Below are 56,364 nucleotides of genomic sequence, written 5' to 3' on the forward strand. Positions count from 1 at the left end.
CTTCTCCGCCATCGCGCTCGCCGCCACCGTCATCTTCTGGCTATGACCAATGAGTCCTGACCCTAAGGCGCTATGCATTTCTCAATGAAGTCGGCGAGCAAATTGCCGTAGGCAACGGGGACTTAGTAGATAATCCTTACTTGATGGCATTCTACTTCTTCATGAACCAATTCCATTTCGGTCGTCATGAACCCTCAGTCGCTAGGGTAATCGACCCCAACGTAAGGGTTGATTTTGTATTTGATGACAGGGGTGAGAAGCGAAAAATCCTTGAAGCGTGGGATCGATACATAGCTCCCCATCGTGACAGGTTTGGAGCATTCCCAAGCTTCCAAAACGACATGGAGTTTTTGCCATTACAGGCGGCCGACCTCATCGCGTGGTGGGTGGGCAAATGGGCAGCAATGGGGTGCTTTAGGCGCGGCGGCCCTTCGCCCCCTGGCTTTCCTTGGTCGCAAAAAGTCGAGGTCCCCCATGTTGTCAATAAAGTCAGCGAGCTTTCCATAGCCCACTACTTGAAAAGCTATATTGAGTTGAACCGATGTGGCCCGGTGAGGCTTTTTGACAGAAAGAAAAACAAAGTTGTTCTCTTAGGGGCTCTTGCGACTGGATGATTTTACCAAGCCATCCAACGCCTTATCTGCCTCGGTGGGGCTTAGTTCGCCAGCGTCGATTAGCTTTTGGGCTTCGCGCCTGAACCGCTCACTCTGCTCCGCTTGCGTTTCGGTTTTTGATTTTTTCGGCATCAGGCCCTCGCACTAGCCGTTTGATAGGTGAGGCGCTTACCGATGATACCGGAAAGAAGCGCGTCGGCGCGATCAGCGTCGTTGCAGCCATGGGCAACGCGATTGTTATACCGGAACTCGAATTCGGCCAGATAACGGTGCAAGTGCTGCTCGCCACAGAACTGATAGACACCCTTCATGCCGCGCTTGAAGATGCTGAAATAGCCCTCCACGGTGTTGCTGTGGATGCTGCGATCCTCAAGGTTCACATATTCGCCCTTGCCGTGGCTGGTGGTGCCGTGACCGGCGAAGAATTTTCCGGCGTCCCGATAACCGCTGTGTTCGTCGGTCATCACGCGAGCTTCGCGGGCGACGTTGTCCAGAACGATCGGCATCAGGGTCTCAGCCTTCACGTTCTCAATAACCATGGTGCGGGCCTTGCCGCTGTCACGGTCTACCAGTGCCAGCACCTTCATCTTGTGATGGAAGGCACGGCGCTTCTCAACGCCTTTGAGCTGGCCAATGAAGGTCTCGTCCACTTCAACAACGCCGCCGCTGCCGCCGAACATGCTGGTGTCGTCCGAACGCATCGCCTCGCGAATGCGGTGCGACATAAACCAAGCGGTCTTGAGGGTGACGCCAAGGGTGCGATGAAGCTGGTTGCTCGAAATGCCCTTCTTGCTGCCGGCGATCAGGTACATCGCCTGAAGCCAGATATGCATTGCGACCTTGCTATCCTCGAAGATGGTGCCGATCTTCACGGTGAAGGGTTTGCGGCACTGGTAGCACTTGTATGCGCCAACGCGGGTGCTCTTGCCCTGCATTTTGCTGATGCGCTCGACGCCGCCACAGTGCGGGCAGACAGCGCCTTCCGGCCAGATGCGCGCCTCGACGTAGGCATAAGCGGCTTCTTCGCTGTGGAAGTGCGGAGCAGAAAGGGCGCTAGTCATGCATTCTGACTACGCCTTCTCGTTGGGTGCGTCAAGTATAATAACGCCAACTTTTTATGGGTTCACGGCCTAGTTGAAGGGATCCACCTATATGTTGGCTTCGAAAAACCGAGTGCTGCTCTTCCTCGGTCTCACATGTCTGACGACCGCGCCCTTCTGGGTCCTGCGCTGCACGAACGGTTCATGGAAGGCGAACGCGTCGTGTTCAGCGAGGAAACGGGGGCCGAGCAGTATCTAAAGCTGGTCGCAACTGGGCATCTGGATGACAGTTTGCTGGAAGCGTTGGAGGACTATATCAAGCGCCAGCGCAGGCGCCTTGGCATCCATAGCTGACAAATGAAAGCCCGGCCTAACCCGCCGGGCTTTCATTTGTCAGCTATGGCCTTGGCAATGATGGTAAGGGCCTCTTCGACCGCCATAACCTTGTCGGCGATCTGCTTGAGCGCCCACGCTTGCTCTATTTCCGCCCAGGCCACAGCCATCGAGGCGGAAATTTCCTCGTCCTGTGCGGCTTCGAGCGTGATACTTTGAACTTGGCCGCTCTGATTGAAAACGAATTTGGCCAAGACTGCCTCCACGGTTTGCTGGCAAACGCGTGAAGCAGGCCCTACGCCCTGTCAAGTTGGGTCACACAGGTATACAGGTCCCCCAATAATCCCCATCGGCCCGGTGGAGGGACGGAGGTTCACGGCGTTCCGCGAGGATGCGGGTGAAGCCGGCGGGCTTCCTTCGCTTGGGCACCGATCGGCTCTTGACAGCGCAGATCGACTAATTGATGGACGTTATGTCCGGCAAATTTGCCAGCCAGAGTCGGTGCTACGCAAGCCGGCCATCGCGCAGGAGAGAGGCATGAGATTCACCACTGTCGATTTGACTCCCAGGATCGGCACCGAAGTAAAGGCCGATCTTGCGGCTTTGCTCGATGGTTCGATAGCCCAAGAGCTGCGGGCCGTGCTCGAACAGCGCGGCGTCCTGCTGTTCAGGGGGGTCGACATGACCGACGAACAGCAACTCCAGTTCGCCAGGACACTGGGCAAGCCGCGCAACGAGCACGGCACCGACATCACCAAGGTCTCCTCGGACAAGACCAAGAGCCCAATCTTCGCCGAATATACGGAAGGCACCTACTTCTTCCATTTCGACGACACTTACATGGAATATCCGGCGCTCGCCTCGGTGCTGCGCTGCCGCGCGGTGGCGCCCGAGGGCGGCCAAACCGAATTCGCCAATACTTATGCGATCTACGATGACTTCTCGCCCGAGGAACAGGCCTGGCTCGACACGCTGGAAGCCGAGCACTCGCAGGAGTGCATCCAGCGCAAGGCCTTTCCCAACCCCACCGAATGGCAGCTGAGCCTGTGGGGTGAAGGCAAGATTCCGCCGACGATCCACCCGCTCGTCTGGCTTCACCGCACGGGCCGCAAGTCATTGCTGCTGGGCGAGACGATGAAGCGTATCGTCGGCCTGCCCGAGGACGAGAGCATCGCGCTGGTCAGGCGGCTGATGGCGCTCTCCGACCAGCGCAAATACATCTACCGGCACGAATGGCAGGTCGGCGACATTCTGATCTGGGACAATACCGGCACCGTCCACCGCGTGGTGCCATTCGACCTCGACTGCGGGCGCGAGCTCCAGCGCGTGAAGCTTGCAGGCGAAGAGCCTGTCAGGGCGGTCTCGCCGGTGCCCGCCTGAGCGGAGTGCCATTCAGCGACGCGGTTGCGTAACGATCACGTTCCTGCGAAGGGTTATCGCGCATTTTCAGCGCCGGAACCCCGCATGAGCTCGACCTCGGCTACGATGACCCGTTACAACACGCCGCTCCGGCAGGCTCAGCGCGATCTTACGCGTAGCCGGATCAAGAACGCCGCGCGCGACCTGTTTTACGACAAGCACTATGATACCACGACGATGGAGGAGATCGCCGAGGCCGCCGGCCTGCGCCGGTCGACCCTGTATCTCCACTACAAGGACAAGGCCGAGATCCTTGTCGATATCATCGTCGAATACACCCCCAAGGCAAAGGAGGTCCTGGCCACGCTCCCCGGCCCGCGGCCATCGCTGGACACAGTCCACGCCTGGGTGAAGCGCGTGGCGAAATTCGTCGCCAAGGAGCGCGCGCCACTGTCGATCATCCGCGAAGCGGAAGCTCGCAGCCGCGACGCCGCGGAATTCGATGCGGTCATCCAGGAACTGCTGCGCGCGATGGGCACCAGCAACCCGCGGTTCGCGGAGGCGGCCGAGCCAGGCGCCGATCCGATGCTGGGCGCGCGCGCGCTGATGCTGCTCGAAGAGCTGACTTATGCCTGCGGCGTGTTCATCCAGGAGCCCCGCAACGACCGTGCAAAGGCGCTACTCGCCGTGACGGCCGAGGATTTCCACACCTTCCTCGGCCAGTGATCCGTCCCGCCGCGGCGCGCGGCAAGTGCTGGGATTGAAGCGATAGACCCGCTTGAAGCGCCGGCTGAAATGCGCCGCGCTCTTGAAGCCCAGGGCATGGGCCACCTCGCTGACGGGAACTTCGCTCGCGGCCGAAGATGCCAGCCATTCCCTGGCCTTGGCCATGCGCTGCCCCCAGACCAGAGTTCTGAACGAGGTGCCATGCATCTGCAGCAGGCTGCTGAGATAGCGTGGCGATATCCCACAACCCCGGCATACCATCGCGGTGTTGAGATCGGGGTTGCACAAGTGGATCTCGATGAAACGCAGAACGCCCTGGATGCGACGCTGCGCGATCGTAAGCTTCTCCGCCACGGACTCGGACGGTTCGGTGACTATCTCGCCAACGAGCGACAGGGCCGCTTCGAGCAGGCGATGGCCGCTGTCGGGTGAGATCGGCTCCTCGGCGCCATGGATCTCCTCAAGGATGCGGCGGACCACGGCGACCCGCCCCGCCGCCGCCTTGGCAATGAAGCCGCAGGGAACGCTGTCGGGAATGAAGGCGCGGGCGATATGCGTCGGCACGGTCAGGTGAATGACCTCGTGCCGCTGGTCGCCGTCCGCCAGGCACTCCATGAAGAACGGCCGGGCCGAGCGCGTGAGCAGGAAGTCCCCCGCGCCCGCGATGCGATGTTCACCGCCTGCGGCCGAAATGCGGATGGCGCCGCGCCTGACGAACCACAGGACGGCCAGATCAATGCCGTCCTCGCGGATGTGGCGCGGCGTCCGCCGGAACGTCAGGCGCGATCTCGATCGCAGGCGGATGATCGAACTCGCGCCGATCGGCGCCTTGTCGGCAATCACCTCGATCGCCTCGGCGGCGTCTATCGCGTATTCGCCTTCGTAGTATTCATCCCGGTCCTGGCCGCGAAAGTGGCGCTGGCAATCGGCGAAGTTGCGCCGGTCGAACTGGAAGATGATCTCGGTCATGGCAGGAATCCCTCTTGGCGTCAGCCGATCGCCCGGCCGCCGTCGAGCACCAGTTCGCCGCCGGTCATGTAACTGCTCGCGTCGCTAGCCAGCCACAGGATGCCGGCGGCGATCTCCTCCGCCCGGCCCAGGCGGCCCAGCGGAACGTCGCGCGCGGCGAGGGCCTCAAGCGTGGTCTTGCGGCCCGGTGCCGGCGGGATCAGGTCATCCCAGATCGGCGTTTCGACCAGCCCGGGATGAACCGAGTTGACCCGCACCCCGTCGCCGGCGGCGGCGCATTCGAGCGCCACGGCCTTGGTGAACAACCGCACCGCGCCCTTGCTCGCCGCATAGGCGGCGGCATTGGCGGAAGGACGGATCCCGGCAATCGAAGAGACGTTTATCAGGCTACCGCCGCCGCTCTCACGCAGCAACGGCAGCATATGCTTGGTGCCAAGGAATACGCCATCGACGTTGACCCTCATCAACCGCTGCCAATCGTCCAGGCCCACGGCCGTGACCGGCTGGGGCGCCAGGACGATTCCCGCGTTGTTGACGAGCACGTCGAGCCCGCCAAACCGATCGCGAAGCTGAGCGGCGGCGGCGATCCAGTGAGCCTCGTTCGAGACGTCAAGCGTCAAGCGGTGCAACTCAGGATGCCTGTCGAGGCCCGCCGGATCGATATCGGCCGCAACCACTGTCGCGCCCTCGCGCGCGAGGCGCAACGCCGTCGCCAGACCGATGCCACTGGCCGCGCCGGTGACGAGCGCCACCCTGCCTTCGAGCGTCCCGGTCATGCCGTCACCCGGGCTTCGTTCGCATCGCGCCGGGCGCGCCGCTCGATCCCACTGCAACCTGCGCGTCCACGCCATCCTCCACCAAAGCCGGGCATCGCCCGTGTCGTTATTTGCCTCGGCTCGACGAAACAAGGAGACTTTTTGTATTTCATTACGACGACGTGTCCATATAATTCGTGGCAACACGCACAAAGCTGGATGAGGATCCGAATGCTGAAATCTTTCGACGGGGGCCTACGCCCCGTGCCCCACCCGATCGACGACCCCGAACGCATTCCCGTCCGGCGCTACCACGACCCGGCCTTCTACCAGGCCGAGCTTGATCACTTATGGCCCCAAGTCTGGCAGATGGCCTGCAGGCTCGAGCAGATTCCCGAGATCGGCGACTGGATCGAATATGAGAACCTCGGGAAATCGGTGCTGGTCGTTCGTACCCACGAAGGCGTGAAAGCGTTCCACAACGCCTGCCGCCATCGCGGCGTGCCGATCGCGGGCGGTTCGGGCGAGGCGCATGGCAATTGCGCCAGAGCCGGCTTCGTCTGCCCGTTCCACGGCTGGCGCTGGAACATGGATGGCAAGAACACCTTCGTCTATGGGCGCCACCTGTTCGCCGAACGGCAGCTTGGCGCCGCCGATCTCGATCTCGTGCCCTGCCGCAGCGAGGTGTGGGGCGGACTCGTCTGGATCAACCATGACGATGCTGCCGCCTCGGTCCGGGAATCGCTGGGGCCGCTGGCCGATCGCCTCGATGCGCATCACATGGACAAGCTGCGCGCCGAATGGTGCTATGGCACCGTTCTGCCGGCGAACTGGAAGCTCGCCATGGAAGCCTTCATGGAAGGCTACCACGTCGCCACGACTCACCCGCAGCTCCATCACACGCTCGAAGGGCTCTATCACGACATGTACGCTCCCGGCCTTGCCGAGAGCGGCGCCACGGCCGAAAATCGGCAGAAAGGCGCGCTGCCGGGCACGACCACGCGCCAGGCGATCGACGCCCAGTTCGCCCACCTCGAGGTCTTGAGCGAGGGCATGGCGGGGATGGTCCACGCCAAGGAAGTCGAGATCGCCCGCGAACTGCTCGACATCGACCTGCCCGACACGCCGAACGAGGCGGTGCCGATCTGGTTCGGCATGGTGATGAAGGCGATCAGCCAGCAGTTGGCTGCGAAGGGCGAGCCAGTGCCCGATCTGCTCGAAGTCGCGCGTTCCGCGCCGATCCGCGCGGTGGAATTCATGTTCCCGCACTATTTCGTGCTGCCGCTGTTCACCAGCATGGCCGCCTATCGCATCCGTCCGCTGGGCCCCGAAAGCTGCTTCTTCGAACTCTGGTCGCTGACCTTCTTTCCCGAAGGGGAGGAACCCGATCCCGTCATGGCGCCGACCATCCTGCCTTATGACAGCACCGAATTCCCGACGATCCCGCGGCAGGACTATTCGAACATCCCGATCCAGCAGCGCGGAATCCACGCCAAAGGCTTCGAGTTCATGCGCCTGTCACGCGAAGTCGAAGGAATGATCAGCAACTACCAGCGGCTGATCGACGGCTATCTCGCCGGCCTGCCGCAAGAACGGCTGGCCACGGCGCAGCACTTTCTTTGCGGCAACTTCGACAGCCGGATCGAGGACATCTGGGCCTGAAAGCCTGTTTGGAAATGCGCCATTCGGCGCATGGCCGCACCAGCCCGCTCCCCCACCCGGCCACCCAACAGCGGTATTCCATGGGTGGCCGGGTGGGGGACCGGGCTGGTACGGTCTTGGAATGCGATCTTCCGCGCATTTCCAAACAGGCTCTGAGCGTTCAGTAGGAGCGCGGCATACCGAGATCGTGCTGCGCGACGAAGTTGAGCACCATTTCCTCGGAGATCGGCGCGATGCGGAACAGGCGCGCGTCGCGCCACAGCCGTTCGGCATGGTATTCCTTGGAATAGCCCATGCCGCCCATCGTCTGGATCGCGCGGTCGGTGGCTTGGCCCGCGGCATGGCCAGCAAGCCACTTGCCCATGTTCGCCTCGCTGCCATAGGGCTGGCCCGCATCATGCAGCGCGGCCGCCTTGTAATTCATCAGCCGCGCGCATTCGGCCTGGATATGCGATTCCGCCAGTGGGAACTGGATCGCCTGATAACCGCCGATCGGCTGGCCGCCGAAGACCTTGCGCTCCTTGGCATAGTCGATCGCCAGCCTGGCGGCGAGTTCGGCCGTGCCGACGAGGCCGGCGGTGGTGACGATCCGTTCGGTGTTGAGCACGTCGAGCAGCTGGCGAAAGCCGCCGTGCAGCGTACCGACCAGTTCGTGCGGATCGACACGGACATTGTCGAAATAGATGAAGCTCGATGGCAGCGTGCGCGTGCCCAGCTTGTCGATTGCCTGATGGGTCAGCCCTTCGCGCTCGCGGTCGATGACGAAAAGGCTGAGGCCGTCGGTCTTGCCGCGCGATTGCGCCAGCGTCTTGGTGCGCGCGATCACCAGCAGCTTGTGCGCCTGGGGCACGGCGGTGATCCACACCTTTTGCCCCGAAAGCCGCCAGCCGTCGCCATCTTCGGCGGCGAAAGTCTGTATCTCCAGCGTATTGCTGCCCGCGTTGGGCTCGGTCAGGCCCATGGCGAACATCAGCTCGCCCCCGACGAGCTTGGGCAGCATCTCGGCCTTCTGCTCCTCGTTGGCCAGCCGCGCCAGGGTGACGCCGCCGAAGATCGGATTGAGCATGAACATCTGGCTCAGCGTCACCCCGCCGCCGCCGGCACAGAGGTTTTCGACGCAGATCGCCAGCTCCAGCATCCCCAGGCCCGAGCCGCCGTACTGCTGGGGGACGGCCACGCCGCACAGCCCCGCATCGCAGATCGCCTGCCATATCTCGGACGGGAATGCCTTGTCGGCGTCAAGCGCGCGCCAGTAATCGAGCCCGAACTTCTCGCCGATGCGCCGCGCCGTCTCGGCGAGCATCCGCTGCTCGTCGGTGAGTGCGAAATCCATGGTCAGCTTTCCTTTCGGGGCCGGCGCAGCAGCGTGGCCGAAGTTTCGAGTTGCCTGCACACCGCCTGAAGGAAACGGGCCGCCAGCGCGCCGTCGATCACCCGGTGATCGCAGGAGAGCGCAAGATGGAGAACCTGCCGCAGCACCGGCCGCCCCTCCGCGTCGGCACGGAAAGTCGGCTGGGCGGCCCCGACGCCCAGGATGCTCGACTGGCCAGGATTGATGATCGGCACCAGCCCGGTCGCCCCGAACATGCCGACGTTGGAAACGCTAATCGCGCCGCCTTCAAGGTCTTGCGGCGCCAGCCGTCCGGCACGCGCGCGCGCGATGACTGCCTCGGCCGCGGCGGCGACCTCGTCCAGCGTCGCATCCCCCAGATCGCGCACCACGGGCGCCACCAGCCCCTTTGGACCTTCGACCGCCATGCCGACGTCGATCGTCGCCAGTTCGCGCAGGCGCTCGTCCGCCCAGACGCGGTTCATCGACGGGTATCCCCGCAGCGTGCGCGCCAGGGCGGCGGCGACGAAACTGTTGACCGTCAGCCTGACCCGGCCCTGCTCGCCGTTGAGCTGCTCGCGCAAGGCCAGCAGGTCGGTGATATCGGCATCGGCAAAGACATAGAAATGCGGGATGTCGCGCTTCGCTTCGGCCAGTCTGCGCGCGGCAACGCGCTGGTAGGGACCAAGCTCGTGGACCGTGTCGTGTACAGGCGACGGTGCCACGGGCGGCGACGGTGCCACGGGCGGCGACGGTGCAGCCGGCAGCGAGGGCGCGGCCGGCGCACCCGATCCGCCCCTGGCTGCCACGTCCTCCGCCATGATCCGCCCCCGTGGTCCGCTCCCGGCAACGGTGGCAAGGTCCAGTCCGGCCCTGGCGGCCATGCGCCGGGCCAGGGGCGTGGCGACGATCCGGGCCGGAATCGGGAGGGCCACGGGCGTCGCCTCGGCCGCGGCTTCCGCTGGCTTGCCGTCCGTCCGCAGGGACAGGACCACGGCGCCGACCGGCAGCACATCGCCTTCGGCGGCATGCAGCCGGGCGACGATGCCGTTCACTGGCGCCTCGATCTCGTTCGAGATCTTGTCGGTCTCGACCACGAAGATGACATCACCCGACGACACGGCATCACCAGGCGCGACTTTCCATTCCGCGAGCACCCCCTCGGTCATCGTCAGGCCCAGCTTGGGCATCACCACGGATTGGAGCGCGGCCACTCAGCGCCCCTCGAATTCCGCGGGCCGCTTCTCGAGAAAAGCCTTGCAACCTTCGTGCGCGTCCCGGCTGTCGAGCACGAGCCCGATCATCGCCTGTTCGTGGCGCAGCGCGGCCGACGGCGGCATCTCGGCACCATCGCGCAACGCGCGCTTGAGCAGGCGCAGCGTCATGGCCGACTTGGCGGCAAGCTTCGCCCCCATCGCCAGCGCGGCGTCCACCACCTCGCCATCCTCGACCACCGCGTTGACCAGACCGATCCGGTGGGCTTCCTCGGCGCTGATCCGCTCGCCCAGGAACATCAGCTCGCGCGCCTTGCACGGGCTGACCTGGCGCAGCAGCCGCTGCGAGCCGCCCGCGCCGGGAAACAGCCCCAGCGTGATCTCGGGCAGGCCGAGCATGGCCGAGCGCGCGACCACGCGCAGATCGGTGCAGAGCAGCAGCTCGGTCCCGCCGCCAAGCGCCCAACCGTTGACCGCGGCCACGGTCGGCTTGTCGAGCGCTTCGATCAGGGAAAACACCGCATGGATGCGCTCGCCGAATTCGAGATAGTGGGCAAGGCCCTGCCGGCTTTCGAGGTCGGCGATGTCGCCGCCCGCGACGAAGGCCTTGCCGGCCCCCGTGAAGACGATGGCCTTCACCGCCGGATCGGCAGCGGCGCGCTTCACCGCGGCTTCGAGCGCGTCGAGCGTCGGCAGGTCGAGCGCGTTGAGCGTCTTGGGCCGATTGATCGTCAACAGGGCCACGCCGTCCCCGACTTCATGGAGCACGGCCGCATCGGATGAAATTTCGGACATCTCTCAAGCCTCTTGTGAAAACTCGCGGCCCATGGCCTTGCGGATCGCGGCGACCACTTGCGCGGCCGATGGCTGGTATGCCGCCTCCAGCCCCTTGGCGAAGGGCACCGGCATGAAGGGCGCGCCGACCCGGACAATCGGCCCGTCAAGCTCGTCGAACCCGACATCGGCCATGCGCGCGGCGATTTCCGCGCCCACGCCAAAGGCCTCAACCGCCTCGTGCACGATCACCAGGCGATGGGTTCTGGCAAGCGATGCGAGCACGGTCGCTTCGTCCCAGGGCTGGATCGTGCGCAAGTCGATCACTTCGACCGACGTGCCTTCGGCCGCGAGCCCATCGGCAGCCGCGAGCGCGAGATGGACCGCGGCGCCATAGCAGACGACAGTGGCATCGCGCCCGTCGCGCAGCACCGCCGCCTGTCCCAGCGGCAGCACGGCAAGATCGTCCGGCGCATCCCACTTGCGCGCATAGAGCCCCTTGTGCTCGACGAAGACGACCGGATCGGGATCGGCGATGGCGCCGCGCAGCAGGCCATAGGCGCTCGCCGCATCGGACGGGCAGACGACCTTGAGGCCCGGAACATGCGCGAACCAGGCCTCAAGGCATTGCGAATGCTGCGGCCCGGCGCTGAGACCGCCGCCGTGCGGCGTGCGCAGGACGATCGGCAGCGAGCACTGCCCCCCGAACATGAAACGCGCCTTGGCCGCCTGATTGACCATGGCATCCATCGTCAACGTCGCGAAGTCCATGAACATGATCTCGAACACGGGCTTGAGCCCGCCCATCGCCGCGCCGACCGCGGCACCGGCGATCGTCGCTTCCGAAATGGGCGTATCGATGACCCGCCCGGCCCCGAACCTGTCGAGGAGGCCTCGGGTGACGCCGAAGGAGCCGCCGGCCCCGGCAATGTCCTCGCCCATGACGATAACGTCGCCATCTTCGGCCATGGCGTCGGCCAGGGCGCGGTTCAGCGCGGCACCGTAGCGCAGGTCGGCCATCAGCACGCTTCTCCAAGGACAAGGGGCGTATAGACATCGGCGCGGGCCGCCGCGAAGCTGGCCGGGCCGCTGGCGCGGGCCTTGGTCACGGCCGCGTCGATGCGCGCGCGAACTTCGTCGGCGATGGCGGCAAGCTCGCTTTCGGCGATCCCCTGGGCCCGCAACCGCGCCTCGGCGATCGCGATCGGATCGCGCGCGTCACCCTCGTCGGCCGTGCGATACTTCTGGGCATCGCCTTCGAAATGGCCGCGCACGCGGGTGGTGCGGCATTCGAGGAGGACCGGCCCGGTTCCGCCACGCACCAGCGCCACCGCCTTTTCCGCCGCTTCGGCGACGGCTACCACGTCGTTGCCGTCCACGCCGACGCAAGGCACGCCGTAGGCGGCACTCCACGCTTCGAGGTCGAAGGCGATCTGGCGGGCGGAAGGCGAGAACTCGCTCCAGCCATTGGCCTCGCAGACGAACAGGACCGGCAGCTTCCACAGCGCGGCCATGTTGAAGCTTTCGTGCAGCACACCTTCGGCCAGCGCGCCGTCGCCGAAGAACGAGACCGCGATGTGCCCGGTCCCGCGGTTGCGGTGGGCGAGCGCCGAGCCAAGCGCGATCGGCACGCCGGCACCGACGATCCCGTTCGCACCGAGCATTCCGACGCGCATGTCGGCCACATGCATCGACCCTCCCCGGCCGCCGCACACCCCATCGGCGCGCGCGAGAAGTTCGGCGAAGAAGCCGTCAAGCGGGATACCCTTGGCCAGGGCATGGCCATGGCCGCGATGCGTGGAGGCGATCGTGTCCTGCGTCCCGAGCACGCTCATCACCCCGACCGACACGGCTTCCTGCCCGATGCCGAGATGGATGAAGCCGGGCACCTCGCCATCGGCGAAAAGCTGGCCGAGCCGCTCCTCGCATTGCCGGATCAGCTGTAGCGCTTCGTAGAAGGGCAGCAGGCCGCCGTGGTTGGATGTCGGCTTCTGGGCTTTCGCCACGATTCTCTCCCGGATTGCAAGACAGCGTGTATTATAATATGAATTATGAGTCACTAGTCATAATTTGGGTGAGCGATGTCCAACCTCTCGCGCTTCGTTCGCCGTCATGCGCTGGCCGCGCCTGAGCGGCGCGCGCTTTCCTATGACGGCGGCGATATCGCCTACGGCACGCTGTGGAGCCGGCTGACGCGCGTTTCCGGCCTGCTCGACGCGCAGGGCATCGCGCCGGGCGACCGCGTGGCGCTGTTGATGAAGAACAGCGCCGCCTTCCTCGAAATCGCGCTCGCCGTAAGCCATGTCGGCGCCGTGCTGGTGCCGATCAACTTCCGCCTCTCGCCCGCCGAGGTCGATTTCATCCTTGCGGACAGCGGCGCCAGGTTGCTGTTTTGCGACGAGGAATTCGCGACCTGGGAGCCGGCCGTCCCTCTCGCTATCCGTGTGCCCGCCGAGGCTCGGACAGACGCCTCGCGACTGCCCGGAGGCGCACCGCGCGAGGCCATGACGCCGCGCGGTTATGACGACCTGTTCCGCATCATGTACACCTCGGGCACCACCGCCCACCCCAAGGGCGTGCTCCACACCTATCGCAACCTGCACGCCAAGACCGCCGACCATATCGTCGAGCTGGGCCTCTCGCGCGAAACGCGCTTGCTGGTGGCGGGGCCGCTCTATCATGTCGGCGCTTTCGACCTGCCGGGGATCGCCGTGCTGGGGACCGGCGGCACGCTTTGCATCCAGCGCGATTTCGATGCCGGCGCGGCGCTGGACCTGATCGAGCGGGAGCGGCTGGGCGGCGCCTGGCTTGCTCCGGTAATGGGCGCGGAACTCCTTGCCGAACAGGCCGCCCACCCCCGCGACACGTCCAGCATCGCCTGGGTGATCGGCGGCGGCGAGCGTACGCCGGAGCGCCGCATCCGCGAATTCGCCAGCGCATTCCCTCGCGGCCGCTACATCGACGCCTATGGCCTGACCGAGACGTGCGGCGGCGATACGATGATGGAAGCGGGCCGGGAGATCGACAAGATCGGCTCGGTCGGTCGCGCGCTCAGCCAGGTGGACATCGAAATCCGCGACGACGATGGAAACGCCCTGCCCTCTGGCGAAGAGGGCGAAGTGTGCATCCGCGGGGAAAAGGTGACGCGAGGCTACTGGAACGCGCCGGGAAAGAACGCAGCCAGCTTCTTCGGCACCTGGCTGCGCACCGGCGACGTCGGCTATCTCGACGCCGACGGGTTTCTTTTCCTGACCGACCGCAAGAAGGACCTGATCATCTCGGGCGGCGAGAACATCGCCTCGTCCGAGGTCGAGCGCGCGATCCAGGAGCATGACGCCGTACTCGACGCGGCGGTAGTCGGCATGGCCAACGAACGGTGGGGCGAACGCCCCGTGGCCTTCGTCGTCATCAGGGCCGGTGCCGAAACGCCCGGCGAGGACGAATTGCGCCAGCATTGCCGTGACAGGCTGGCGGGTTTCAAGGTACCCGACCGGGTGATCTTCACCGACGCGCTGCCACGCAGCGCGTCGGGCAAGGTGCTCAAGCGCGAGTTGCGCGAAGAACTGACGGCCGGAAACCGATGGGGACCGGAAACTGATGGGGAATAGACACTGAACGCCCTGCCCCCCGCGCGGAAGATGACGCGCGCCGAACGCAACGAGGACGTGAAGCGGCGGCTGTTCGACGCAGCGCGGCATATCGTCGGCGAACTGGGCTATGCCGAAGCCTCGGTGGCGCGGATCACCGAAATGGCCGGCGTGGCGCAGGGCACGTTCTATAACCACTATGCCAGTCGCCAGGCGCTGCTTGACACCCTGCTGCCGACCATCGGCCGGGAGATGGCGCATTTCATCCAGGAGCGGACCGAGACGATACGACCGGAAGCCGAACGCGAAACGGCCCGTTTCCACGCCTTCTTCGATTATCTGGCCCAGAATGCGGGATTCCTGCGCATCCTCAACGAGGCGGAGTTCGCCGCGCCCCAGGCTTACCGCCGGCACATGGAGAACATGGCCACCCCGTTCCAGCGCATCCTGGGCCGCGCCCGCGATCGCGGCGAAGTGCGGGACTATGCCGACCCCGAGCTGGAAGTGATCGTGCACATCCTGATGGGTGCGCGCAGCTACCTCAGCCAGCATTACGGTCCCGGTCCGGTCGACGAGCGCGTGTTCAGCGCTTACGCCCGCTTGCTGCGCGGTGGCCTGTTCGCACCTTGACCAGCCGGGTCAACCGGCCGGGCGCGAAACAGGCGCATCAGCTGCCGGACGACGGGATCGGTCATGTCCGCGCGGCGATGAAACGGCCGATGCGGTCGATGGTTCGCCCCGCCGCGCCCGGCAGGAAGGCGTCGAGCGTGAGGAAGCCGTGGATCATGCCCGGGACGCGCTCCACCTCGACGTCGACGCCGCTGCCACGCAAACGCTCGGCATAGGCCTCGCCTTGCTCGGTCAGGATGTCGTGCTCCGCGGTGACGACAAGGGTAGGCGGCAGGCCAGCCAGGTCCGCGGCGCGGATCGGCGCGAAATCGGGATGCTCGCGCGCGGCCGCATCAGGCAGGTACATATCGATGAACCACGCGACGTCCTCTGCCGCCATGAACGGCGGATCGAACCGCCGCAGCGATTCTGCCTCGGGCGTGTCGGTGCAGGGATAGGTCAGGATGTTTCCGGCGATGCGCGCCGTGCCGGCCGCGTGCAGCCTGCGGGTGACGACCGTGGCGAGATTGCCGCCGGCACTGTCGCCACCCAGCCAGAGCGGCACCGCGTCGCCCACCAGATCGCCCAGCCGCGCCGCGATCCACAGCACCGCTGCCTCGACATCCTCGACCGCGACCGGAAACGTGTGCCCGGGCGCCAGCCGGTACTCGATCGAAGCCACGGCACAGCCGGTTTTGGCTGCCAGCAGCCGCGAGAAATTGTCGAGTTCCTCTATGGAGCCAAGCGCGAAGCCCCCGCCGTGGGCCCAGGCGATCAGCGCCGCCGGCCGCACGACCGGACGATAGAGCCGCACCGCGATTTCGCCACCAGCCACGGGCACGCCATGATCCTCGACGCGGTCCATCGCCGGCTCGCGCGTGGGCGCGCAGGCCGCCTGCATTCCCGCGCGGGTCTGCTCGATCGGGAAGGCCGAGAGCGGGGCCGCTGAAAAGGCCTGGGCGACCGCCGCCGCCACCGGATCGAGTGGTCCTTCGGGGCGATATTCCCTGACTTTGGAACCCATGCGCCTTGCTCCCTTCCCTGTGGCGGATCGACGTCCACTTCCGTCAGCCCGGCTTAAACATAAAAGACACAATGTCCATATTTTGGTGGACTGCGCACAAATTTTATCTAGTGTGCCGCCCAACAGAGCTACCGAAACGTGGCCGGCGCGCCGGCGCGCAGTTCAAAGGATGCAGGATGATCTCAAACGCCACCGATGTCCCCAAGGCGTCGGAAATCGACATCCCCGCGCTGCGGGAAAAGTACCGGCGCGAACGTGACAAGCGCCTGCGGGCCGAGGGCCAGAACCAGTATGTCCGCGTCGATACCCATATCGCCGGCTTCTATGACGAGGATCCGCACACCCCCGTCGGGCCGCGCGCGCCGGTCGACGCCGACATCGAGGTCGCGGTGCTGGGCGCCGGCTGGTCGGGCACGCTGGCCGCCTATCACCTGCGCAAGGCCGGCATCGACGACTTCCGCATATTCGAAGCCGCCGGCGGCTTCGGCGGCTGCTGGTACTGGAACCGCTATCCCGGGGTCCAGTGCGATAACGAAGCCTATTGCTACGTCTCGCTGCTGGAGGAGACCGGCTACGTCCCTTCCAAACGCTTCGTCGACGGCTGGGAAATCCGCGAGCATTTCGAGCGCATCGCCGACAGGTTCCGGCTCAATGAGGACGCGCTGTTCCACACGCGGATCGAATCGCTGAAATGGGATGACCAGATCAGCCGCTGGCGCATCGCCACCAACCGTGGCGACGACATCCGCGCCCGGTTCGTGATCATGGGCGCCGGGCCGACCAATACGCCCAAGCTGCCCGGCGTCTCCGGCATCGGCGATTTCAGGGGCCACATCTTCCACACCTCGCGCTGGGATTATGACTACACCGGGGGCAGCCAGAAGAACCCGGTGCTCGACAAGCTGAAGGACAAGCGCGTCGCCATCGTCGGCACCGGGGCCAGTTCGGTCCAGGCGGTGCCGTTCCTCTGCCGCTACGCGAAGCAGCTCTACGTGATCCAGCGCACCCCTTCGAGCGTCGACGTGCGCGATAACCAGCCGACCGATCCCGATTGGGAGAAGTCGCTCCAGCCGGGCTGGCAGGCGCGCCGCCGCGACAACTACCAGCGCTTCACCCACGCCGGCTTCCGGGAAGGCGAGGAAGACCTCGTCGGCGATATCTGGACCGAGATCAACCGCAACATCTCGGCCGAGATGGAACAGGAGGAACAGGGCTGGCGGCAGCTTTCGATCGACGAATTCCTCGAACGCCGCGAGATCATGGACTACCAGGTGATGGAACGCCTGCGCCGCCGTGTCGATGCGATCGTCGAGGACAAGGAGACGGCAGAGGCGCTCAAGCCCTATTATCGCATCATCTGCAAGCGGCCCACCTCGAACGACGAGTACTACCAGGCGTTCAACCGCCCCAACGTGAAGCTGATCGACGTTTCGGACACCCGCGGGCTCGAAGCGCTCACCGAGAACGGCTTCATGCACCGCGGCACCGAATACGAGGTCGACTGCGTCATCTTCGCCAGCGGCTACGAAGTGACCAGCGAGCTGAGACGGCGCTGGGGCATCGCCGCGATCGAAGGGCGGGATGGACGATCGCTCTACGATCACTGGGCCGACGGCTACCGCACGCTGCACGGCGCGATGGCGCACGGCTTCCCCAACCTGTTCGTCATGGGTCTGCTCCAGGGCGGGCTCAACGTCTCGCTGCCAGCGGTCTTCGAGCAGCAAGGCGAGCACATGGCCTGGCTGATCCGCGAGACGCAGGCGCGTGGCGCCGTCGCGATCGAGCCGAGCGCGCAGGCCGAAGCCGACTGGATCCGCGACGTGAAAGCCTCGAACATCGACATGGGCCCGATCGTGCGCGAATGCACGCCGGGCTACTATAACAACGAGGGCGAGGAGAAGGTGCGCTGGTTCCTGGGCGATTCGTGGGGACCGGGCTGGCAGGCCTGGCTCGACCTGCTCGAAGACTGGAAGGCGCAGGGTATGCCCGGCATGACGCTGCGCGTCGGTCAGGAAGCCTGAAAGCGCCGGGAGAGGACCGATGGTAACGATCATGTGGCTGCTGCGGCGCAAGCCCGGCATCAGCTTCGAGCAGTTCCGCGAACATTACGAGACCAGCCACGCCGTGCTCGGCGCGAAGTACCTCGGCCACCTCCTGACGGGCTATCGTCGCAACTACGTGCTTCCCGCCGAAACCGTGGCGGCCGGCAATCCGGCGATGAGCGCCGTGCTGGCGGCGAAGGGTTGGGACTACGATTGCATCGCCGAATGGGACCTGCGCGACGAGGCCGCCTTCGCGCAAGTCATAGCGACGCTGTCGGACCCTGCCATCGGCAAGATGTTCCATGACGACGAGGAGCACTTCCTCGATCGTTCGTCGGTGCGGCTGGTGCGGTATGAAAGGCACGAGACCGACACGTCGCGATGCGTGCCGCCGGATGTCCCGATCAACTCCGGCAGCAGCCTGTGGGACAACTGAGGGCGATCTGGGGAGAGAAAGCCACCATGCCAGACAATCCGAACCTTGCCGTGCTCGAACGCTTCACCGGCGCGGTGATGGCCGGCGATGGCGAGACGGTCAAAGCGCTCTGCGCACCGGGCTTCGCCCTGCACGAAGGCTCCGGGCTGTCCTTCGCCGGCACCTATGGCGGCGGCGAGGGCTTCATGGCGTTCTTCGCGATCTTCGTCGACGCGCTCGCGATCGAGCGGCTGGAAACGGTTCGCATCTACCAGACCGACGATCCCGACTTCATCGTCGCCGAGATGGAACTGCGCGCGACGGTGCGCGAGACCGGCAAGCCCTTCGAAAGCTCACTGCTCGAGCGCTGGCGGTTCCAGGACGGCAAGGTGGCCGAGATCAAACCGCACTACTTCAACGCGATGTGACGCAATCACAACAATTCCGGGAGACTGAACGCATGAGCACCACCGCCGTCGAACTCACCGCCTATTGGGCCAAGGGGCCCGTCGCTCTCATCATCGGCTGCGGCGGCATGGGCACGTCGATCGCTCGCACGCTCGGCCGGCGGCATCCGCTTCTGATGGTCGACATCGACCAGAAGCGGCTCGATGCGACAGTGGACGGCCTGCTGCTCGACGGCTTCGCCGCCAGGGGGCATCTGTGCGACATCACCGATCCGGCGCAGATCGAAACGCTCGGCCAGGTGCTGGCGCAAGGTCCAGGCGTGCGCGCCCTCGCCCACGTCGCCGCCGTCGGCAAGTCGATCGGCGACTGGCGCAAGATGATGGACATCGACCTGTTCGGTGCGGTTCGCGTGGCGCAAGCCGCCGGGCCCAGCCTGGTGCGCGGCGGCGCGGCGCTGTTCATCTCGTCCCTGGCGAGCTACCTGCCGCCGCTGGACAGCAAGCTCGACGCGCTGCTCGACGATCCGCTGGCGCCCGGCTTCTGCGACGCGCTCGAAACCTATCACGGGCGCGAGCCCGATTTCGACTGGACCTACAACTATGCCAAGCTCGGCGTGAACCGGCTGGCCGAGCGGCTGGCGCGCGACTGGCGCGGGCGCGAGGCACGGGCCCTGTCGCTCTCGCCGGGCATGATCGACAGCCCGATGGCCCGCGCCGAAGGTGATACCCTGCCCAGCCATGACGGCAGCGAGGCGCGCGTTACCCGCGCCGACAAGGCGAAGGAAATCCCGCTCGAACGCGAAGGCTCGCTCCTTGAAATCACCAACGTGGTCGATTTCCTGCTTTCGGACGCGGCCAGCTTCGTGAACGGCATCGACATTCCCGTCGACGGAGGCCACCGCGCGGTCTGGCACAAGGCGGGCATTGTCGCGCGATGACGCGGAAAGCCGCCGCCGCCAGGCCATTCGTCGCCGCTGGCCAGTGCGATCCGGCCGCTCCGATGCGCGCATGTCGTAACCCCGCACTCACTGCCCGGCTGATCGCCGGCTGATATTCGGAAACAGGAGAAACAGACCGTGACGCTCCATATCCGCCCTCTCGACGACAAGCTCGATTTCGGCGTGCGCATTTCCGGCCTCACGCGCGAGATGACCGGGGACGAAGCCATCCGCACGCAGATCAATGCCGCTTTCGAACAAGCGGGCATGATCGTGTTCGAGAACGTCGAGCCCAGCAACGCCATGCAACTGGCGCTCAGCAACGTCTTCGGCCCGCTCAAGGAGCACCCCGTCAAGTCGATCGCGCGCGTCGATGCCGAAGGGATGCCCGGCGTGATCGAGCTGCGCAGCAGCCCCGACAGCGGCGGTATCGTGGAAGTGAACGGCAAGCAGGTGTCGCATTGGCTGCCCTGGCACTTCGACCATTGCTACAACGACGAACTGAACCGCGCCGGCATCCTGCGCGCGGCCAAGATCACGCCGGCAGGCGGCCTCACCGGCTTCCTTGACGGGATTTCGCTCTACAAGCTGTTCCCCGCCGATCTGCTCGCCCGGATCGAAGGCGCGGAAATCCTCTATACGCTCAACTCGCACTACGAGACCCAGCGTTTCAGCAATCCTCCCGATCTCAAGGTGCTGCGCTCCAAACCGATGGGCAAGGACTTCGAAGCCCAGGCCAGGGCCATGCCGCGCGCCATCCACCCAGCGATCTGGACGCGCGTGAGCGGCGAGAAAGTGCTCCATGTGTCGCCCTACATGGCCGAGGGGATCGTCGGGCACGAGGATTCCGCAGGTGATGCGCTGTTTGCCGAGATTACCCGCGCGATCAACGAACTCGCCGCGCAGTGCAGCTACCACCACGCCTGGAAGCCGACCGAGATGTTGATCTGGGACAACTGGCGGATGCTCCACGCCGTGTCGGGCCATGATCCCGCGCACGAGCGCATCATGTACCGCACCACGATCAAGGGCGACTACGGCCTCGGCCGTTTCGAGAACCGCGGCGTCGGCGGCCGTATCCTGCAGGATACGATCATCTGAACCGACAGCGCCAGAATGGAGACGGTTCGAATAATATCTGGACATAACGTCTTCTATTATACATAAAGCGGAAATGGGCTCGCGTGCCATCCGGGGCACGCGAACCAAGTGAATAGCCGCCAGCAAAGAGCGGCTTTCCAACGGGGAGGAATGCGATGTCTAAAAGCTCAACCGTGCGTTTGCGTGCGCTGGCCGGTGTCGCGCTGGCTGGCCCGGCCGCATTTGCCGCGATCCCGGCCCTGGCGCAGGAAACCGACGCTTCCGGCGGCCTCGAAGAGATCGTCGTCACCGCGCAGCATCGCGAGGAACGCATGCAGGACGTGCCGATCGCCGTCGCCGCGGTAACCGCCAATGCACTGCGGGACAATGGCGTCGACACCACGCGCGACCTGCCGCAGATCGTGCCTTCCGTGCAGTTCACCCGCTCGGGCGCCTCGGGCCTGCTCTTCGTCCGCGGCGTCGGCACGACCAACGCGGCGGTAGGCGAAGAAGGCGCGAACGCGGTCTACATCGATGGCGTCTACATGGCCGATCTTGGCCAGACGATAAACAACTTCAACAACATAGAACGGATCGAAGTCCTCAAGGGGCCGCAGGGCACGCTGTTCGGGCGCAACGCCACGGGCGGCCTGATCCACATCATCACGCGTGAGCCGGGCGACGAGTGGAAGCTCGACGGCCAGCTGGGCTATGGCAATTACGACACGATCAATGCCCGCGCCTATGTCGGCGGACCGATCACCGACAAGGTCGGCGTCGACCTCGCGCTCACCAAGACGCACCAGAGCGACGGCTGGGGTCACAACGTCACGCTCGACCGCAAGAACAAGGTCCAGGACTTCGCCGGCGCCCGGTCGAAACTCGTCATCCGCCCGACCGATGCCGTGAAGCTGATCATCGCGGGCGACTATTACGAAAACCACGACAACCTCGCGCTCGGCTATCAGATCGATCCGGGCACGATCGGGTCAGGTGGCCAGATCGGCGGCCGCACCCCAACCGGGCAGTCGCTCGGCTGGTGGGATGCGACGCTCAATGACTACCCGGATACCAGGCAGAAGATCTGGGGCGTTTCGGGCACGCTCGAGGCCGATCTCGGCTTTGCCAAGTTGACCAGCATCAGCGCCTATCGCAAGACCACGAACCGTTCGTCGTTCGATGTCGATGGCGGCCCGCTGTCGTTGCTCAAGATCGACTTCGTGTCGGGCGGCAAGTCCATCCAGCAGGAAGTGCGGCTCGCTTCGACCATGCCCGGTCCGCTGTCCTGGCAGCTCGGCGTGTTCTATCTGCACAACGAGGCGACCAACGATTCCAATTTCTCCGGCCTCGGCTTCGCGCCGCTGCTCGGGCAGCATATCGTCGCCGACCTGAAGTCCGATTCCTACGCCGCCTTTGCCGAGGCGACCTATGCGATCACCCCGACGACACATCTGACCGGCGGCATCCGCTACACCAAGGACAAGCGCGATTTCGACGGCGGCCAGGCGAATGTCACCGCCGCGGGCGAAGGCGCGCTGACCAAGAATCCGATGACGAAGCTCAGCTACAACAAGGTGACGTGGCGGGCCGCGCTGCGGCAGGACATCACGCCGGACATCAATGTCTACCTCTCGGCGAACCGTGGCTTCAAGGCGGGCTCCTACAGCCTGCAGAGCCCGCTCAACTCGCCCTATCTGCCGCAGACCATCACCGCTTACGAGGCAGGGCTCAAGTCAGAGCTGTTCGACCGCAAGCTGCGCCTCAATCTCTCGGCCTATCATTACGACATCCAGGATTATCAGGTCCGCTCGGCGGCGACCGCGGCGCTTGGCGCATCGGTCACGCTCAATGCGGCGACGGTGAAGGTCGACGGCATCGACATCGACTTCGAGGCCGCGCCGACGCAGCACTTGCGCCTGTTCGGCGGCGCGACCATCCTTGATTCGCGCTATGGCAAATTCGGCGGCGCCGGCGCCACGTTCCAGGCACCGATCATCTATCCGCGCGTTGTCGGCCAGACGCAGGCCACCACCTGCCCGGCCAATCTGGCCGGCACCAAGAACCCGGGCGTGTTCTTCCCCAACGGCGTTGCGGCGGGCGGCTATTTCACCTGCTTCGGCGACGTCTCGGGCCTGCGCACGATGAACGCGCCCAAGTTCACCGCAAGCTTCGGCGCGAGCTACAAGATACCCGTGGGCGAGACCGGCCAGGTCCGCCTGTCCGGCCTCTACAGCTACAACTCGGGTTTCGTCTTCGAGCCCGACACCATCGCCAGGCAGCCCAGATACAGCCTGGTCAACGGCTCGATCGAATACCGCCCGGCCGAACAGTTCGGGTTCGAATTGTGGATCCGCAATGCCTTCAACGAGAAGTATTCGGTGCAGAAGATCTCGTCGGGCACTGGCATCACCCAGTCGGCCGGGGCCCCGCGGACCTATGGTGTGAACCTCAACTTCTCGTTCTGATGGCGCGCCGGGCCATGCTCGCGCGCCGCCCGCTCGCCAGGGGCAACGATGCCTGGCGAGCGATCTCGCAAGCGGAAAAGACATGATGCAGCGCGTTTTCGTCCTGCTCAAGCGCAAGCCCGGCATGACCTTCGAAGCCTTTCGCGAGCACTACGAAAACGGTCATGCGCTGCTGGGCGAGAAATATTTCGGCCACCTCTTCGTCTCGTATCGCCGCAACTACATTCCCAGCGGGACGCGGCTGCTCGACGGGGCGGTGGTGGAGAACGCTACGATTGTCTCACCGAACTCGTCTTCCGTGAGCCCGACGGCTACCTTGAGCTCAAGCGCATCGCCAGCGAGCCGGAAGTGTATCGCGCGCTCGTGGCGGACGAGGAATTGTTCCTCGATCGCGGTCGCTGTGTGAACGCGATCTCGCAGCCGGTGGAAAGCAATGTCGAGGGGACCTTCCGCTAGCCGACGCGGCCAGGTGCTCCGGTCATGGCCGGACCAGGCCGAGGGGCTGGACAATCCCGAGATCGAGATGGGTAAGCAGGCCCGGCCGCGCCTCGCAAACCGCCGGAATCGCGGTCGCGGCCAGCAGGCCGGTCCAGGGCAGGCCCGGGAAATGACGCCCGCCGTCGGCTTCCTCGCCGCCCATCAGCTTCATCTCCAGCGGCGGATCGCCCGCGATCACGATGCGATAGCAACTCTCGCTGGTATCCCAGCGAGGCTCGATGTCCTCGCCCATCGTCCAGATGGTGTGGAAGGTCATGAACGGCTTACCCTCGACCCAGGCGGTCCATTCGTAACGCTGCCCGCCCACCGTGCCCTTGCGGATGACGCCGTTGGGATAGGGAATGTCGCGCGTCGCCCGGGCGACCTCGAAGCTGGCGGTCAGCCGCTCGATCGTCTTGCCGAGCCCCTCCACCACCATGGTCATGGACTGCGCGAAGTGGTGCGGCGCTTCGGGTGATCGCCTGGGCTTGGCCAGCAATGCGTCGGGATCGGTGCCGAAGCCCATCATCTCGATATAGACCATCGGATTGCGCAGCTTGTCGATCACCTCGGACACTTCGATCCGGTCGATCCGGTTCATCATTCGCGCCAGCGTGAGCGGCAGGATGTCGCCCGCGAAACCGGGATGGACGCCGCCGCCGTAGATCGAGACACCGCCCTCGCGGCAAGCGGCCTCCACCTCGGCGAACAGTTCCGTGTAACGCTCGCTCGGGTAGAATGGCCCGAGCGGCGAGACCACGTTCTTTCCCGAACGCAACAGACGGCAGACCATGTTCCAGTCCAGCCCGATCGGCGCGAACATCACGCAGTCAGCCTGCATCGCCAGTATCTGTTCGACGTCGTCGGTGGCGATCACCCCCGTCGGCGGCAGGCCGACAAGCTCACCCGCGTCCCTGCCGATCTTGTCGGGATTGTAGACGAGCACGCCGGCAAGCTCGAACACCGGGTTCTCGATGAAATGCGTGAGGGCCGCCTGGCCGACCACGCCGGTGGCCCACTGAATGACACGGTAGGTCTTCCCGCTCATGAAATGCTTCTCCCACAGCGCGGCGGCAGGCGCCGCGCATTCTCTTTTTTGCACCGACACGGTTGTTCGCGCTGGCCGGGCAAACCGCCTGTGACCTATGGCTCAATGCACGACATTCCGTCCATTAATTTGATGCATCGCAGCGCGGAAAAATCGTGGACGATATGTCCGATAATATGCCAATGTCGGGAATGGCCGGAAGCGCCAGGTTCGAGGAGAAGTCGATGCCGATCAAGATGCTGGTCATGGTCCGGCGCCGCGCGGATTTGTCGCCCGCCGAGTTCCGTGACGGTTACGAGAACAGCCATTCGCGGATCGCGGTAAAGCTGTTCGGCCACCTGTGGCTGTCCTATCGCCGCAACTATCTGAAGACCGCGCGCAATTTCTTCGGCGATCAGTCGGGTATCGACGTGGTCGGTTTCGACGCCGTCTCCGAATTCGTCTTGCGCGACGAGGCCGCGGCAGAGGAAATGGGCCGCATCGCCCGCGAACATGCCGAGATGCTCCAGAAGGACGAGGCGCGCTGGTTCGACGTTTCGCACTGCTGGAAGATCTCCTGCGAGACCATCGAGGAAGACCTCGGCGCTTTCGCCTGACGGCCCCTTCCCCGCATCAGCCAGCGACCGAGGGGCTGCTGCCCGCCGGAAGCACCGATGCGCCGGAAGATGCCGGCGCCACGTCGGCCGACCAGTCGGGATAGCGCCCGAGCGACGCGAACAGCATCGCGGCGACCAGGCTGACCGGCACGACCGCGATCAGGAGGAGATGGTACGTTCCTGTAACGTCATAGATATAGTTGGCCGCAACCGGCGCCGCGCCCGAGCCGAACAGGACGACGCCGTTGATCATGCCGAACAGCGTGCCGAACTTGCGCATACCGAGATGGCGCGCGGCGAGATAGCCGCAGGCATCGACCTCGGTCCCCGCGGAGAGGCCGAGAAACAGGGCCGCGACCGCCACGGGTCCGACCGAGCCCGGAAACAGCGTGAGCAGCAATGCGGTCACCACGGGCGAGACGGCGGCCGCGGCGGCCACTTTCTTTGCATCGAAGCGGTCCAGCAGGAAGCCGCCCCCCAATCTGCCGACGATCGATCCGATACCGATCAGCCCTGCCAGCCAGGCTGCCGTCGCGGTATCGAAGCCCTGGCTGTCAAGCACCGGCACGGCGTTCACCGTCAGCGCGATGCTCGAAACGGCGAACAGCAGCACGGCGGCGGCAAGCTTGCGAAACGACGGCGCTGCCAAGCCCTCGCGCACGTCGAAGCCGGTTATCTCGACCGCCGCGTCATGGACGACAGTGTCGCGCGCGGCGCGGAAGAACAGCAGCACCAGCGGAAAGACAATGACCCCACCGATCACCGCCAGCCCTATATAAGCGCCGCGCCAGCCATATTCCGTGACCAGCGCACTGGTCGCCAGCGGAGTGACGGCGGCGCTGAGCCCGGTCCCGCACAGCGCGAAGGCCAGCGCCTTGCCGCGATGGACGGAGAACAGACTGTTGAGCGCCGCTGCCCAGACAGTGGTCACCAGAAGCATGGATGCGACCCCGAGAAGCGCCCAATGCAGCCACCACGACCAGATGTCCGGGCCGGCCCGCGACAAAAGGGCCAGCGCGCCGCAGAAGGCGACCACGCCGATCGCGGCGATCCGGCGCGGCCCGAAGCGATCGATCGCAATTCCCGCGACAGGTGCGCCGACGAGCCCCATCATGGCGATGATCATCGGCCCCATCGATATCTCGGTGCGGCTCCAACCGAATTCGCGCTCGAGCGGGCCCATGATCACCCCGAGCGAATAGCCGTTGACCGCCGCCAGCATGATCCCGGCGATGCTCGCCAGGAGCACCGGCCAATGCCGCCACTCGCCGCTCGGCCCGCGGGTGCGCGTCACGATCGGTCCGCCTGACGTTCCGCGCCTTGCCATATGCCGGCTGGCGCCGCGACCAGACCCGCGCCGCGAAGGCCCAGGATTCCGGGCGGAGCCGCGTTGACCTCGAACACGGCGCTGACGGCCGGCAGGGCGGTGACAATCGCATGTTCAAGGTGCGACCAGTCCTGCGGCACCGTGACCGCGACCCGCAGGGCGATGCCGGGCTCGCCATCGACATCGACGAGGTAGTTGTGTTCGTCGATCTCCCAGCCCTCGTTGAGCGCCCGTGTCATGTACCAGATCACGCGCTGACGCACGACGGTGCGGCCGTCGACCTTGCCATCCCATCCGCCGCGCAGCGCCGCATGGCTTCCCTTCGCGATACGGAACCAGCCAAGGTTGATGTCCTCGGCGGCGGTCGCGTATTCGACAAGGAATTCGACCTCGTCGAGTTCGAATTCGAGCGCTTCGGCGATGCGGACGACCGAGTCGCGGAACGAGATCAGCGCGACGCGGGCCGATTGCAGAACCTCCGCCGTGGCTTCGGGCAACGACATGCCCACGGCAAGCCAGGTCTCCACCGATTCGTAGTGCGCGACGCTGACGCTTTCGGTCACCATGACCGAATCCACCCGCCGGCAGATCGCCGTCGCGGTCGCGGCCAGGGTATCGAGCCAGCCGGGGTTGATGCCCGTTATATAAAGCGAGCTGCCGCCCTGCGCACAGGCCGCCTCCAGCCTTTCGCGGACCTCCCCCTCCACGCCGCCCAGGTTGTTCAGCAGGTTGGTGCTGATGACGTCGCTGCCCGATGCCAGCAACCTGACGAGATGTTCGAGATCGGCCATGAACGGCGTGTAGATGACCGTGTCGGGCGAAAGCGCCACAAGCGCTTCCACATCGTCCGTGGCTCTGACGCCGCAATCGGGCCGCCCGCAGATCGCCCCCGCGTCCACTCCCACCTTGTCCGCAGAATGGGCAAAGACACCGACCAGTTCCAGCCGGGGATCGTCGAAGATCGCGCGCAAGGCCATCTTGCCCACCTTGCCCGTCGTCCACTGGACGATCTTCCGCCTTTCCATTCTCTCGCTCTCCCAAGACGACGGGCCTGCTCGCCGCCGATCATTTTTCTCGTCCAGTCAATACGACGTAATGCTAGACATAACGTCTTCTAATATGACATACCGTCTGAGCCAGACAAGCTTGAAAAGCAGGCGATGCGGCAGTCAGCACGATCTGACGAGCCGCCAGACAGGGAGATGATCGATGGAAAGGCATACCGGCCTTGCGACCAAAAGAAGCGTCCTGCTTGCGGCGACCGCGCTAAGCGCGCTCGCCAGCACTCCGGCATGGGCGCAAAATAGCGACGCGTCGGCGACGAACGGCGCGGACATCATCGTCACGGCCCGCCGCGTCGAGGAGCGGCTGCAGGACGTGCCGATCTCGATTACAGTGTTCAATCAGACACAGCTCGACAAGAGCAACATCACCAACGGCGTCGAACTGGCGAGTTTCACGCCTTCGTTGACCGCGAATTCGCGCTTCGGCCAGTCCAACGCGAGCTTCGCCATCCGCGGCTTCACCCAGGAGCTTCGCACCGCTCCCTCGGTCGGCGTTTATTTTGCCGAAGTGACCGCGCCGCGCGCCGGTCTTGTCGGATCCTATTTCGGCGAGGGTGCCGGCGCGGGCCTCTATTTCGATCTTCAGAACGTGCAGGTGCTCAAAGGCCCGCAAGGCACCCTGTTCGGCCGGAACACCACGGGCGGCGCCATCGTGCTCGTGCCCCAGCGGCCGACCGACCGATTCGAAGGCTACGTCGAAGGCACCGTCGGCAACTTCAACCTGCGCCGCGTTCAAGGGGCGATCAACCTGCCGCTGTCGGACGCGCTGCGCCTGCGCCTGGGCGGCGACTACGAAAAGCGCGACGGCTATCTCAAGAACATATCGGGCATCGGCCCCAGCCGCCTTGGCGACCGCGATCGCTATGCGCTTCGCGCCAGCGTGCTGTGGGACATTTCGCCCGACATAGAGAACTACACGGTGGCCTATATCCAGCGTTCGTCGGACACCGGCGTGATCCCCAAGATCACCGAGTGCAACAACTCCATCCCGATCAACGGCCGCATCCCCGCAATGGGCAACCAGGCCTGCGCCCAGATGGCCCGGGAAGCGGGCCAGAGCTTCTGGACCGTTCAGAACGCCCTGGTGAACCCGGACAACACGGCCCGGCAATGGCAGGTCATCAACCAGACCAAATGGGTGGCCTCCGACAGCATCACCGTGCGCAACATCGCAAGCTATGGCGAATACAAGGCGCAGTTCCGCAACGCCACGTTCGGGGAGTACTTCCCGCTGGGCGGAGACAACCCGCCCGATGCCTCGCTGATCTTCACCTGGTCCTATCCGATCGGTGAGCCGACCGGTCCGGGCGGTCTCTCGCCCGGCGGAAAGCTGCTGCCGCGCGCCAACCAGTGGACGCTCAGCGAGGAGCTTCAGCTTGTCGGCAACCTGCCCAACCTCGAATGGCAGGCCGGCTTCTATTACGAGAAAAGCCAGTCGATCGGCCTTTCGGGGGCCAACAGCGCCAGCTTCGCGGCCTGCCCGGGCAATCCGCCCGTGATCGAGACCGGCACGTGCATTCCCGTGTTCGGCCCCGCGAGCGCGATCTATTCCCCCGCGATCAACCAGTCGAAGTTCCGTGATATCGGCGCCTATGGGCAGGCGACCTATTCCTTCTCCGACCAGCTCAAGCTGACGGGCGGGTTCCGCTACACCTGGGACCGCGTCGAAGGTGAGAACGTCTCGGCCGTGCGCCGGGCGGTGAATGGCCCCTTCACCTGCACGTTCGCGCCTATCGTCGGACCGACGATCCCCAATCCGGCCAATCCCAACGCGCGCATCGGCGCGCCGATCACCGATATCAACGAGTGCCGGATCAATCCGAAAACGTCATCGAGCGCGCCAACCTGGATGATCGACCTCGATTACTTCCCGATCCCCGACATGATGATCTACGCCAAGTACAGCCGCGGCTATCGCCAGGGGACGGTCAACATCTTCGCCTCGGTGGGCTCCAGCTTCGACACGATCGCGCCCGAGAAGGTCGACGTCTATGAAGCGGGCCTCAAGACAAGCTGGCGCGGCGCCGCGCCGGGGTCGTTCAACGTGGCCGCGTTCTACAACGACTTCACCAACCAGCAGGTCCTGCTGGGCCTTGAGGATCGTGTGCTGAACCGCGCGACGGCGACGGCGACCGTCGTCAACGTCGGCAACTCGACAATCCAGGGCATCGAAGCGGACGCCACCGTGCGCTTGGCCGATGCGGTGACGCTAAGCGGCAACGCGGCCTACCTCGATACCAAGATCAAGTCGCTGACCTTCCCGACGCTCGGCCCCGACGTGCCCTATGACACGCTCGTCGCCACCGTTTTCCCGGGATCGGCCCTGCCCTTCACGCCGAAGTGGAAGATGACGCTTACGGCGGCCTGGGATCTGCCGCTGCCCGAAGATATCGGCAAGGTCACTCTCAGCGGCACGTTCAGCTACACCGACAAGCTGCTCAACCAGGCCGGCAATCCGGACGGCGATCCGGCGCGCAACATTCCGCCCGGAGTGCAGCGCGGCAACGGCATCTTCGTGCCGAACATCTACCTGCCATCCGTCAGCCTGTGGAACTTCAACCTGAGCTGGAACGACGCGCTGCAGTTGCCGGTGGATATCTCGGCATTCGTCGTGAATGCGACCAATGAGAAATACTATCTCAGCTATAACAACCGCAACAGCGTCGGCTTCGCCTCGCAGCTCCCCGCCGAGCCGCGGACCTGGGGCGTGAAGCTGCGCTATCGCTTCGGCAGCTAGCTGCCGTCGGGCAGCGGCGGCCCGCACCGAAGGAAAGCGCAACCCGCCATCGGGCGAGCTTTCCCTTCGGTGCGACGCGCCCGCCGCGAAGTTGGCCAAAGCGTGCGTCTGCAAGCCCGGCCCTGATCCGGCCTGGCCGGGATTGCTCCCGTCCATCGCCGGGAACAGGATAGGTCCTGGCCCTAGCTCTGCCAGCCACCGCCCAGGGCGCGAAAGGATAACACCGCCGCCCGGGCCGCGTCCGACTGGGCAGTCACGCGCGCGTCGCGGGCTTGCAGCAGGCGGCCGGTGGATTGCAGCACCTCGACCCGGCTCACGACGCCGCGCGCCTCGGCCGTCCGCACGATCTGCCACCGCCGCCCGAACGAATCCTCGCTCGCCCGCAGCAATTGCGCCTGTGCCTGGCTCTTGGCGAGCGAGGTGAAGGCATTCTCGACATCGGCGGTCGCCTGCAGCACCGCCAGGCGATACGCCGCCAGCGCCTCGCCATAGTGCCCGCGTGCGGCGGCGACTTCGGCATCGACGCGACCGAAATCGAACAGCCGCCAGCGCACGCCGGCGATCGCCTGCGCTTGCGCGCCGCCGGAGCCGAGCAGGCTTGCGGCCGAAGTGCTAGAAAAGCCGAGCAACGCCGATAGCGAGAAATGCGGATAGTATTCGGCGATTGCCGTGCCGATCCGCGCGTTGGCGGCGGCAAGCCTGCGCTCGGCGATGATGATGTCCGGCCGCCGGCGCAGCAGGCTGGCCGGCCCCTCGGCGCTGGCGATTGCCGGCGGGGCGGGAATGGCGGAAGGTGCGGCAAGCGCCCCGTGCCAGCTTCCGGGAACGGCGCCCATCAGCACTTCGAGCGTGTTGGTCGCCGTTTCGAGCGCCGATTCGAGCGGCGGCACTTGCGCTTCGATGCGCGCGCAGGTGCTTTGCGCTTCCCGCAAGTCGGCCTCGGCCAGCAGGCCGCGCGCATACTGCAATCGGGCAAGATCGAGCAGTTGCCGCTGCGTCCCGGCCTGTTCGCGCACGATCGCCAGCCGCGCCTGCAGCGTGCGCAGCTGGATATAGGTGTCGGCGGCTTCGGCCACGACCGCGACACGGGCCGCCGCGGCCCCTGCATCGGCAGCCTGATAGTCCGCCAGCGCGGCCTGCTGGCCGCGGCGAAGCCCGCCGAAGATATCGGCGTCCCAGCTCGCCCCGGCACCCAGATCATAGAGATTGCCGTCCCGGTCCACGCCCAGCGCGTTCTGGATCTGGCCGATCGGGGTTTCGACGGACTGGTGCGCCGTCGCGGCGGACCCGTTCAACGCGCCACTGGGCAGCAGCGCGGCCCGCGCGATGGCCACCGCCGCGCGCGCCTGGCGAACACGGGCGACGGCCTGCGCGAGATCGAGGTTTTCGGCCAGCGCCTGGTCCACCACCTTGTCCAGCATAGGATCGCCGAACCCGCGCCACCAGGACGTGAGATCGATTTGTGGCCCCGATGCGGGCGCCAGGCCGCTGCCCGCGCGGAAGCCGGCGGCCATTTGCGGATCGGGCGGCTGGTAATCCGGGCCGACCATGCAGCCGCTCAGCGCAAGGGCGAGCGCAAGCGTGGCGGAGAAACGAACGGTGCGCGCCAAAACGCATGGCATGACGGCTTCCCCGGAGCGACTGCGGAACTTGTGACGAAATCACACAATCGTCACATGACGTCAATCGGGAAATTGGTGTAAGAATGCGGCCATGAACGGTGTTACGGACAAGCGCCGGCTTTCGCAGGGGGCCGGCCAGCGCGGGCCCGCCGAGCACGAACGCCGCGATCAGATCATTCGCGCGGCCGAGCAGCACATCCATGCGGTGGGCTATCGGCGCACCTCGGTGGCCGACCTTGCGCGCGCGATCGGCGTATCGACCGCCTATATCTACAAGTTCTTCGATTCGAAGCGCGCGATCGGCGAGGCGATCTGCGCGATGACGCTTCACGGGATCGCCGACAAGCTGTGGTCGATCGCGGAGGGGCCTGGCTCCGCGGAAGTCAGACTTCGGTTGATTTACAGTGCCTTGGTGGAACAGGGGCGCGCCATGTACTTCAACGAGCGCCAGCTTCACGAGATCACGCTGGTCGCCGTGGAGCAGAACTGGAGTTCGATCGGCACGTATATCGATACGTTGCAGCAGATCGTCCGCCGCATCGTGCTCGACGGGCGCGAGGCCGGCGAGTTCGAGCGCAAGACGCCGATCGACGAAGTGTGCGGCGCCATCCTCCAGACCATGGCCCCCTTCTCGCATCCCGTGCTTCTCCAGGTCCGGCTTGATAACCTCGATGAGAGTGCCGGGGCGGTGGCACGGCTGGTGCTGCGCAGCCTGGCGCCGTGATTCGCGCGCCCGAAGTGACGAATTGACAGAATCGTCACTTAGTGACAGATAGCTGAAATCGTCACTTCTCCGGGGTAGTTCCATGCCTGGTGTGCATCCTTGGTCGCGGTCGCTGGCCGTGACCGCCGTCGTGCTGCTTGCCGGCTGTGGCGGGACCGCAGAGCGCGATCCGCGCACCGAAGCGCCCCTGGTGCAGATCGCCATCGCGCGGCCAGCGGGCGAAGCTTCGCGCAGCTTCACCGGCGTGGTCACGGCCCGCGTGCAGAGCGACGTGGGCTTCCGGGTGGGCGGCAAGGTGGTCGAACGGCTGGTGAACGCGGGCGATCGCGTCCGGCGTGGCCAGGCCCTCATGCGCATCGATCCCACCGATCTTGGCCTGGCGCTTGCCGTCCAACGGGAAACCGTCACGGCGGCGCGAGCCCAGGCAGTTCAGGCCGCCGCCGAGGAGCGGCGGCTGCGCGGGCTCGACAAGGAGGGCGCCATCACGGCCCAGGCCTATGACCAGGCCAAGGCCGCGGCCGACAGCGCGCGGGCGCAGCTGGCCGCCGCGGAGGCCGCCGCGCGCGCGGCCGGCAATGCGCGCGACTATGCCGTGCTGCGCGCGGATGCCGATGGCGTGGTGGTGGAGACGCTGGCCGAGCCCGGGCAAGTGGTGTCGGCCGGACAGCCGGTCATGCGCGTTGCCCAGGCAGGCCCGCGCGAGGCTTCGGTCAGCTTGCCCGAAACCGTCCGGCCGGCGATCGGTTCGATGGCGATCGCCACGATCGAGAGCGGGGCCGCCGCTTCGCCGGCCCGGCTGCGCCAGCTCTCCGCCGCCGCCGATCCGCGCACCCGCACGTTCGACGCGCGCTATGTTCTGAGCGGCGCGGCCGCGCAGGCGCCGCTGGGCCGGACCGTCAGCGTCGCGCTTCCGGCGCCGCGCGACGAGGGCATCGTCGTCCCGCTGGGCGCGCTGTGGAACCCGGGCTCGGGCCCCGGGGTCTGGGTGCTGCCGCCGGGGCGCGACCAGGTCCGGTGGCGGCGCGTGCGTGTCGCCCGGCTCGATGCCGAAACCGCCGTGGTGGCTGCTGGCCTCCGCGCGAATGAGCGGGTGGTCGGACTTGGCGCGGACCAGCTTCATGCCGGGCAGACCATCCGCGTCCATGCCGCCGAAGGCACGCGATGAGCGGCTTCAACCTTTCCGCGCTCGCCGTGCGCGAGCGCGCGGTGACGCTGTTCGTGCTGATCGTGGTGGTCGTCGCCGGCGCGTTTTCGTTCCTCAACCTTGGCCGCGCCGAAGACCCGACCTTCACGGTGAAAGTGCTGACCGTGACCGCCGCATGGCCCGGCGCGACGGCCCAGGACATGCAGGACCTGGTCGCCGAACCGCTGGAGAAGCGCCTTCAGGAGCTGGAATATTACGACCGGGTGGAAACCTTCACCCGGCCCGGCCTTGCCTTCCTCACCCTGACGCTGAAGGATTCAACCCCCGCGAAGGCCGTGCCAGATCAATTCTACCAGGCGCGCAAGAAGCTGGGCGATGAAGCCGCGCGCCTGCCGCAAGGCGCGCTCGGCCCATTCATCAACGATGAATATTCGGACACCGACTTCGCGCTTTACGCGGTCAAGGCCAGGGGGATGCCGCCGCGCGAGCTGGCCCGCCATGCCGAGCGGCTGCGCCAGCGGCTGCTGCATGTGCCCGGCGTCACGAAAGTGGACCTGATCGGCGAGCGGCCGGAACGCATCTTCGTGGATTTTTCCTTTCCGAAGCTCGCCACGCTGGGCATCCCGATCGGCGATGTGCTGGCCTCGCTCGCGCGCCAGAACATCGTCGCACCGGCCGGTTCGGTGGAGACGAGCGGACCGCGCGTGTTCGTCCGGCTCGATGGCGGCTATGCCGATCTCGACCAGATCCGCGCGACGCCGATCGTGGCGGAGGGCCGCACGCTTCGCCTGTCCGACATCGCCACGGTCTCGCGCGGCTATGAGGATCCGCCCACTTTCCTGATCCGCAATGGCGGCGAGCCCGCGATCCTCCTGGGCATCGTGATGCGCGAGGGCTGGAACGGCCTTTCGCTGGGCAAGGCGCTGGAGGAGGAAGAGCGGGCGATCACGCGCGACCTGCCGCTTGGCCTGCAGCTCGGCAAGGTTTCCGACCAGGCCGTGAACATAGACGAGGCGGTCGGCGAGTTCATGCTCAAGTTCTTCGTCGCGCTCGCCGTGGTGATGGTGGTGAGCCTGATCAGCCTGGGCTGGCGCGTGGGCATCGTCGTCGCCGCCGCCGTGCCGCTCACTCTCGCGGCGGTGTTCGTGGTGATGGAGGCGACCGGCCGGGTTTTTGACAGGATCACGCTGGGGGCACTGATCCTCGCGCTCGGCCTGCTCGTCGACGATGCCATCATCGCCATAGAAATGATGGTGGTGAAGATGGAGGAAGGCTGGGAGCGCACCAGGGCGGCCGCCTTCGCCTGGAGCTCCACCGCCGCGCCCATGCTCGCGGGCACGCTGGTCACGATCATCGGGCTGATGCCGGTGGGCTTCGCCAGATCGAGCGCCGGGGAATACGCCGGCAACATCTTCTGGGTCGTGGGGTTCGCGCTGATCGTGTCGTGGATCGTGGCGGTGACGTTCACGCCCTATCTCGGGGTACGGCTGCTCCCCGCCATCGAGCCGGTGCCGGGCGGCCATGCGGCGATCTATGCAACGCCACGCTACGAGCGCTTCCGCGCGATCGTCCGCCGGGCCATCGCCCGCAAGTGGCTTGCGGGGGGCGCCGTCGTGGCGGCCTTCCTGCTGGCGATGCTGGGCATGGGGCTGGTGAAGCAGCAGTTCTTCCCGGTTTCCGAGCGGCCCGAGCTGATCGCCGAAATCCACATGCCGGAAGGCAGCAGCATCACCGCAACCGATGCGGCGACCCGCAAGGTGGAACGCTGGCTGCAAGCGCAGCCCGAAGCGAAAGTGGTGACCAGTTACGTCGGCCAGGGCGCGCCGCGCTTCTTCCTCTCGCTCAGCCCCGAGCTGCCCGATCCGGCCTTCGCCAAGATCATCATCCTGACCCCGGACGCGAAGGCGCGCGACACGCTCAAGGCGCGGCTGCGCGCGCGCATCGCCGCCGGCCTGGCACCCGAGGCGCGAGTGCGGGTGACCCAGCTCCTGTTCGGCCCGCCCGTGCCCTATCCGGTGACGTTTCGCGTCGGCGGCTCCGATCCCGATCGGCTGCGCGCCATCGCCGGGCAAGTGACGAACGCGATGCGCGCCAACCCGAACATGCGTCAGGTCAACACCGACTGGGGCGATCTGGTGCCGACCGCGCATTTCGTGCTCGATCAGGCGCGCCTGCGGGCGATCGGGCTCGATCCGCAGGCGGCGGCGCAGCAACTCCAGCTGCTGCTGAGCGGCGTGCCGGTGACGCAAGTGCGCGAGGATATCCGCACAGCCGTGATCGAAGCGCGCGCCACGGGTGCGCAACGTCTTGATCCCGCGCGCCTTGCCGACCTGTCGCTGACCACGGCAGACGGGCGCAGCGTGCCGCTCGACCAGATCGGCCGCATCGAATACCGGCCCGAAGCACCCATCCTGAAGCGTCGCGACCGCGTCCCCACCATCACCGTGCGGGGCGACATCGACGAAAGGCTCCAACCCGCGGAAGTCAGCGCGCAAGTGGAAAAGGCACTGGCGCCGATCCGCGCCGCGCTGCCGCAAGGCTACAGCATCGACACCGGCGGCGCGGTGGAAGAAGCGGCCAAGGCGAACACGGCCCTGGGCGCGGTGTTCCCGATGATGATCCTGGCGATGCTTGCGGTCATCATGATCGAGGTCCGCTCCTTTGGAGCCATGGCGATGGTTTTCCTGACCGCGCCGCTGGGCCTGGTCGGCGCGGTTCCCACGCTGCTGCTGTTCCAGCAGCCGTTCGGCTTCAACGCGATCCTGGGGATGATCGGCCTCGGCGGCATCCTGATGCGCAATACGCTGATCTTGATCGGCCAGATCGACGACAACCAGCAGGCGGGCCTCTCCCCCCTTGACGCGATCGTCGAGGCGACCGTGCAACGCGCGCGGCCCGTGCTGCTGACCGCGCTCGCGGCCGTGCTCGCGTTCATTCCGCTCACCACATCGAGCTTCTGGGGGCCGATGGCCTTCGTGCTGATCGGAGGGACCGCGATCGGGACGGTGCTGACCTTGCTGTTCCTGCCGGCGCTTTACGCGATCTGGTTTCGCATCGGGCGCGATTAGCGATTAGGTGGGCGAGCAACCGCTGATCGGCGCGGCGTCCTCCACGATCAGGTGTTGCAGCACGCGCTTTTCGAGCACCAGCAGCGCGCCGGCAGCGTTGGTGCGCATGATGAGCCCTGCGGCGAGCGGCCGGGCGGCCTCACGCACGGCGGCGGCCAGCCGCAGGAAATCCGGCAGTGCCCGTTCGACCCCATGCAGCACGCAAAGCTGGCGCCAGTCGAACACGAAGCTTTCCAGCAGCATGGCGAACCGCGCGGCGCGCGCCCTCGCCTCGGCGGTGTCGGCGGACAACGCCAGTTCCGCGCGCAGATCGTCGATCAGCCACTGCATTTCGGCGGCGGGCATCACGGGCGAGCGCCGGTTGGCCTCGGTCAGCAGTCGCGGGTCATTCTCCGGGTTCCAGGCCATTGTCGGCCATTGCCCGCGCGGCGGCGGCGGGCCGCAGGCGAATTGCCAGAACGCCGCCGTGCCGGTGGTGTCCGCGACGAGGTGGATACGCTCCGCGCCGGCGTGGTTCTCCACATGGTGCCGGCGCCAGTTGTCGAAGATCCAGGCTTCGCCCGCGGCCATGTGCACCGATTGCCCATCGCAGTGGAACCGCACCTGCGGCCAGGTGAAGACCGGAACGTGCACGCGCACCCGGGTGTGCCAGTGGTAATTGATATCGGCATGTTCGGGCACGCCCGCGCCAGGCGCGAGGCGCATCAGCCGTGAGCGGCCCCATACCACGCCAAAGCCCGAGAGTACCTGGCGCAAGTAAGGCATGGCCGCGAGCCAGCGCGTCGGCAGCATCTGCCCGTGGACGCCATCCGTCTCGCCGCCGCCGGCGCTGATCAGCCGCGCCGCGCTGTTGCCGGGCACGCCGTCCGGGTGCGGCACCCAGGCCTCGGCCGGCAGCGCCGCGACCTCGGCCTGCAAGCGCGCCGCCTCGAACAGCACGGGAAGCTGGAAGAAGGGGCGCGACAGCCGCATCAGGCCCGGTACCCGGTCAAGGCATCACCCAGCGCGTGGCGCAGCGGCGCCAGCCAGGGCGCATAGTGGCACCACTGTGTCAGGCCCTCCCGGCCGATCGGCTGGCGCACCTGCTCGGAACTGGGCGTGCGCACGCTCCGCCGGGTCTGGTGGAACGCGAGGCAGGCCGGCTCGAAAGGCAAGTCGCCATGCGCCAGCAGCCGCCGCACGCTGCCGTCCAGATCCTCGACCACATCCTCGTAATGCACCCGCAGCACACGCCCGGGCAGCACATCGTCCCAGTGACGCATGAGATCGAGGTAGAGCCGGTAATGCCGGGCGATGTCGTCGATGCCGTAGGCGAATTCCTGGTTGGTCGTGCCGAACAGCTGCTTGAGGTTGCCAAAGCAGCAGGCCATGGGCTCGCGCCGCACGTCGATGATGGTCGCTCGCGGCAGGATCAGGTGGATCAGGCCGATGTGCCAGAAATTGTTCGGCATCTTGTCGATGAACAACGGGCGGCCCAGCCGGCGATAGGCGCGGGTTTCGGCCAGGAAGCGCTCGCCCAGCGCGCGGGCCTCGCTGGCGGTCAGCCGCAGCAGCGCCTCGGGGTGAAGCGGCAGGCCGCAATCGGGATCGCTGCCGCACAGCTCCCCGGCGTATCGCCCGATTTCGGTCAGTTCCTGCGTGCCCTCGACCCGGGAATGGGAGGCCAGGATCTGCTCGACCAGGGTCGAGCCCGAACGCGGCAGCCCGACGATGAAGATCGGCGCGGGATCGTCCACACCCCAGCCGGCGCGCGCGCCGAAGAATTCGGCGGTGAAGGCCCGCTGCGATCGCAGGGCGCAAGCTTGCGCGATTTCCGGGCGGTAGCGGCTGGCGGCGCGCCGCAGCGCGTTGCCGCGTTCGTAGTAACGCCATGACGAGGCGTGCTCGCCCCGGTCCTCCAGCGCCTTGCCCAGCGCGAAGCACAGATAGACGCGGTCCATCTCCTGCGTGCCGGGCCGGGCTTCGGCCTCGCGCATCAGGGCGATGTCATCATCGGCGAAGCGATAGGTCTTGAGATTGGCCAGGCTGAACCAGGCCACGCCATAGTCCCGGCGCGCCGCCAGCGCGGCCCGGTAGTCGGCGATCGCTTCCTGCCGCCGGCCAATGATCTTCAGCGCATTCGCCCGCCACAGGCGCAGCTCGGCCACTTCCGTCCGCGGCATGGCCTGCCCCGATGAAGCTTGGCCCGACGAAGGCTGCCCGGCCAGCAGCCGGGCATAGAGATCGATCACGGGTTCATGATCGCCCAGCCCGACGCAGGCCGCGCCATATTGCTTGAGGTATTCACGGTTGTCCGGGTCATGGCGGAGCAAGCGCTCGGCCTCCTGGCGCGCCTGCCAGTGCTTCTGCCGCTGCAGCAGCACCACGGCATAGTCGAGCCGCGCCGCGTGGTAGTCCGGCGCGCGTTCGAGCACGGCTTCGAGCAGGGCTTCGGCCTCCGCGAGCGCCTCGCGCTCCGTGCACAGGCGCGCCAGCAGGCGCAGCGCGCCGACATTGTCCGGGTCGTTCCGCAAATAGTCGCGGATCACCGCCTCGGCCGGCGGCAGATCGCCGTCGGCGAACAGGCTGTTGGCCACCACCACTTCGGGCGGCAACTGGCGCAGCAGGGCCAGATGCGCCGCCGCCGCCGCCGCCTCGGCGGTCTGGCCCAGCATACGGTGGAGCTGTTCCAGCATGTCCCAGCTCGCCGGCAGCGTGGGGTTGAGGCGCACCGCCTCGCGCAGCGCCTCGATGGCCGCCGGTGCCTGGCCCAGCAAAACGTGGCAGTGGCCGCGCTCGTGATAGAGGCGGCTGAAACGCGGATGCATCGCCTGCAGCCGCGCGAGCGTGGCCAGCGCTTCCGGGATGCGGCGGCGCGCGCGCAGGTCGCGGGCCGCCTCCAAAAGCGCGTCGCGAGCCTCCGGGCGGGCGTCTGGACGGGCCAACGGCTTCACCGCGCTGTGCCGGCGAGCAGGAACGGCTCCAGCCAGTCAGGGTCCGGCTGGTCGGCGTCGAAATATTCGAAGATCAGGTGGACACGGTCGGTATCGCCGCCGTTGCGAACCCAGTGCGGGCCCAGATTGTTGACCTCCACCGCCTCGCCCGGCGGAAAATGGTGCCGTTCGCCGCCGAAGCACGAGACCACGCCGGCATTGGTCAGGATCGGCAGATGAATCTTGTGCGGCCACTTCGCCGCGGGATTGGCATCGATGTGCGGATGGATCACGCCGCCTGCCGGCATCCGCGCCAGCATCACGCGCGGGAAGACCGCACGCGCATAGCCATAGGGGCGGACGGCCCGCGCCAGCACCGGCTCAAGCAGAGCGCGCCACCGCGGCCAGGCGGCGCGATCGTGCGAGCCGCGCCAGTCGCGCGGGCTGTCGATGAAGCGGAAAACGATGTGGCGCGTCGCGTCCAGCACTTCGAACCTGTTGGGCTTGGCCGCGTTCTCCGCATCCCAGACCGACTCGGGGATCGCCAGCACGGCCGCCCGCAAGGCGGCGATGTCGACCGGGCCGAGCTTGCGGACGCTCGCGGTCTTGCGCGGATTGGGCGCGGGGCAAGGAGCGGCCCCGGAGCGGGCCGGCATCATCCCATGCCCTCGAAAGTATAGCCGAACAGATCCAGATCCTGCGCGTAGCGCGCCGCAACGCCGTCGATCAGGGCCCGGTCGTAGTATCGGCGATAGTCGCCGTGCCGGCTGCCATTGACGCGGCCAAGCGGGCGGGAGGGAATGCCGATACGCGCACAGATCGCATCGTATGATCCCTGCATGTCCTCGACCCGGCCGATCGCGTCGGTCAGCAGCGTCCTGCCGTCCTCGCCGAGCAGCAGCGAGGCTTGCGGCCGAAACAGGATATGATGCTCCGGCGGCTCGCGGAAGAGAAGGTGGTGCATCACCTCGCGCGGCCGCTGCTGGAACAGATCGCCGCCACGCAGCATGAACGCGCAGTACGAGACGAAACGGTCGAACGGGTTGCGCACGAAGGCGAACTTGAAATAGCCGCCGAACGCATCCTCGCCAAGGTAGGGGCGCACTTGCCGCAGCGACAGGTGGCCATGCTGGATCGCCGCCAGATCGCCCCACGGGAAACGCCGGTTCACGAACAGCCCCACTTGCTCCACATCGTCATCGCCCATCTGCTCGCGCAGGGCCTGCCGCACCGAATGGGTGCCGGTCTTGGGTACCGCCGCGAAGATGAAACGATGATGATGCGAAACGATCATGGGTCACGACACGGGAAAAATGCGCCCCGCTCCCACGGGAGAGGGGCGCCACCTGGCGCTATGCGGGCATCTCAGAACTTGTAGCCGACCCCGGCCATGTAAGTCGTGCCGCTCTGGGTCTGGTTGTAAAGATAGCGGTTCTGGCCCCAGAACTGCGTGTCCTTCTGGTTGGTCAGGTTGATCGCGTTCAGCGTAAGCTGAAGCTGCTCGGTAAGGTTCACGAAGGCGGCGGCGTCAAGGTAGGTGCTCCCCTCGAAGCCACGCGTGCTCGCGCTCATCACGTCGTCGCTGCGCCCGGTGTACCAGCGGGTGCGGTGGCTGAGCGAGCCGCGCAGGCCCCAAAGCTCGTTTTCGTAATAGAGCGTGGCATTGTAGCTGGTCTTCGATATGCCGGTGATCGCCTTGTCGGCATCCACATAAGTGAAGTTCGCCACCACGCCCAGGTCATCGAAGGGTTTGGGCAGGAACGAGAACTGGGCCTGCGCCGCCAGTTCCACGCCGGTCACGCTCTTGGTGCCGGGCACGTTCACCGGCATGTCGAATTCCTTGACGATGGTATCGGCCGTCGCGCCCGGAATGGTGGTGTACGGCACGCCGGTCTCGCTGAACGGAATGTTCTCGAGCGTCTGCGAGCCGATGAAGTTCTTGATCCACTTGTGGAACACGCTTGCCGAAAGCAGGCCGACCTTGCCGAAATAGTATTCCACCGACAGGTCGAGCGTGGTGTCCTTGTAAGGCTTGAGGTTGGGATTGCCGCGCGACGCGGTGATCTCGCCCGAATCCGAATCCTGGAAGGCGCTGCCCTTGGCCGCGATCGAACCGATCCCCGGACGGTTCAGGTTCTGCGTGGCGGCAAAGCGCAGCAGCAGTTCCGGCGTCATTTCCAGCACTGCGTTCATCGCCGGCAGCACGCCCGAATAGCTGCCGCTCACGTCGGTCGTGCCGAGATAAGCATAGCTGTCGCCCTGGATCCAGCCGGTGCTGTGGGTATCGGTATGATAACCGCGCAGGCCAAGGTTGCCACGGAAGCGCGATCCGAACAGCTCACTGTCCCAATCGAGCTGCAAGTAGCCCGAAACCGTCTCTTCCGTGGTGGTGTAGACGTTCTCGATGTCCTGCAAGGCGCCGCCTGTCCCGTCGATGTTGGGTTCGAGCCGGTGATACTCGTGGTACTTCGCGAAGCCCGCCGCGTAGTCGCCGATCAGCCACGAGCCGAAGCTGTTCGAGAACACCGAGGTGATGTCGCCCACGGCCGTGCCCCGGGTCTTGCTCCTGGTTCCGTTGACGTTGTCGTCATAGAACAGGTCGATGCCGTCCTGCTTGAAGCGGTGATAGGCGCCGCCGGCCCGCAGCGTCAGCGCGTCGGTCATCTCGTAATGCAGGTTCAGCGTGCCCTCGCGCAGCTCCGATTCGTTGTTGAAGCTGCGATAGTAGAACGAATCCATCGCGTAATTGGCCGGATCGGTGGGGTCCCAGCCCGGATATTCGAACGAAGCCGACTGCCCGTCGGGGCCGTAGTTGGCGATCAGGTTGCCCTTGGCGCGCATGTAGAACTTGTCATCATAAGGCGTCTTGTAGGTCGATTTCTCGAAGCCGACGTGCGCGTCGATGGTGAGGCGGTCGGACGCGTCCCACTTGCCGGTCAGCACGCCCTGGTAGAAGCGGTTCTTGTTCAGCGAGCGGCGATGCTCGCTGCCGAAGGTGGTGCCGGTGACATCGGTCATCGTGGCATAGTTGCTGTCATCCCATTCCAGGTCGTTGATGACCGAGGAGGTGCGGAAGATGGCGGGCCACACGCTGCCGGCGGCCGTATCGAACGCGACCGAGCCGGTGGACGCGAGCGGCCGGGTAGCCAGGTGCAGTTCGTCGCGATGGGTGGTGAACTGGCCGTACAGCGCATCGAGTGTCAGCAGCAGATTGTCCGCCGGCTGCCACTGCACCGCGCCGGTCAGGCCAAGCCGCTCCATCTTCGCGTTCCACGAGGAGATGCGGTTGCCATCGGCGAAATAGAGATCGCCGCTCAGGAATTTGGCCTGCTGCGCCGAAGTCAGGTGCGAGATGTCGAGGCCGTTGGCGACCAGGCCCTGCAAGGTCGACGCACTCGGGTTGACATAGTTATAGGTGTTGTGGCCCTGCTCGGTGGTCTCGCGCCGGCCATAGGCGACCGACAGCGCCACCCCGAACCTGTTGTCCCAGTTCTGGCTGTACATCGCGGCGATGCGCGGCTGCGCGTCCTTGGTGTACTGGTTGGTGCCCAGCTTGGCCGATATCGCGCCCTTGCCGCCCAGCCCGTAATCGAACGGCTTGCCGGTGAACAGGCCGACCGTGCCGGCCATGCCGCCCTCGTTCTGGGCCGCCTGGAAGGTCTTCTCCACTTCCACGCGCGAGAACAGTTCCGACGCGAAGATATTGAAATCGAAGGCGCGGTCGCGCGTGCGCTGGCCCCGGCTGTCCTGCGCCGAATCGACGTTGCCCAGCACTTCCATGCCGTTGAGCTGCACGCGGGCGAAATCCGAACCGAGGCCCCGCAGCGATATGCGCCGGCCTTCACCACCTTCTCGGGTGATCTGCACGCCGGGCAGGCGCTGCAGCGATTCGGCCAGGTTCAGTTCCGGGAACTTCGCCATGTCCTCGGCGACGATCACGTCCTTCTGGATGACCGAGTCTTTCTTGATGTTGCGCGCATCGCCCAGCGACTTCGCATAGCTGCCGATGACGATGATCTCTTCGGCCGGATTGCCGGACGCCTCCTGCGCGAAAGCGGCGCGCGGCGTGGTGCCGGCGATCACCGCCGCAACGGTGGCCAGCAGAAAGCTCTTGAAGCTCGGGCGCATGGCCTGAGCGGGATATCGGTTGGTCATTGGGTGCCCCCGCACAATTGGTATGGACCAATTGCTTTAAGCAGCCTGTGGCGACATCTCCGTGACAATCGGAGCCGAAACAGAATCCCGGCCGGATTTTCGCGCTGGCGGCCGCAAAGAGCGTCCACTCCATCCACTGCCGCCAAATCACGACGCGAAATCGCGCCATCCACGCCGGCCGGCAAGGCGCAATCGGCCAAGCAGGCCGCCGCCATCTTTCCTTTCCGCCTCCCGCCCGTCACCGGAACGCCATATCCATGGTCTATACCACAGTGGCACGACAGAGGGATGACTGGCGGCGCTGCGCGCGCGGCGCATCCCCCGGCCGGGCGCATCATTTGCGATCAGGAAGACGGCCATGGTGACAATGCAGGATCGCCGCAGTTTCATCCGCACCATGATGGCGACGGCGGGCGCCGCGGCGGCGCTCACCCCGGCCATCGCCCGCGCGCTGGAGATCCCCGCCGATCGCCGGACGGGCACCTTGCACGATGTCGCCCATGTCGTCATCCTCACGCAGGAGAACCGCTCGTTCGATCACTATTTCGGCACGATGCGCGGCGTCAGGGGCTATGGCGATCGCTTCGCGATTCCCGCGCCGCCGCTGCCCGCCGCGCCGGATCGCACGGTCCTGCTGCAGCCCAATGAGCATCCCGGCGCCGCGCCCGCGCTGATCGCGCCCTTCCGGCTCGATACCTCGGTGGATTTCCGCCTCTATCGCCCGCTCGGCACGCCGCACGGCTTCGTCGACAGCCAGGCGGCGTGGGACAACGGCCGGATGGGCGCCTGGCCGCATTCCAAGCACAACCACGCGATGGCGCATTTCACGCGCGAGGATCTGCCGTTCCAGTATGCCCTTGCCGAAGCCTTCACCCTTTGCGACGCCTATCACTGCGCCTTGCACCTGTGCACCAATCCCAACCGGCTCTACATCTGGACCGGAACGCACGATCCGCTGGCCCGGGGCAACGGCCCTGCGATCGATAACGGCTATGACACGCTGGATGCCGACCCGCGCGGCCACGGCGGCTATCGCTGGACGACTTATCCCGAACGGCTGATGGCCGCCGGCATCGGCTTCCAGATCTATCAGGACATGGCCGACAATTTCAGCGACAACCCGGTGGTCGGCTTCCAGCGCTATCGCAAGGCGCATAGCGCCTCGGCGGCGGCCGAGGCCCTGCTCGCGCGGCGCACGATCACCACCCGCTCGCTTGACGACTTGCGGCAGGACGTGATGGCAAGGCGGCTGCCGGAGGTATCGTGGATCGTCGCGCCCACGGCGGCGTCGGAGCATCCGAGCGTTTCCACACCGCTCCAGGGGGCGGACTACGCGGCGCGCGTGCTCGATGCGCTGACCGCCAATCCCGAAGTCTGGGCGCGCACGGTGCTGCTGATCAATTTCGACGAGAACGACGGCCTGTTCGACCATGTGCCGCCGCCCGCCCCTCCCGCCCGCATATCGGGGCGCGCGCTGGGCGCCACCAGCATCCCGGCCGATGACGAGTATCACATCCATTCGCAGGCGGCCGAAGACGCTGCCTATCTGGACCGGCCCTATGGCCTTGGTCCCCGCGTGCCGCTTTACGTCGTCTCGCCGTGGAGCAAGGGCGGGCATGTCGCGTCCGAGGTCTTCGACCACACCAGCATCCTGCGCTTCCTCGAAGCGCGCTTCGGCGTGCATGAGCCGAACATCAGCGCCTGGCGGCGCGCGGTGTGCGGCGACCTGACCTCGTGCTTCGATTTCAGCGCGGCCGATACGGTCGATTTCATGGCGGCGCTGCCCGCCACCGCCGCCCTGTCGGAGCGCGCGGCCCGGCTGGAGGAAATCAGGCCGCCGCTGCCCGATCAGGCCCGCGCCCCGGTGCAGGAAACCGGCCTGCGGCGCCGGCGGGCGACGCCCTATGATCTCGACGCCCGGCTGCGCGGCGAAGGCGCCGGCCGCGCCTTGCTGTTCGCCAACCATTCGGCCGGGCGCGCGGCGGTGTTCCATGTCTATGACGTGACCCGGCTGGACGCCGCACCCGCCCGCTATACCGTGGGCGCGGGCAAGCAACTGGCGCATCCGCTGCCGGTGGCCGGAAAGGACATGGACATCTTCGTGCTCGGCCCCAACGGCTTCCATCGGCGCCTGACCGGCAGGGGCGATATCTTTTCGGCCAACATCAAGGGCCGCGCGGGCACGCGCGCCGCGCTGCGCGTCGAAAACCTCACCGCGACACCGCAGTCCATCGCCATGACCGACCGGGCCTATGGCGCCGCGCCCGAAGTGATCCGGCTGGCGAGCCGGGAAACGCGCAGCATCGCGATCGACCTCAAGGACAGCCATGGCTGGTATGATCGCCAGTTCGCGGCGGAAGGCCAGACCTGGCGCATCGCCGGCCATGTCGAGAATGGCAAGGCATCCTATTCGGACCCCGCAGCCGGCGGACCGGGGCCGCTGCGGCTGGCTTCGCCCACGCTGGAATAGGTTCTGGCAAGCTTGCCGTCAGGGTACGCTCAGGTACCGTCACTGGTTACGACGGCAGTATCGCGCCTCATCATAGCTGTCTGGCGCGACGTTTGCTCATCCCATGTTAGGTTCATCGCGGGAATAACTCGACATGGGTTTCGGCGGTGCGGCCAAAATAAACCACGCGGCGGCCCAGGAAGGAAACGAGATAGCCAGCGCAGCCCGCTACCTTCACCTTCTCGCAGAAGGCCGCATAGCTGTAGTCGGCCTCGTTGGCCTGCGCCCAGCGGACATGCGATTCCACTCGGGCGATGTCGAACACTGCAGCGACCGTGCTGGCAGAACGCGGCATAGCGAGTTCGACATTGCCGCCGTCCGGCAGATAAAAAGTCTGGCTATTGCGCCGATAATCGACCGTATAGCCTTCGAAGCCCGCGCCGACGAGTTGACCGATAATTTCGGGGAAGCTCAGGCTTCCGTCATGGGCGGCATCGAGGCAGGCCTTGGCAATGGCAATCCGTTCCGCATCCATGCGCAGTTTCCTTTAACAGTGATATGGGGGGACAGAGGTCAGTCGACCGGCACGATCGACAGCCCGTTCTTGTGGATCAGAGTGTGCAGCAAGCCTCGCAGGCGTTCGTGCTCGTCACCGCTCAGGAAGGCGAAAAAAGCTGCGTCGTTCTCGTCGGCAAGCCCGGCAAGGATCGGCACCTTGTTCGCGCCCGCCACCGAAAGCGACAGGCTGTGACCGCGTTTGTCCTCGGGATTGCCGGTGCGTTCGATCAGGCCCTTCTCCAGCAGCCGGTCGGCCAGCTTGCTGATCGCTCCTTTGGTCATGCCCATCTTTCGGGCCAGAGCCGAAGGGGCGATGGCGCCGGTGCCATAGAGGCAGCGCAGCATCGCCCATTCCGCCACGGTCACGCCCTTGTCCCTCACTTTACGCGCGAACTCTTGCGACACGGCGTTCGAAACCATGCGGAGCAGATAGCCGGTATGACTGGTGAGGTCGGAGACGGCAGGCATATAAACTCCGATTCGTTGACTAGGAAACTATAACAAGTTTGTTTCCTAGTCAACCTCGTCTCTCTTCCGCTCCGCACCTTGCCTGATTTGGTCCGGACATGACGGGACGCAGAGCGTGAAGGATGGCCCTGCGGCAATGTGGGGAGGTGGGCTGGTGCCGCAATGACATGCGCTCTTCCGCGCATTCCCAAACGGACTTTTAGACGCGCATGACCCCTATCGCCGGGTCGGTGCGGCCGGGCCGGCCGTTCTCCACCTTGCCGGCATAGTGCCACAACGCCCCCTCGTCCGATCCCGGCGTGACCGACAGGTCATACCAGTTGTCGCTCTTCGCCAGCCGCCACAAGTCGGCCACGGTCTCGCCGGGCGCAACGATCACTTCGCGGTTGCGCCCGGCCGGCGCGGGATAGGCATCGCCAAGCGCGATATGGAAGGTGAGCGGTGCCGCGCCGCGATTTTCGAGCCGCAGTTCGGCCGCGTCCAGCTCCGGGCGATCGACCAGGCTGACCCGATGGTGGGGCTCCTTGGCCAAGCTGCCCGCGAAGCGCCGCCAGAAGCCGTTGGGGCCATGCAGCGTCAGGTCGAAGCTATCGCCCTCCGCTTCCCAGATATCGTCGATGCGCCCGCCGGCACCGATCGTGTAGTGGCGCGGCTCCATAAAGTCGCGATTGTCATGGACGGTCAGCACCGCGCCCGTCGCGCCCTGGTTGGCCATGGCCAGGACCAGGCGCCCATCGGCGTCCCGGTGGCTGTCGGCCGCGATGCGATAGGGCAGCGGCCGGTGCGCGCGCTGGCCGGGCATCTGCGCGGTCGGCGCTTGCCGCGCCGGGATCGCGTTGGCGGTGCCGGCCGCCGAGCGCGCGACACGCTCGCGAAAATCGTCGGTGTCGGGCAGCGACCGCGCGGGCGGCGATCGCCCGCCGGAAAAATCGAACGCCGATGTGAGATCACCGCAGACCGCACGGCGCCACGCGCTGATGTTCGGCTCGCGCACGCCGAAGCGCTTCTCCATGAACCGCAGGACCGAGGTATGGTCGAACAGTTCCGAGCAGACATGGCCGCCCCGGCTCCACGGCGAGACGATCACCGTGGGGGTGCGGATGCCCAGGCCGATCGGGTGCCGTTCGTCCCCCGCCTGGCCCGAGCCGCGATAGTCCTTGGCTTCACCGTCGAGCGGCACCGTGCTCTTGCCGCGATACGTGCCGACCGGCGGCACGGGTGGCGGCACATGATCGTAGAAGCCGCCCGCCTCGTCATAGTTGAGGATGAAGACGGTCCTGGCGAAGACATCGGGATTGTCGATCAGCGCCTCGACCAGCCGGGCGGTCACATGCTCGCCCCTGGAAGGCTCAGCCTTGGGATGCTCGGACAATTCGGCGGCGGTCACGATCCAGCTGATCTGCGGCAGGTTCCCGCTCTCGATATCGCGGCGGAACGCGGCGACAAGCTGCTCGCCGTCCGATCGCGTCCGGTCCTGGCCCCCGGCCTGTTCGCTGACCCACGACCGGCCCCGGCGATAGAGCTCGCTGTCCTTCGCGCAGGGCCGGAACGGCGCGAAGACCGAGAGCAGGTTGTCGCCGAAATTGTCGTATTCCTGATAAACCTTCCAGTCGATGCCGGCCGCCTGCAGCCGCTCGGCATAAGTGGTCCAGCCATAGGCCGCGGGATCGAGCGGCCTGTCCGTCGCCATGTCGGCGCTCGGCGTCTCGTCCTCGCCGTAATTGTGCATCTGCGGGTCGCCGCCGACCGTGCCGCCGCCGTTGCAGCCGGTGAACAGGTGCAGCCGGTTGGGGTAGGTCTGGGTCATCGTCGAGCAGTGATAGGCATCGCAGACGGTGAAGGCGTTGGCGAGCGCGTAGTAGAACGGCAAGTCACCGGGGCCGTAGTGGAGCATCCGGTTGTGCAGCTCTGCGGTATGGCCCCAGCGGTCATAGCGGCCGCGATGGAAGATGTGCATGTTCTCGACATGCGATTGATCGGCGCCATCGACCAGGAACGAGCGCGTCGTCCTGGAATCGCCGTGGAACGGCATGACATAGCCGTCGGGATGCTGCCCCGAAGGTTGCGACCACACGCTGCGCCCGCCCGGCAAGCGCAGCGGGCGCGGATCGCCGAAGCCGCGCACGCCGTTCAACATGCCGAAATAATGATCGAACGACCGATTTTCCTGCATGTGGACGACGATATGCTCGACATCCCGGATCGATCCGGTCTTGCCGGCCGCCGGAATCGCGAGCGCGCGATCGATGATGCCGGACATCGCGATGGCCGGTCCCGCACTTGCCAGCCGCAGGAAATCGCGCCGGTTCCCATTCATGTCAGCGTCTTCCCCGCTCACCCCGTGAGCGCGACGTTTGGTTTCGCGCGCCAGTCATAAAACTGGTATAGTCCAAAATCGCCTACAGATTGATGACATCGCTGCAGGCGCAAAACGGGCGGGCCCGACCCGCCCTCTCCATCCCGGGGGCTATCCACGCGAGGCGCGACAAGCTGATGAACATGACTGCTATCGATAGAATTTTCTCTATTTTCCATGAGTTCGGCCATGTTCACTACGGCGAGGAGATCACCCAGATGGAACATATCGTGCAGGCGGCGCATCTCGCCCGGCTGGACGCGGCCCCCGATGCGCTGATCGCCGCTGCCTTGCTGCACGATATCGGCCAATTCCTCGACGACGCGGGCAATGCCGCCGAGCAGAGGGGCATCGACGCGCGGCACGAAATTTCCGGCGCCGCTTATCTCGCGCCGCATTTCCCGCCAGCGGTGACCGAGCCGGTGCGATTGCACGTCGAAGCCAAGCGCTATCTCTGCTCGGCCGAGCCGGGCTATCGCGATGCGCTCAGCCGCGCGTCGGAACTGAGCCTCAGGCTTCAGGGCGGGCCGCACAACCCGCAGGAAATGCGGGATTTCCTCGCCGATCCCGCCGCGCCGGACGCGCTTCGCCTGCGCCGTTACGACGATCAGGGAAAGCGTCCGGGCTGGCAGGTTCCCGCGCTGGAAAGCTACCGCCCCTTGCTGGAAGGGCTGCTGCTGCGCTGACCCGACGCCAGCGGGGCGCAAGGGCGCGCGATCCGGCGCGCCTCGTCTCCCTTTTTTCCGCATTGACCGTGCGGCGCGGGCGCTGCCAAGATGCCGGCGCCCGGCCATCCCATCCCTCTTGCTGGTTTAGCGATGCGTCCCAAGACCGAACCCCTGTCGTGGATGCGCACGCCCGGAACCACCGCCGACGGGCCGCAGTATCTCGCCCTGCGGGACCAGATGGCGCTCAATATCGAGATGGGCAACTTGCCGCCGGGCGCCAAGCTGCCGTCCGAACGGCAATTGCAGACCGGCACCGGCACCGCGCGCGGCACCATCCGCGAGGCCTTGTTCCAGCTGGAGGCCGAGGGGCTGATCTACCGCCGCGACCGCAGCGGCTGGTATGTCTCGCCGCCCGCCGTCACCTATGACCCGACGCGCTGGGCCGGCTTCATGACTTATGTGACCGAGCAGGGACGCACGCCCAGCACGGAAACGCTGTCGAAGGAAAGCGCGCCGGCGCCCTCGGTCGTCGCGGATATCTTCCGGGTCGCGCCGGGCACGCCGCTGCACACCATCCGGCGGCGGCGCATGATCGATGGCCGCCCGGTGCTGGTCGAGCGGATCATCGTCGATCCCGCGCTCGCGCCCGATCTCCTGTCCCATTCGCTCGACGGCTCGCTGACGCATATCCTGACGACGCATTACGGCATCACCGTCGCGCGCAACCGCGTCGACATGCGCCCCTGCGCGCTGGTCAGGGAAGCGGCCGATGCGCTGGGTGCCAAGTCGGGCACGCCGGGCCTGCTGGTCGTGCGCACCAGCTTCGATACGGCGGGGCGCGTGGTCGAATACGATCAGGAATACTGGCGGCACGACGCCATCCGCGTGCACGTCGATCTCAACGTGCGCTAGGCGCATCCGGCCCGAAGCGAGCGGCCGCGCTAACCGATCGGCAGCTTCGCCAGCGCCTCGGGCAAGTCCGCCACCGTATCGATCACCAGATGCGCCCCCGCTTTCGCCAGCGCGGCGCGGGCGGCGCCGACGCGGGCGGTGCGCTCCTCGGGCGAAAGTGCCGCGAAATCCTCGCGCGAGAGGCCCACGCCATTGCCGCTGGCGGCGACGCCGATGGTCCACACGCCGGCCGAACGCCCTTCGGCGATGCCGACCTCGGCATCGTCCACCTTCACGCAGGCCATCGCCGGCCAGGCGCCGAGCTCGACCAGGTTCTTCCACAGCATGAGCGGCGATGGCCGCCCGACCGCCGTGTCGCCGGCGCAGACCAGCACGTCGGGCTTATACCCTTGCGCCTCGGCCAAGGGCAGGATGTCGGCCATCATCTCACGCGTGTAGCCGGTGCAGGAGCCGATCCTGACGCCGTCCGCGCGCAGGCGCGCGGCGACATCGGCCGCGCCGGGGATGAGTTGGGCGCACTCGCGCGCGGCCTCGCGCATCATCGGGCCGATCTCGGCGAACAGCGCCGCCGCGTCCGCCTCGCCCGGCGCGGTGCCATGCGCCGCCGTCCAGGCCGCATGGACGCGCGGGCTGGCGAGGATCGCGGCGATATGATCGCTTTTCGCCATGCCCATGTCGGCGCGCGCCTCGGCTTCGGTCAGCGGCACGCCCGCCGCCTCGAACAGCTTGCACAGCGCGACGACCGGCGCGCGGCTGCCGAAATCGATCATCGTGCCGGCCCAATCGAACACGACCGCCTTCAATCCTGGATGCATGACGCTCTCCCCTTACTATCGAAAATACCGCCGACCACATCCTCGGCCAGCGCAAATGCGGTGGATGCGCCGGTCCCACTGGTGACGACGACGAGCGTCACGCCCTCGCTCGCCGCGCGCACAATGCTGTGGCCGGATGCGGAGGCGAAGGTTCCGGTCCAGCGCTCGACAACCGGGGGTGCCGGGCCCAGCACCGCCTCGTACTGGCGCAGGATCTCGCCATCGACGGCATCGGCCGAGAACGGATCGGGCGTGGGCGCATAGTCGTGGCTGTCGCCGACGACCAGGCTGCCGTCCGCGCTTTGCACCACGATCAGGTGGATGCCGTAATCCAGCGCCTGGCGTGCCTCACGCTCCAGCCGGGCGCGTAGCGCGGCCGCTTCGGGCAAGGCGGCATAGCCCAGATAGCGGATCAGGCTGAGATCGCTCATGACCGGGGCGGGCAAGCTCCAGCCGGGCGCCGCCAGCCGCATCATCTGGAGCTTGCAGCGCACGATCCCCGCCTGGGCATGGATTTCGGGGCAAAGCGTCGCCCAATCGTCTCCGGGGCACAGGATGATGCTCTCCGCGCGGTAGCTGCCGTCGCTGCAATGGACCACGCCCGTCTCGGCACGGAGGGCGGCGGTGCCACGCCGGAAGGTGACGCCATGCGCCCGCTCCAGCCACTGCGCGAGGAGCGGGATCGCCGTGCGCGATTCGACGCGCAAGTCATGCGGGCTGAGAAGCGCCGCCGCCGCCGACGGAATCGCGGGGCACAGCGCCTGTGCCTCGGTGCCGGTCAGCCGGGTGCAGCCCTCGCCCATCCCGGTCGCCAGGAAAGCGTCGAGCACGGCTGCCGCTTCCGGCCGCCGCGCGACCAGCAGCAGCCCTTCCTGCTCGATGCGGATGCCGGCCGGCCCGGCGATCGCGCGCCAGATCGCGGCGCTGCGCCGCGCCAGATCCCAGACGCGGCCGCGTTCCTGCCCGGTCACGGTCACGAAGCCGAAATTGCGGATCGAAGCGCCATTGGCACGGGCATCGCGATCGATCACCAGCACCCGCTTGCCGCGCCGCGCGGCGGCAAGCGCATGGGCAAGGCCGACGATGCCCGCGCCGACGACGATCACGTCATGCATGGGCGCGGACCATCTGCTGTCCCGACCGGAGGAATTGCAGCGCCGACAGCAAGGTCAGCAGGCTCACCAGCACGGCGGTGGCATAGACGCAACCGATGAAGAAAGGCAGCCAATCAATCATCGGCGCCGCGAAGCTACGATAGAGCAGCAGCGCGATGCTGCCGAGGTAGCCCGAGGAATCCGCGATATAAATGAGGAAGCCCGCGTTGCCCGCCCGGCCCAGCGCGGCGATCATCCGATCGAAAAGCATGGCGTTGAAAGGTGTATAGCCAAGGTAGAGGCCCGCCCCCGTCAGGATCATCCACGGCAGCGGCCCCAGCAGGTGGGCCTGGAAGGCCAGCGTGGAGCCACCCATCAGCAGCGCGCCCAACACGATAATGCCATGCATCGCCAGCAGCGCGTGCAGATTGTTGCGCACCAGCATCAGCACGCCAAGGCCGGCCAGCGCGATCACGGCCACCGGCAGCTCGCTTTGCGAGAAGATCGACGCGACATCGCCCAGCCCCATCGCGGTCCACAGCTCCACGGCGAAATTGTCGCGAAAGTCGCGCAGCGCGGTCAGCAGCACGTAACCCGTCACCAGCACCGCCAGGCCCAAGCCATGCTCGTTGAGGAACGCCGCGCGATCGCCCCGCCGCATCGGCAGGCGGACAGTGCGCTCCGCCTCGTCGCGCGCGTCGGGCGGGGGCAGGCTTTCCAGAATCCATAGCGAGGCCAGCAGCACCGGCACGAATGCGGCCCCCGTCGCCACGGGCATCCAATGCTCGCTGACGCCGTGCTGCATCAGCCAGACCGCCGCCGATTTCACCACCCCGGACGACAGGATGAAGCTCGCGCAGAGCATCGCACCCAGCAGTTCGGAGCAGCGCCTGCCCTCGACATAGGAAAAGACGAGGCCCCAGATCATGCCCAGGGGCAAGCCGTTGAGCAGCAGGCACAGCGGGCCCCAGCCTTGCGGCAGCACCGCGAACAGCACCAGTGCCAGCCACGAACCGCCGATCAGGCACAGGATGGCCGCCGCCCGGCCCTGGCGGCCGAACTCGGCGATGACGCGGATGCCGATCAGCTTGGACAAGGCATAGCCGATCACTTGCGCGATCAGCAGCCCGGTCTTGTAATCGAGGCCGAGCGGCAGCGGCCCCATGTCGGCATATGTTCCGGCCGCGAACGCCTTGCGGAAGGCGTACATCGCGAAATAGGCGCCGAACGCGGCCAGCCCACCGGCGACAAGAAATGCCGCCCGTGCCACAGGCGCGCGCGCCGATCGTTCGAATCGAGGATGAGCCATTGCCATTCTGGTCTGGACCAAATTGACGACAGCTTTGTGACTTCAGGCCCGATTGCCCGGCTGGCCGTGCTGGCGGCGGCTCATTTTCCCCCTCGTTTCCCACGGCGATCGGCGATTTTCCCTAAACTCCTTTAAAATCCCGATCCGCGCACGTCCTTAGGGAAAGCAGTTAACCGGCGGGCAAGGATAATGCACATGGCCTTCACTGACAGTGGCGCGCACACCGGCCGGCGATGCGAGACGCGCCGGCAGGTGCAGATGCTCGCCCGCTTCCGGCGCAACCTGGAAAACGTGACGGTCGTGCTCAAGGATCTCAGCCACAAGGGCGCCCGGATCGAGGGGATCGAGGGATTGTCCCGCGACGAGGCGGTGACGATCTCGCTGCCGGGCCGCAAGCCGGCGATGGCCTTCGTCGCCTGGGCCGCCGGGATGAGCGCGGGCCTGGAATTTGCCGATGCCCTGCCACACGATTATTATGATTTCCTGGTGCGTACTTATGCCATGGGCCGCGAATCGGCCGCCGTGGCCGCCTGAGCGCGGGTATGGCGAAGGCGTGCGGCGCGGATAAGGGAAATGCCGGCGGCGGGGCGCCCAGGGCCGGCCGAAACGAGAGGGCAAGCAAGCCATGAAGAGCGCGGGGTTCAAGCCGACGCCGATCTTTCGCGAAAGGCGCCGGCCGCAACTGGTGAAGTTCGAACTGCGCAACGCGCGCGACGAAGTGCTCGACATCATCGTGCGCGACGTGTCCTCGCGCGGTTTCAGCGCCGCCGCGAAAGGCGCGCCGCCCACGGTCAACGAAGTGGTGAGCATGGCCATGCCCGACGGCCGGCTGCTGTGGGGCATGGTGCGCTGGGTGGAAGACAACCTGTTCGGCGTGGAATTCGATACCACTTCGGCCGGGCCGGCCTGAGAGTGTGATCGTCTTAGGTTGATGCGCCGGGACGGAGGGCGCGATCAGGCCGGGTCGCGCTTGCGCCAGCGGGCCATCGCCGCATCGCCCACGAAGGGATTTTCGGCCCGCTCGCGTCCCATGGTCGATGAGGCGCCATGGCCGGGCACGAAGGCGACATCGTCGCCCAGCGCGAACAGCTTGCCACGGATCGAATCCACCAGCGTCGGCAGATCGCCGTCGGGATGCTCCCAGGCACCGATCGTGCCGCGAAACAGGATGTCGCCGACAAATGCCTGCCGGCGCGAAGGGCTGAAATAGGCGACATGTCCCCGGCTGTGGCCGGGGCAATGCAGCACTTGCAGCACTTCCTCGCCGAAGCGCAGCTCGTCGCCATCCTCCAGCCAGCGGGAAGGCGTGAAATCCCGCGCCGGCACGCCATAGCGTTCCGCCGGCTCATGCAAGTTGGCGACAAGGTGCGCGTCGCCGCGATGCGGGCCGGCGATCCGCGCGCCGGTCAACTCCGCGAACTGCGCCGCCGCGCCGCAGTGATCGAAATGGCCGTGCGTGACGAGTGCCCATTCCGGCGCAAGCTCCAGCAGGTCGATCAGGTTGAGGATCTCGGACAG

At 66.2% G+C, this 56,364-nt stretch carries 50 protein-coding genes (1 of these 50 only partly in view); 24 read left to right on the forward strand and 26 right to left on the reverse strand.

Translation table 11 applies throughout. The features are described 5' to 3' along the window. Positions 1-143 precede the first annotated feature (143 nt). Positions 144-614 carry a DUF3800 domain-containing protein gene (locus PYV00_RS04460; RefSeq protein WP_342803796.1) on the forward strand — a complete coding sequence of 157 codons (471 nt, stop codon included), beginning with the start codon at positions 144-146 and terminating at the stop codon, positions 612-614. A 131-nt stretch (positions 615-745) separates the two neighbouring features. On the opposite strand, the gene PYV00_RS04465 is transcribed toward PYV00_RS04460, so the two are convergent. Beyond that, the gene (locus PYV00_RS04465) at positions 746-1,675 is read right to left on the reverse strand and encodes an IS1595 family transposase (protein WP_275227060.1); all 930 of its coding nucleotides are present in this window, start codon (positions 1,673-1,675) and stop codon (positions 746-748) included. Between the two features lie 135 nt (positions 1,676-1,810). Here PYV00_RS04465 and PYV00_RS04470 point away from each other — a divergent pair, with 135 nt between their 5' ends. Next, positions 1,811-2,008, forward strand: a complete 198-nt coding sequence (locus PYV00_RS04470) for a hypothetical protein (protein ID WP_275227061.1) — start codon at positions 1,811-1,813, stop codon at positions 2,006-2,008. A 32-nt stretch (positions 2,009-2,040) separates the two neighbouring features. Here the strand turns inward: PYV00_RS04470 and PYV00_RS04475 are convergent, their stop codons facing one another. Beyond that, positions 2,041-2,241, reverse strand: a complete 201-nt coding sequence (locus tag PYV00_RS04475; RefSeq protein ID WP_275227062.1) for a hypothetical protein — start codon at positions 2,239-2,241, stop codon at positions 2,041-2,043. A gap of 283 nt (positions 2,242-2,524) precedes the next feature. Between PYV00_RS04475 and PYV00_RS04480 the strand changes: the two genes are divergently transcribed. Then, the gene (locus PYV00_RS04480) at positions 2,525-3,367 is read left to right on the forward strand and encodes a TauD/TfdA dioxygenase family protein (RefSeq protein WP_275227063.1); all 843 of its coding nucleotides are present in this window, start codon (positions 2,525-2,527) and stop codon (positions 3,365-3,367) included. An 84-nt stretch (positions 3,368-3,451) separates the two neighbouring features. Beyond that, complete coding sequence (locus PYV00_RS04485; RefSeq protein ID WP_275227064.1) at positions 3,452-4,072, forward strand: TetR/AcrR family transcriptional regulator; 621 nt, start codon at positions 3,452-3,454, stop codon at positions 4,070-4,072. On the opposite strand, the gene PYV00_RS04490 is transcribed toward PYV00_RS04485, so the two are convergent. Both PYV00_RS04490 and PYV00_RS04495 read right to left on the reverse strand, forming a co-directional pair. Beyond that, on the reverse strand, positions 4,025-5,041 hold the full coding sequence (locus PYV00_RS04490) for a helix-turn-helix transcriptional regulator (protein WP_275227065.1): 1,017 nt from the start codon (positions 5,039-5,041) through the stop codon (positions 4,025-4,027). The genes PYV00_RS04485 and PYV00_RS04490 overlap by 48 nt on opposite strands. Positions 5,042-5,061: 20 nt before the next feature. Next, positions 5,062-5,817: an SDR family NAD(P)-dependent oxidoreductase gene (locus tag PYV00_RS04495; protein WP_275227066.1), complete on the reverse strand. Its 756-nt coding sequence runs from the start codon at positions 5,815-5,817 to the stop codon at positions 5,062-5,064. Positions 5,818-6,027: 210 nt separating this feature from the next. Between PYV00_RS04495 and PYV00_RS04500 the strand changes: the two genes are divergently transcribed. Beyond that, positions 6,028-7,458 (forward strand): aromatic ring-hydroxylating oxygenase subunit alpha, encoded by a 1,431-nt coding sequence (locus tag PYV00_RS04500; protein ID WP_275227067.1) that lies wholly within the window; start codon positions 6,028-6,030, stop codon positions 7,456-7,458. Between the two features lie 160 nt (positions 7,459-7,618). On the opposite strand, the gene PYV00_RS04505 is transcribed toward PYV00_RS04500, so the two are convergent. From PYV00_RS04505 to PYV00_RS04525, 5 genes are read right to left on the reverse strand one after another with little or no spacing between them, the layout of a single operon-like run. Continuing rightward, positions 7,619-8,791 carry an acyl-CoA dehydrogenase family protein gene (locus tag PYV00_RS04505; RefSeq protein WP_275227068.1) on the reverse strand — a complete coding sequence of 391 codons (1,173 nt, stop codon included), beginning with the start codon at positions 8,789-8,791 and terminating at the stop codon, positions 7,619-7,621. 2 nt (positions 8,792-8,793) lie between these two features. Next, positions 8,794-10,002 carry a dihydrolipoamide acetyltransferase family protein gene (locus tag PYV00_RS04510; RefSeq protein WP_275227069.1) on the reverse strand — a complete coding sequence of 403 codons (1,209 nt, stop codon included), beginning with the start codon at positions 10,000-10,002 and terminating at the stop codon, positions 8,794-8,796. Further along, positions 10,003-10,797 carry an enoyl-CoA hydratase/isomerase family protein gene (locus PYV00_RS04515; RefSeq protein ID WP_275227070.1) on the reverse strand — a complete coding sequence of 265 codons (795 nt, stop codon included), beginning with the start codon at positions 10,795-10,797 and terminating at the stop codon, positions 10,003-10,005. Between the two features lie 3 nt (positions 10,798-10,800). Beyond that, the gene (locus PYV00_RS04520) at positions 10,801-11,796 is read right to left on the reverse strand and encodes an alpha-ketoacid dehydrogenase subunit beta (protein ID WP_275227071.1); all 996 of its coding nucleotides are present in this window, start codon (positions 11,794-11,796) and stop codon (positions 10,801-10,803) included. Further along, entirely contained in the window at positions 11,796-12,782 is a 987-nt protein-coding gene (locus PYV00_RS04525; RefSeq protein WP_275227072.1) for a thiamine pyrophosphate-dependent dehydrogenase E1 component subunit alpha, read from the reverse strand. The genes PYV00_RS04520 and PYV00_RS04525 overlap by 1 nt, the downstream gene beginning before the upstream one ends. Before the next feature lie 75 nt (positions 12,783-12,857). On the opposite strand from PYV00_RS04525, the gene PYV00_RS04530 reads away from it, so the two are divergent. Beyond that, positions 12,858-14,384 carry an AMP-binding protein gene (locus PYV00_RS04530; RefSeq protein WP_275227073.1) on the forward strand — a complete coding sequence of 509 codons (1,527 nt, stop codon included), beginning with the start codon at positions 12,858-12,860 and terminating at the stop codon, positions 14,382-14,384. A 30-nt stretch (positions 14,385-14,414) separates the two neighbouring features. Further along, positions 14,415-14,993 (forward strand): TetR/AcrR family transcriptional regulator, encoded by a 579-nt coding sequence (locus tag PYV00_RS04535; RefSeq protein ID WP_275227074.1) that lies wholly within the window; start codon positions 14,415-14,417, stop codon positions 14,991-14,993. Positions 14,994-15,054: 61 nt separating this feature from the next. Here PYV00_RS04535 and PYV00_RS04540 read toward each other — a convergent pair whose 3' ends face one another. Next, the gene (locus tag PYV00_RS04540; protein WP_275227075.1) at positions 15,055-15,996 is read right to left on the reverse strand and encodes an alpha/beta hydrolase; all 942 of its coding nucleotides are present in this window, start codon (positions 15,994-15,996) and stop codon (positions 15,055-15,057) included. Between the two features lie 176 nt (positions 15,997-16,172). On the opposite strand from PYV00_RS04540, the gene PYV00_RS04545 reads away from it, so the two are divergent. From PYV00_RS04545 to PYV00_RS04575, 7 genes are all read left to right on the forward strand, one after another. Further along, on the forward strand, positions 16,173-18,017 hold the full coding sequence (locus tag PYV00_RS04545) for a flavin-containing monooxygenase (RefSeq protein WP_275227076.1): 1,845 nt from the start codon (positions 16,173-16,175) through the stop codon (positions 18,015-18,017). A 19-nt stretch (positions 18,018-18,036) separates the two neighbouring features. Continuing rightward, positions 18,037-18,474 carry an EthD domain-containing protein gene (locus PYV00_RS04550; RefSeq protein WP_275227077.1) on the forward strand — a complete coding sequence of 146 codons (438 nt, stop codon included), beginning with the start codon at positions 18,037-18,039 and terminating at the stop codon, positions 18,472-18,474. Positions 18,475-18,500: 26 nt separating this feature from the next. After that, on the forward strand, positions 18,501-18,881 hold the full coding sequence (locus PYV00_RS04555) for a nuclear transport factor 2 family protein (RefSeq protein ID WP_275227078.1): 381 nt from the start codon (positions 18,501-18,503) through the stop codon (positions 18,879-18,881). A 32-nt stretch (positions 18,882-18,913) separates the two neighbouring features. Further along, a complete protein-coding gene (locus tag PYV00_RS04560; protein ID WP_275227079.1) occupies positions 18,914-19,798 on the forward strand; it encodes an SDR family NAD(P)-dependent oxidoreductase in 885 nt (294 codons plus the stop codon). Between the two features lie 138 nt (positions 19,799-19,936). After that, positions 19,937-20,899, forward strand: coding sequence for a TauD/TfdA dioxygenase family protein (locus PYV00_RS04565; RefSeq protein ID WP_275227080.1), 963 nt, complete (start codon positions 19,937-19,939; stop codon positions 20,897-20,899). Positions 20,900-21,054: 155 nt separating this feature from the next. Continuing rightward, complete coding sequence (locus PYV00_RS04570) at positions 21,055-23,343, forward strand: TonB-dependent receptor (RefSeq protein WP_275227081.1); 2,289 nt, start codon at positions 21,055-21,057, stop codon at positions 23,341-23,343. Between the two features lie 82 nt (positions 23,344-23,425). After that, a complete protein-coding gene (locus PYV00_RS04575; protein WP_275227082.1) occupies positions 23,426-23,749 on the forward strand; it encodes an EthD domain-containing protein in 324 nt (107 codons plus the stop codon). Between the two features lie 72 nt (positions 23,750-23,821). Here the strand turns inward: PYV00_RS04575 and PYV00_RS04580 are convergent, their stop codons facing one another. Then, complete coding sequence (locus PYV00_RS04580) at positions 23,822-24,868, reverse strand: NAD(P)H-dependent amine dehydrogenase family protein (RefSeq protein ID WP_275227083.1); 1,047 nt, start codon at positions 24,866-24,868, stop codon at positions 23,822-23,824. A gap of 224 nt (positions 24,869-25,092) precedes the next feature. Between PYV00_RS04580 and PYV00_RS04585 the strand changes: the two genes are divergently transcribed. Then, positions 25,093-25,464: an EthD domain-containing protein gene (locus PYV00_RS04585; RefSeq protein ID WP_275227084.1), complete on the forward strand. Its 372-nt coding sequence runs from the start codon at positions 25,093-25,095 to the stop codon at positions 25,462-25,464. Positions 25,465-25,480: 16 nt separating this feature from the next. On the opposite strand, the gene PYV00_RS04590 is transcribed toward PYV00_RS04585, so the two are convergent. Both PYV00_RS04590 and PYV00_RS04595 read right to left on the reverse strand, forming a co-directional pair. After that, positions 25,481-26,758: an MFS transporter gene (locus tag PYV00_RS04590; RefSeq protein ID WP_275227085.1), complete on the reverse strand. Its 1,278-nt coding sequence runs from the start codon at positions 26,756-26,758 to the stop codon at positions 25,481-25,483. Then, the gene (locus tag PYV00_RS04595) at positions 26,755-27,816 is read right to left on the reverse strand and encodes an NAD(P)H-dependent amine dehydrogenase family protein (protein ID WP_275227086.1); all 1,062 of its coding nucleotides are present in this window, start codon (positions 27,814-27,816) and stop codon (positions 26,755-26,757) included. The genes PYV00_RS04590 and PYV00_RS04595 overlap by 4 nt, the downstream gene beginning before the upstream one ends. 184 nt (positions 27,817-28,000) lie before the next feature. Between PYV00_RS04595 and PYV00_RS04600 the strand changes: the two genes are divergently transcribed. Then, the gene (locus PYV00_RS04600) at positions 28,001-30,592 is read left to right on the forward strand and encodes a TonB-dependent receptor (protein WP_275227087.1); all 2,592 of its coding nucleotides are present in this window, start codon (positions 28,001-28,003) and stop codon (positions 30,590-30,592) included. Positions 30,593-30,774: 182 nt separating this feature from the next. On the opposite strand, the gene PYV00_RS04605 is transcribed toward PYV00_RS04600, so the two are convergent. Next, positions 30,775-32,214: an efflux transporter outer membrane subunit gene (locus tag PYV00_RS04605; protein WP_275227088.1), complete on the reverse strand. Its 1,440-nt coding sequence runs from the start codon at positions 32,212-32,214 to the stop codon at positions 30,775-30,777. 91 nt (positions 32,215-32,305) lie between these two features. On the opposite strand from PYV00_RS04605, the gene PYV00_RS04610 reads away from it, so the two are divergent. From PYV00_RS04610 to PYV00_RS04620, 3 genes are all read left to right on the forward strand, one after another. Then, positions 32,306-32,938 carry a TetR/AcrR family transcriptional regulator gene (locus tag PYV00_RS04610; protein WP_275227089.1) on the forward strand — a complete coding sequence of 211 codons (633 nt, stop codon included), beginning with the start codon at positions 32,306-32,308 and terminating at the stop codon, positions 32,936-32,938. Positions 32,939-33,056: 118 nt separating this feature from the next. Next, positions 33,057-34,103, forward strand: coding sequence for an efflux RND transporter periplasmic adaptor subunit (locus tag PYV00_RS04615; RefSeq protein ID WP_275227090.1), 1,047 nt, complete (start codon positions 33,057-33,059; stop codon positions 34,101-34,103). After that, positions 34,100-37,150: an efflux RND transporter permease subunit gene (locus PYV00_RS04620; protein WP_275227091.1), complete on the forward strand. Its 3,051-nt coding sequence runs from the start codon at positions 34,100-34,102 to the stop codon at positions 37,148-37,150. Before PYV00_RS04615 ends, PYV00_RS04620 begins: the two co-directional genes overlap by 4 nt. A 3-nt stretch (positions 37,151-37,153) precedes the next feature. Here PYV00_RS04620 and PYV00_RS04625 read toward each other — a convergent pair whose 3' ends face one another. The 5 genes from PYV00_RS04625 to PYV00_RS04645 all read right to left on the reverse strand — a co-directional run bounded on the left by PYV00_RS04625 (position 37,154) and on the right by PYV00_RS04645 (position 44,217). Next, complete coding sequence (locus PYV00_RS04625) at positions 37,154-38,122, reverse strand: aspartyl/asparaginyl beta-hydroxylase domain-containing protein (RefSeq protein WP_275227092.1); 969 nt, start codon at positions 38,120-38,122, stop codon at positions 37,154-37,156. Then, positions 38,122-40,074 (reverse strand): tetratricopeptide repeat-containing sulfotransferase family protein, encoded by a 1,953-nt coding sequence (locus PYV00_RS04630; RefSeq protein WP_275227093.1) that lies wholly within the window; start codon positions 40,072-40,074, stop codon positions 38,122-38,124. Before PYV00_RS04630 ends, PYV00_RS04625 begins: the two co-directional genes overlap by 1 nt. A 5-nt stretch (positions 40,075-40,079) precedes the next feature. Next, complete coding sequence (locus PYV00_RS04635) at positions 40,080-40,718, reverse strand: aspartyl/asparaginyl beta-hydroxylase domain-containing protein (RefSeq protein WP_275227094.1); 639 nt, start codon at positions 40,716-40,718, stop codon at positions 40,080-40,082. Beyond that, positions 40,718-41,356: a sulfotransferase family 2 domain-containing protein gene (locus tag PYV00_RS04640; protein WP_275227095.1), complete on the reverse strand. Its 639-nt coding sequence runs from the start codon at positions 41,354-41,356 to the stop codon at positions 40,718-40,720. Before PYV00_RS04640 ends, PYV00_RS04635 begins: the two co-directional genes overlap by 1 nt. A 71-nt stretch (positions 41,357-41,427) precedes the next feature. After that, a complete protein-coding gene (locus PYV00_RS04645) occupies positions 41,428-44,217 on the reverse strand; it encodes a TonB-dependent receptor (protein WP_275227096.1) in 2,790 nt (929 codons plus the stop codon). A 358-nt stretch (positions 44,218-44,575) separates the two neighbouring features. Here PYV00_RS04645 and PYV00_RS04650 point away from each other — a divergent pair, with 358 nt between their 5' ends. Continuing rightward, the gene (locus tag PYV00_RS04650) at positions 44,576-46,687 is read left to right on the forward strand and encodes a phosphocholine-specific phospholipase C (RefSeq protein WP_275227098.1); all 2,112 of its coding nucleotides are present in this window, start codon (positions 44,576-44,578) and stop codon (positions 46,685-46,687) included. 112 nt (positions 46,688-46,799) lie between these two features. On the opposite strand, the gene PYV00_RS04655 is transcribed toward PYV00_RS04650, so the two are convergent. From PYV00_RS04655 to PYV00_RS04665, 3 genes are all read right to left on the reverse strand, one after another. Continuing rightward, positions 46,800-47,201, reverse strand: coding sequence for a DUF1398 domain-containing protein (locus tag PYV00_RS04655; protein ID WP_275227099.1), 402 nt, complete (start codon positions 47,199-47,201; stop codon positions 46,800-46,802). 38 nt (positions 47,202-47,239) lie between these two features. Then, positions 47,240-47,692 carry a MarR family winged helix-turn-helix transcriptional regulator gene (locus PYV00_RS04660; RefSeq protein ID WP_275227100.1) on the reverse strand — a complete coding sequence of 151 codons (453 nt, stop codon included), beginning with the start codon at positions 47,690-47,692 and terminating at the stop codon, positions 47,240-47,242. Between the two features lie 199 nt (positions 47,693-47,891). Continuing rightward, a complete protein-coding gene (locus PYV00_RS04665; protein WP_275227101.1) occupies positions 47,892-50,009 on the reverse strand; it encodes a phosphocholine-specific phospholipase C in 2,118 nt (705 codons plus the stop codon). Between the two features lie 176 nt (positions 50,010-50,185). Here PYV00_RS04665 and PYV00_RS04670 point away from each other — a divergent pair, with 176 nt between their 5' ends. Beyond that, a complete protein-coding gene (locus tag PYV00_RS04670; protein WP_275227102.1) occupies positions 50,186-50,734 on the forward strand; it encodes a phosphonate degradation HD-domain oxygenase in 549 nt (182 codons plus the stop codon). Positions 50,735-50,866: 132 nt separating this feature from the next. Next, on the forward strand, positions 50,867-51,628 hold the full coding sequence (locus PYV00_RS04675) for a UTRA domain-containing protein (protein ID WP_275227103.1): 762 nt from the start codon (positions 50,867-50,869) through the stop codon (positions 51,626-51,628). A 29-nt stretch (positions 51,629-51,657) separates the two neighbouring features. Here PYV00_RS04675 and phnX read toward each other — a convergent pair whose 3' ends face one another. Genes phnX through PYV00_RS04690 form a run of 3 tightly spaced genes read right to left on the reverse strand, consistent with a single transcriptional unit; the run spans position 51,658 to position 54,807 of the window. Then, complete coding sequence (gene phnX / locus PYV00_RS04680) at positions 51,658-52,443, reverse strand: phosphonoacetaldehyde hydrolase (protein WP_275227104.1); 786 nt, start codon at positions 52,441-52,443, stop codon at positions 51,658-51,660. Continuing rightward, positions 52,428-53,558 (reverse strand): TIGR03364 family FAD-dependent oxidoreductase, encoded by a 1,131-nt coding sequence (locus PYV00_RS04685; protein ID WP_275227105.1) that lies wholly within the window; start codon positions 53,556-53,558, stop codon positions 52,428-52,430. The genes phnX and PYV00_RS04685 overlap by 16 nt, the downstream gene beginning before the upstream one ends. Beyond that, a complete protein-coding gene (locus PYV00_RS04690; protein WP_275227106.1) occupies positions 53,551-54,807 on the reverse strand; it encodes a DUF5690 family protein in 1,257 nt (418 codons plus the stop codon). The genes PYV00_RS04685 and PYV00_RS04690 overlap by 8 nt, the downstream gene beginning before the upstream one ends. A gap of 234 nt (positions 54,808-55,041) precedes the next feature. Between PYV00_RS04690 and PYV00_RS04695 the strand changes: the two genes are divergently transcribed. Beyond that, positions 55,042-55,380, forward strand: a complete 339-nt coding sequence (locus PYV00_RS04695; RefSeq protein ID WP_275227107.1) for a hypothetical protein — start codon at positions 55,042-55,044, stop codon at positions 55,378-55,380. Positions 55,381-55,471: 91 nt separating this feature from the next. Beyond that, positions 55,472-55,756, forward strand: a complete 285-nt coding sequence (locus PYV00_RS04700; protein ID WP_275227108.1) for a histidine kinase — start codon at positions 55,472-55,474, stop codon at positions 55,754-55,756. Between the two features lie 44 nt (positions 55,757-55,800). Here the strand turns inward: PYV00_RS04700 and PYV00_RS04705 are convergent, their stop codons facing one another. Further along, a protein-coding gene (locus PYV00_RS04705) for an MBL fold metallo-hydrolase (RefSeq protein ID WP_275227110.1) crosses the window boundary here: on the reverse strand, positions 55,801-56,364 show its 3' portion. The gene runs 102 nt beyond the window's last position; the window shows 564 of its 666 coding nt (coding positions 103-666); its start codon lies off the right edge, out of view — the gene reads right to left on this strand; the stop codon is at positions 55,801-55,803.

This window comes from Novosphingobium album (ex Liu et al. 2023), from assembly GCF_029076845.1.
Taxonomy (GTDB): Bacteria; Pseudomonadota; Alphaproteobacteria; order Sphingomonadales; family Sphingomonadaceae; genus Novosphingobium.

Excerpts from the sequence above, each read along its gene's own strand:
- PYV00_RS04460 (WP_342803796.1), top strand. The coding sequence starts at position 144 with ATGGCATTCTACTTCTTCATGAACCAATTCCATTTCGGTCGTCATGAA.
- PYV00_RS04465 (WP_275227060.1), bottom strand. The coding sequence starts at position 1,675 with ATGACTAGCGCCCTTTCTGCTCCGCACTTCCACAGCGAAGAAGCCGCT.
- PYV00_RS04470 (WP_275227061.1), top strand. The coding sequence starts at position 1,811 with ATGTCTGACGACCGCGCCCTTCTGGGTCCTGCGCTGCACGAACGGTTC.
- PYV00_RS04480 (WP_275227063.1), top strand. The coding sequence starts at position 2,525 with ATGAGATTCACCACTGTCGATTTGACTCCCAGGATCGGCACCGAAGTA.
- PYV00_RS04485 (WP_275227064.1), top strand. The coding sequence starts at position 3,452 with ATGAGCTCGACCTCGGCTACGATGACCCGTTACAACACGCCGCTCCGG.
- PYV00_RS04490 (WP_275227065.1), bottom strand. The coding sequence starts at position 5,041 with ATGACCGAGATCATCTTCCAGTTCGACCGGCGCAACTTCGCCGATTGC.
- PYV00_RS04495 (WP_275227066.1), bottom strand. The coding sequence starts at position 5,817 with ATGACCGGGACGCTCGAAGGCAGGGTGGCGCTCGTCACCGGCGCGGCC.
- PYV00_RS04500 (WP_275227067.1), top strand. The coding sequence starts at position 6,028 with ATGCTGAAATCTTTCGACGGGGGCCTACGCCCCGTGCCCCACCCGATC.
- PYV00_RS04505 (WP_275227068.1), bottom strand. The coding sequence starts at position 8,791 with ATGGATTTCGCACTCACCGACGAGCAGCGGATGCTCGCCGAGACGGCG.
- PYV00_RS04515 (WP_275227070.1), bottom strand. The coding sequence starts at position 10,797 with ATGTCCGAAATTTCATCCGATGCGGCCGTGCTCCATGAAGTCGGGGAC.
- PYV00_RS04520 (WP_275227071.1), bottom strand. The coding sequence starts at position 11,796 with ATGGCCGACCTGCGCTACGGTGCCGCGCTGAACCGCGCCCTGGCCGAC.
- PYV00_RS04530 (WP_275227073.1), top strand. The coding sequence starts at position 12,858 with ATGTCCAACCTCTCGCGCTTCGTTCGCCGTCATGCGCTGGCCGCGCCT.
- PYV00_RS04535 (WP_275227074.1), top strand. The coding sequence starts at position 14,415 with ATGACGCGCGCCGAACGCAACGAGGACGTGAAGCGGCGGCTGTTCGAC.
- PYV00_RS04540 (WP_275227075.1), bottom strand. The coding sequence starts at position 15,996 with ATGGGTTCCAAAGTCAGGGAATATCGCCCCGAAGGACCACTCGATCCG.
- PYV00_RS04545 (WP_275227076.1), top strand. The coding sequence starts at position 16,173 with ATGATCTCAAACGCCACCGATGTCCCCAAGGCGTCGGAAATCGACATC.
- PYV00_RS04550 (WP_275227077.1), top strand. The coding sequence starts at position 18,037 with ATGGTAACGATCATGTGGCTGCTGCGGCGCAAGCCCGGCATCAGCTTC.
- PYV00_RS04555 (WP_275227078.1), top strand. The coding sequence starts at position 18,501 with ATGCCAGACAATCCGAACCTTGCCGTGCTCGAACGCTTCACCGGCGCG.
- PYV00_RS04560 (WP_275227079.1), top strand. The coding sequence starts at position 18,914 with ATGAGCACCACCGCCGTCGAACTCACCGCCTATTGGGCCAAGGGGCCC.
- PYV00_RS04570 (WP_275227081.1), top strand. The coding sequence starts at position 21,055 with ATGTCTAAAAGCTCAACCGTGCGTTTGCGTGCGCTGGCCGGTGTCGCG.
- PYV00_RS04575 (WP_275227082.1), top strand. The coding sequence starts at position 23,426 with ATGATGCAGCGCGTTTTCGTCCTGCTCAAGCGCAAGCCCGGCATGACC.
- PYV00_RS04580 (WP_275227083.1), bottom strand. The coding sequence starts at position 24,868 with ATGAGCGGGAAGACCTACCGTGTCATTCAGTGGGCCACCGGCGTGGTC.
- PYV00_RS04585 (WP_275227084.1), top strand. The coding sequence starts at position 25,093 with ATGCCGATCAAGATGCTGGTCATGGTCCGGCGCCGCGCGGATTTGTCG.
- PYV00_RS04595 (WP_275227086.1), bottom strand. The coding sequence starts at position 27,816 with ATGGAAAGGCGGAAGATCGTCCAGTGGACGACGGGCAAGGTGGGCAAG.
- PYV00_RS04600 (WP_275227087.1), top strand. The coding sequence starts at position 28,001 with ATGGAAAGGCATACCGGCCTTGCGACCAAAAGAAGCGTCCTGCTTGCG.
- PYV00_RS04605 (WP_275227088.1), bottom strand. The coding sequence starts at position 32,214 with ATGCCATGCGTTTTGGCGCGCACCGTTCGTTTCTCCGCCACGCTTGCG.
- PYV00_RS04610 (WP_275227089.1), top strand. The coding sequence starts at position 32,306 with ATGAACGGTGTTACGGACAAGCGCCGGCTTTCGCAGGGGGCCGGCCAG.
- PYV00_RS04620 (WP_275227091.1), top strand. The coding sequence starts at position 34,100 with ATGAGCGGCTTCAACCTTTCCGCGCTCGCCGTGCGCGAGCGCGCGGTG.
- PYV00_RS04625 (WP_275227092.1), bottom strand. The coding sequence starts at position 38,122 with ATGCGGCTGTCGCGCCCCTTCTTCCAGCTTCCCGTGCTGTTCGAGGCG.
- PYV00_RS04635 (WP_275227094.1), bottom strand. The coding sequence starts at position 40,718 with ATGCCGGCCCGCTCCGGGGCCGCTCCTTGCCCCGCGCCCAATCCGCGC.
- PYV00_RS04640 (WP_275227095.1), bottom strand. The coding sequence starts at position 41,356 with ATGATCGTTTCGCATCATCATCGTTTCATCTTCGCGGCGGTACCCAAG.
- PYV00_RS04645 (WP_275227096.1), bottom strand. The coding sequence starts at position 44,217 with ATGACCAACCGATATCCCGCTCAGGCCATGCGCCCGAGCTTCAAGAGC.
- PYV00_RS04650 (WP_275227098.1), top strand. The coding sequence starts at position 44,576 with ATGGTGACAATGCAGGATCGCCGCAGTTTCATCCGCACCATGATGGCG.
- PYV00_RS04655 (WP_275227099.1), bottom strand. The coding sequence starts at position 47,201 with ATGGATGCGGAACGGATTGCCATTGCCAAGGCCTGCCTCGATGCCGCC.
- PYV00_RS04660 (WP_275227100.1), bottom strand. The coding sequence starts at position 47,692 with ATGCCTGCCGTCTCCGACCTCACCAGTCATACCGGCTATCTGCTCCGC.
- PYV00_RS04665 (WP_275227101.1), bottom strand. The coding sequence starts at position 50,009 with ATGAATGGGAACCGGCGCGATTTCCTGCGGCTGGCAAGTGCGGGACCG.
- PYV00_RS04670 (WP_275227102.1), top strand. The coding sequence starts at position 50,186 with ATGAACATGACTGCTATCGATAGAATTTTCTCTATTTTCCATGAGTTC.
- PYV00_RS04675 (WP_275227103.1), top strand. The coding sequence starts at position 50,867 with ATGCGTCCCAAGACCGAACCCCTGTCGTGGATGCGCACGCCCGGAACC.
- phnX (WP_275227104.1), bottom strand. The coding sequence starts at position 52,443 with ATGCATCCAGGATTGAAGGCGGTCGTGTTCGATTGGGCCGGCACGATG.
- PYV00_RS04685 (WP_275227105.1), bottom strand. The coding sequence starts at position 53,558 with ATGCATGACGTGATCGTCGTCGGCGCGGGCATCGTCGGCCTTGCCCAT.
- PYV00_RS04695 (WP_275227107.1), top strand. The coding sequence starts at position 55,042 with ATGGCCTTCACTGACAGTGGCGCGCACACCGGCCGGCGATGCGAGACG.
- PYV00_RS04700 (WP_275227108.1), top strand. The coding sequence starts at position 55,472 with ATGAAGAGCGCGGGGTTCAAGCCGACGCCGATCTTTCGCGAAAGGCGC.